Origin of the sequence: Streptomyces sp. NPDC046909, from assembly GCF_040644695.1 — a bacterium.
In the GTDB taxonomy this organism is placed as follows: domain Bacteria; phylum Actinomycetota; class Actinomycetes; order Streptomycetales; family Streptomycetaceae; genus Streptomyces.
On record NZ_JBEYXC010000005.1, the window covers coordinates 564,135 to 621,543 of the forward strand.

The following is a 57,409-nucleotide window of genomic DNA, read 5'->3' on the forward strand; positions in this document are numbered from 1 at the left end:
GGAAGACATCCCGCTCGGCCGCTTGGGGAGCCCCGAGGCGGTGGCCGACGCCTCGTCTGGCTGGCAGGCCCTGGCGCCTCCATGGTCAAACGGCACCGTCGCCGATGTCGACGGCGGCCTCATCCGAGCGTGACGGCCCAGCTCTCTCGCCGACTCGCAGTGGACGGTTGAGTCGCCTGGTCACCGGGCGCGGCCGGGCCACAGGGCGGTGACGTCGTCGGCCGGTGGTTCGGTGACCTGTCGGTGGTGCCCGCGGTGGCCGGGGAGGCCGCGGGGGCGTCGTACAACGGCCAGCCGGGCTCGCCGGTGACAAGCGATCGGCCCGGAGCCCGGCGCCCATCATCTACGGCAGGCCCAACGACAAGAAGTTGCCCGTGCGCACCGGCTGAGGCGGTGCGATGATGAAAATGTTCGGCCTGGGGGCGAAGGAGGCAGCAATGCCTATCGGCCTCCCGCGACGCACGGCCAGCCTGGCCGTCACCGTCCTGTTGCTCAGCCTGGCCTGGGCCCCCGCCACGGCCGCCCTAGCCGTGGGCGGCGAGGGCGTGTTGCCGGGGTCGCGCATCTGCCTGTTTGCGCAGCGACCGGTAGCGCCCCTACCGGGCTTCGAAGGCTTGTACGAGCAGTACTACAACGACGCACAGGGCTGTGCCCTGCTGAAGAACACCTCGGGCGATCGGGTGCTGATGATGAGCGGCACCGGCACCATCGACGGGCCGAGCAGGCTCGACAACACATCGAGTGGGTGGATCCGTGAGACAACCGCCCAGGCAGCGATCAAGCGCTGGGGCTCCCCAGCCGTGGTGATCCTGCCCGGGGAATCCGTGAGCCTCTACGACACTGTCCCTCCGGCCAGCTACTACATCTGGGTCGCTGACCCTCCTGTGACCCAGGCCGCGAAGGTCTCCGAAGGGCTTGCCAATGCGGCTGTGTCCGCCGCTCTCAGCCAGAACAAGCCGTGGAACGCGCTTTTGATCCGCACCAATATGCGGGAGGTCATCAACGCGTGCGCCGCCGCCGCGGACAGCACGTGGCGGGAGATCAGGAAGTCGCAGGGCGACGAGTCGCTGTCCGACGTTCTTCTTGAGATGACGAACCTCAGCCCCTGCAAGGCGGCCTACAACGCCATCGACCCCAACTATGTGAACCCCGAAAAGCCCGCGTGGTACAGGACTTTGCTCGATGACGCCTCCCGATACGCAGACGACTGGTGGCGGCAGTACCGGAGTGATGTGAGCAAGGCGGGTCAGGCGCTGCTGAATCTGTTCCGCCGGGTCTAGAATGAAGCGCTCCCGATGCCTGCACCTGGCGGGGGCAGGCACCAAACGTCCGTCACTGCCATGCTGGCATGCATGGATCAGCGATCCGAACTCAGTACTTTCCTCCGCTCCCGGCGGGCCCGGCTTCAGCCGGAAGACGTCGGTCTCATCGACTATGGCGGCCGTCGCCGGGTGCCCGGACTGCGCCGCGAGGAACTCGCGCAGCTCGCCGGGGTCAGCGTGGGCTACTACACGAGGCTCGAGCAGGGGCAGAGCCCCAACGCCTCGGACGCCGTGCTGGATGCGATCGCCCGGGTCCTGCGCCTGAGCGAGACCGAGCGCGCCCACCTGCGCAGCCTGGCCCGCAACAAGCTACGTGCTCGGCGCCGCTCCCGGCCCGAACAGGTCCGCCACGGTATCCGGCTGATGGTCGACTCCATGGCCGACGTGCCCGCCCTGGTCGTGGGCCGCACTGGCGACGTGCTCTGCTGGAATCGCATGGCGCATGCCCTGCTCGCCGCGCACATCGACTTCGGCGCACCGGCCCAGGCAGGCAGCCGCCCCAACGTGGCCCGCCTCGTCTTCCTCGACCCGCACACGCGTGAGCTGTATGCCGACTGGCGTGAGAAGGCCCGGGACACCGTGGCCGACCTGCGCATGACGGCCGCCCGCTACCCCGACGATCCCCGGTTCGCCGAACTCATCGGCGAACTCACTCTGCACAGCGCCGAATTCGCCTCCCTGTGGGCCGCGCACACGGTGCGCCCCTGCGCGCAGTTCACCCGCGCCTTCCAGCATCCTCTGGTCGGCGCGCTGACCTTGAGCAACGAACTGCTCGACCTGCCGCACGACGAAGGACAGCGCGTCGCGCTCTTCAACGCCGAACCCGGCTCGTCCTCCCACGCGGCTCTCCATCTGCTGTCCGGCCTGAGCTCGGCGTCCTCGGTTGCCGAGCCGGAGACCGCGATAGCCGACTGATCACCGGCTCCTCAACGTCCGCCGTAGCCTCGGGGCGCGCGCGGACTCCGCCCGGCCTGGCCGCGTCATCCCCCGTCGCTGCCAGGCGGGGCCTTTTCGCGTCCAAGACGCCGCTGCGGTAGGCCGACATCACGGGCCACGACGAACCGCGTTGCACCGGGCGTCAGCTGCTCACTGCAACCTCTGCCCGGATTTCCGCCCACGGCAACTCCGCATTGTGCGCGGGCCTTTGGCGTCTGCCGTTGGTGCGGAAGCACCCCGAGACGTTCACTGAGGATGGATGGTCCAATGCTCGGCTGGAGCCTGCACCTGCCAGGGGTATCCACCGCAGAGGGCTGGGTGGCGCGCCCTCCGGGTCACAGGGTTGTTCTCACCCACCCAACGCTCATTTGTGAGAGGCATTCCACCATGGTGGTAACCAACACCCCCCATCGCGCTTCCGAAGCGCCCGACAAACTAGGCGTGCGGGGCTGGCTCACCCTGATCACGCTGTGCGGTGCAACCTTCCTGATCGCGCTGGACTTCTCGATCGTCACGGTGGCGCTGCCCGAGATCGGCCGCGACCTGAACTTCGCCACCCCCGGCGACCTGCAGTGGGTGGCCACCGCCTGCCTGCTGCCCACGGCAAGCCTCCTGCTGCTTTTCGGCCGCGTATCGGACCTCTTCGGCCGGCGCCGCCTGTTCATCCTGGGCATCATCCTGTTCACCGGGTTGTCCCTGGTGGGCGGACTCGCGCCCAGCCCCGCCGTCCTCATCACGGCCCGCGCCGGCCAGGGCATCGCCGCCGCGATGATCGGTCCCACCGCCATCGCCCTGATGACCGCCTCCTTCTGTGAGGGACGGCAGCGCACCAAGGCTCTCGCCGTCAACGGCGCCCTGCTTTCCCTCGGCTTCGTCATCGGCACCATCGGCGGCGGCCTCATCACCAGCGGTCTGAGCTGGCGCTGGACCATGCTGATCATGGTGTTCCTCGGCGCGCTCATCACGCTCGGCGCGGTGTCGCTGCTGCCCAAGGACGGCGCCCGCATCGCCACCCGGCTCGACCTGCCGGGCGCGATCCTGGCCAGCGGCGGCCTGTTCGCCCTCGTCTACGGCATCTCCACCGGGGCCGACGCCGGCTGGACCAGTAGCTCCACGCTCAGCTCCCTCGCCGCCGCCGTGGTACTCATCGGCGCCTTCCTGCTCGTCGAAGCCCGCCACCCGGCCCCCCTCGTCTCGCTGGAACTGCTCAACAGGCCCACGGTCAAGTGGAGCTTCGTCGTCGGCTTCGTCACCTTCGGCATGTGCGGCGGCACCACCGTCCTGCTCAGCCTCTACATGCAGGACGTCCTGGGCTACTCGGCACTGGCCACCGGCTTCGGCTTCCTCGGCGAGGGCGCTACCGCCCTCGTCGCCGGCACCCTCGCATCGAAGCTGATCGGCTCGCTGGGCACCCGCCAGACCATGACTCTGGGCCTTCTGGTGCAAGCCGTCGGCACCGGCTTCATGGTCTTCCTGCCCGCGGACAGCAACATCCCGCTGCTGCTGGTGGTCACCTCGGGGGCGATGGGCTTCGGTCACGTCCTGGCTGTCGTCGCCTTCATCACCACCCTCACCTCCGGCCTGCGCACCGACGAGCAGGGTGTGGCTGGCGCGCTCTCGCAGATGCCGCAGTTCGTCGGGGCCATCGGCGTGGCCGGGCTGGCCGCCATCGTCACCGCCCGCTCCGCCTCGCTCGCCTCCACCACCACCGCAAAGCTTGCGACCCTCGGCGGACTCCACGCCGCGGTGCTCACCGCAGGATTCGTCTGCATCGCCGGCCTGCTCGTGGCGCTCACCCTGCTGCGCCGCGCGGCCCCCGCCCCCGAGCCCGGACCCGTAGCCTGAACCCGCACCCGTCCGGGAGCTGTCAAGCTCGCCGAGCTCGGTGTGACACGGCCCCTGTTCCTGCTTCAGTGACCCACCGCGACCGGTCCGCTGAGTAGGGCCGGAGCGCGGTGCCGGGATTGCTCCCGGTCCGTTTCTCCGGACCTCTCGCCGAACCCGCCGTGCGCCTCTCAACGCAACGGGCTCTTCACGGTCTCTGCCGTCAGGCGTGGTTGATGCCGGTCCAGGGGTTGGGGATCCTCGACGCCCGATAGCGGTAGCGGGTGACCGTCACCGCTTCGATGTCGAATAGTTCGATCCCGTCCGCGTGTGGGCGGCGCCAGCCCCCGCGGGGGTCGCCGAGCCACCGGCGGACGTCCTTCCACCTCCAGCGATGCAGGGCTCTCAGCCACCGGACCACCCGCCACCAGACGAAGTAATCCAGCTTGCTGAAGGTGTGTTTGGCCACTGCGTGCTTGAAGTAGTTGGCCCAGCCGCGCATGATCTGGTTGAGACGGATCAGCACGTCCCTGGGAGGCAGTTGCGACGTCCTGTGCGTCAGGGCACGGATCTTCGCCTTCACCGACCGGAGGGGCCGGTCGGCGATGAAGGTGTAGACGTACCCCTTGGTCGTGCCTCGCTTGCGGCGCCACTGGATGCGGAACCCCAAGAAGTCGAACCCGTCGGCCATGTGCAAGATCCGGGTCTTGGCCGGTGACAGCCGAAGTCCCAGAGGTTCCAGCACATGAGCGACGTCTTCGTGCAGCGTTTCGACGTCGTCGCGGGTGCCGTTCACCAGGACAACAAAGTCGTCGCAGTAACGGACGAGCCGCCACCTGGGCAGCCCCAGGTAACGACGTCTGTCCCGCCGGGAGTTGGTGCTCATCTCCCCGCCGTCCTTCCACGGCCCGTGCAGGTGCTCGTCGAGCGCCGACAGGACGATGTTGAAGATCAACGGTGACAGGATCCCGCCTTGAGGGGTGCCGGTGTGGGTGTCCTTGTACTGGCCGTCCTCGGTGAGGACACCAGCCTTCAAGAACGCCTTGACCAGCTCCAACACGCGCTTGTCCTTGACCCTGGCTCGCACCGCGTCCATGGCGGCGCGGTGCGAGACGTTGTCGAAGGCTGCCTCGATATCCGCGTCCAGCACCCACCGATAGCCTCGGGTGCCGAAGTAGTGGATCTCGGCGATCGCGTCCTGGGCCCGCCGGGCGGGCCGGAACCCGTAGGAGACCGGCGCGAAGTCGGCCTCGAAAATGGGCTCCAGCACCAGTTTCAGTGCGGCCTGGACCAAGCGGTCCTCCACCCGGGGAATCCCGAGCCACCGGGCTTGGGGATCATGCGCTCGCGCACCGGCATCGGACTCCATGCCCGTGCCTTGAGACGCTCTCGCACCTCGGCCAGGAACACAGGGACGCCGATCTCGGACTCGATCCAGACGACTGTGCGGCCGTCCGCTCCGGGAGTCCGCGCCCCCTGATTACCCGCGACCCGGTCCCACGCGATCCGCAGCGTGGCCGGGTCGTGCACGAAGTTGAACAGGTCGTCGAACCTGCGGCCCAGGTCGGCCTCCGCCCAACGGTGAAGCTTGTTCTGCATCTCCGATACCCGCTGGCGGGACCCCATTTCGAGGTCCGCCGGCGGAGCACCGCCGTTCGGCGATGCGTCTTCCGGCATTGCAGCATCCTCCCCTTCTCGATACCGCTGCCGCCCTTCCCCGTGTGACCGGCTCTCCCGGCCTCGAAGTACTACGACGGCTGCGCCCCGTCCCGGACCGATCAGTCGTCGGTGGACTCAGCCCTGCCACCACCGCCGGACACGGCGTGCAGGGCGAGGACCGGGACGGTTCCCGTGTTCACTGTGGTCCGCTCGATGAAGTAGGAGCCCGACTGTGTCCCTGTGGCATCGCCGCGAGTACGCCGCAGACCTTCCCCACGGCCGCCCGGGCGGCTCCTGAATACCGCCCCAGGAGTTCTCCAGACCACCCGAAAGAGTGCCCCGGATACGCGCCACTCCCGGCCCAGATCTACCAGGTTCGAGCCGGTGTCGCTTTGAGAGACGTAAGACGCCGGTTCCTCGCGTACTCCTCTCCATCACGCTCGCCGGACCCGCACCATCTGGCAGTACTGGCACGTCCCGGCTTTGTCAGGGCCGCTTCCCGCCCTCTCCGGCACCACCCGGATCAGGCTGCCCTCAGCTTCAACATCCCTGCTGCGACAGGGTGTTGGTGCAGGTCTTCCACCTTCACTCGAACCAACAGCGCCTCACGGCGCAATCAAGATCTGCGACAGAGCCCGAATCAGAGCGGTAATGCCAGGCGGGAGGAGGCTCAGTACCTGTGCGTGCAGGCGGTTGGTTTTCCGCCCCGGTTCCTTGACCAGATCGGTCCGTCGGGCGGCCATCATCCGCAGTTCCGCGGTCAGTTCGCCCTCCGGGATGAGGACGTGCAGGTCGCGGCGCATACGCACCTGATCAGCGACGGTGATGCCGCACTGCTGCGGGCGGCCCACAAGCTGTTGGCCCGGCGCGCGAGCGGCAAGTCGCTCCTGCGCCGCCTGCCGCAGCCCCGAATCCTGCCTGGCGGCCTACGCACCCGAGTCGTGGATCGAGGCGATCAGCACCACGTACGCCGGCATCTGGCGAGCGATCCCGCCGACCGGACCTGAGCTCCGGATCAGCGGCCCGGACGACCCGCTGGTGCACGAGTCGCCAAGCAGACGCGACTGTTGCAGGCCAGTCGAGTGGGCTACCGCAAGCGTAATAGCCTGTACGAGGCCTGTATCCCCGGCGGCAACCCCCGTGGAGGACGATCAGCTCCGCTGATCTGTGGCCTGAGTCGGGAGGCGAGCCGTCGCGCCGGCCTCGCATGTCGCCGTGGCGGCGGCATGTGGGTCCAGTCCGGCCGGGACGAGGAGTTCGACCAACTGCACCGCGACTTCTTTGCCGTCCGGGACCGATCCCGCGCCTGTGCGGCCGCCGTTCTCGCTCTGCTGCGGGCCGGCATCTGACACTTGACCGAGTGAGATTGCCCGCCAACACCGTGCATACGCGCCCCTCATGCAGCAGTCGCCTCGTCGCGTGCGCGCATCGTGGTCTGCAGATGACGCAAGGCGTAGTGGACCCGTGACTTGACCGTACCCGGGGGTATGCCCAGAGCGGTAGCAGCCTGCTGCACACTGAGTTCCTCCAGGTAAGTGGCGCGCAGCGCCTCGCGGTGGAGCGGGGCGAGATCCTCCAAGGCCTCGTGGAGATCCAGAGCGGTCAACATGCGTTCGATCTCACTGCAGTTACTGTCGACGTCCTTCAGCCAGGTCGTCGTACTGCTGATCTCGCGGGGGCGCAGCGCGCGAGCGCGGTACTCGTCGATGACCAGATTGCATGCCACACGGAACAACCATCGCCTCACGCTCATGGTCGCGGTGTCGTAGAGGTTGCGCTTGACCCAGCAGCGCAGGAGAGCCTCTTGGACGACGTCCTCCGCTCGGTAGGCGTCGCCGCCGACCAAACGCAGGACGTAGGCGTAAAGGTCCCGGGTATGGGCCTGGTAGAGGTCGAGCAGGGCCCTTTCCTCCGCTGACGCGGACCCGGTCGATCCGATGACGTGCTGCTGCATGACGTGCTCCTGGGCTGCCGCGAACGGTGGCGTTCGCCGAAAGGCGGGATGTCTCGGCGAACGCGTCAAGTGGTGGAGCACCTCAAGGTGTTGCCTGGCGATGGCAGGCCGATGGCCGTCCGATGGACGTGGTCACGACGGACGCGGTGACGGTGGATCGATGCCGTGACGTCTACGGGGTCTGCGCGGCGCAGGCACGGGTCGGCGTGTGCATCCGCTGTCCGACATACCGCACCAGAGCGGCGTGGGCATCTGAGACCAGGCTCTGATCGCCCAGCCGCTGCCACATGTTCAGCAGTTCCGTACCGTGTGCGAGGACCGGCTGCTCGTCTTCCAGCAAGCTCCAGGCGGCTGTCGCCCGCGCCACGTCGTCGGCTGCCCGCGGGTCGGCGTGCCGGCAGCGTACGCGGGCTACGGCCAATGCCAGCAGCGTTGCCTGGCGGGGAATGCCGCACAGGTGGGCGAGGTAGGCCTCCAGGGCTCTGGCTTCCAGGGCGTAGGGGTGTGCCGCCTCGTATGTGCCGGTGAGGTATTCGCGCAGCGCGGTGGCCAGCAGTAGGGCCTGATCCAACTGATCGGCGCGCGCTCGGCGTTGAATGGCGGTGACACGGTCGGCCAGCGCTGCGGGGAGTGCGGCGTCGGCCTGCGCGGCGTCGTGCGGAGCCGGGAAGGCTGTCGGTGCGAGCCGGTCGTCGGACGGCACGGACAGTCGGCTGGAGCCGTCGGGCAAGACGTCGAGCACGAAGCTCTCGCCGCTCGACCGGTCGTTCACGGCTGCCCGCACGACGGTGGCGCGCTCGCGGGCGTAGTCGTGCAGGAGGTTCAGGACTGCCTCGTGCACCGGGACGCCCTCCGCATCCGGCACGAGGTCACCGTTGACCACGGCGCGTCCCTCCTCGGAGATGTACACGTCGCAGGAGAAGACCTCGGAGGCCGGGGCCGGGAGTGTCATGAGTGTTTCCTCGAAAGATCGTGGCCGGGGGGCCGGCACAGGAAAAAGTCGCGGGCGAGGTGAACCGCCCCGGGCAAAGGGCCGTTGTGGAGTGTCATCAGGCTTCACCGGTCCAACGGGCCGACATCCGATCCGGTTCAAAACCGGCCTAAACACACAGAAGAAGCATGAACGTCGACACTGCTACGACCTCGGAGAAGGAACCCGGTGGAAAATCCTTCAGCGATGCCACCGGGAGCCCATGCGTGGGTGCGCGGGCCAACGTCTGCCCAGCCGCCGTCGGCCACGGCGAACAACGCCCCTCCTCTGCCCCGGCCCCCGGCCGATCGCCGGCAACACGGCACCCGGCCCGTCGCCCCGCCCCCGCGCCACAGCCAGGGGCCGGTGGAGCGCACGGGCGGGACATCGGTCAGCCCGAACGGCTCCCCTGCCACGGCCATCGGCTGGGTGCAGGCGCACGGCGGCGCCGGCGTCACCTCCCTCGCCCGCTGCCTGGGCGGGGTGGACGTGGGAGCACGCTGGCCCCAGCCCCTGCGCGGCGAACCCTCGCGTGTCCTGCTCGTCGGACGCACCAGCCTCGCCGGTCTGCAGGCGGTGTCCCGGCAGCTGGACGAGCTACGGCAGGGCAAGGCCCCCCAGGGGCTGGACCTGCTTGGCGTGGTGCTGGTCGCGGATGTTCCCGGCAGGCTGCCACTGACGCTCCTCCGGCGGGTGCGCGTCATCAAATCGGCCGCCACCGTCCACCGCGTCCCCTGGATCCCCTCCTGGCGCGTCGGCGAACCGGCTTCCGAACCGCCGAGACAACTCACGTCCCTGGCTGCCGTGGTGAGCGGCACGGACACCCCCTCGCGGAGGCGTAGATGAGCGGCGTTCCCTGGATGCTCGCCGGCTTCAACCCCGACCCCGAGGCCGGGCAGGTGCTGGGCGTCCTGGCCTGGTGCGCGACCGCCGCCGGAGTCGGCGGGCTCATCGTCGTAGGCATCAGGATGTCGCTGCAACTGCGCCGCGGCGACCCAGGCGAAGGCGGCGAACACTTCCGAGGCGTCTTCTACATCGCCCTCGGCTGTCTGCTGGCCGCCACCGCAGGGCCCCTCGTCGCCGCCCTGGGTGACCTGTCCCTCTGACCCACCACACCGCTCGTGCACCGCAGTCCACCACCGGGCAGATGAGCCCGGCGGCCGAACGCCCCACCCTCCGTCCGAGCCCATCCGCCCGCCCGCGGACCGTCGGACGGCCTGTGCACCCCTGCCACCCTCTGCCATGCCATGCCATGCCGCGCCGCTCCGGGCACGAGTACGCCCTGCTCGACGGAGACCGGCGGCATCTTTACCCGGAGATCCTCATGACTCTGCTCGACCTGTCCGTTCTGGCGGCCGGCGTTCCCGACCCCGTACGCAACGCCCCGCCCGCGCTTGCCGACAAGGTGAACACCGTGCTGGGCATCGCGGCCTGGGCGGGCACCGCCGCCGGGGTGGCCGGTGTGCTCGTCACCGGGGCGATGATGGCGATCTCCGTGAAGCGGGGAGAGAGCTCGGAACACATGAGCCGACTGGCCATGGTGCTGGGCGGATGCGTGCTCGTCGCCACGGCCGGTCCTCTGGTCACCTTCGTCTTCGCGTGAGCCGGACCCACCGATGCCACGTACACGACGTCCGTCGAAGCCGGACACCCCTTACTGGACACACCGCAGCTGGCAGGCGTCCGCAGCCTTCCTCGCCGTGGTGGCTCTGGCGTCCGCGGTGGTGTTCTTCACCTCAGGCGCCGAACGCGGCGGCTACGCCGAGGCGGTGCCGAGCACCCCGGCAACGTCCGAGGTACGAGTGAACCCCTGCCAGGCCCAGGCACAGCCCCGGGCTCAGGGCGGCGACGAAGCGCCGGCGGATCTGCGCTGGGACACGGTGCACGGCACCCGGGTGCCCGTGTCGGCCTCCCAAGGCCCCGCTCGTCGGGAGAGCCGGCTGTGGCGGTGTTTCGCCCGCACCCGGGTCGGCGCCGCACTCGCCGCGCAGATCATTTGCTCGCAGATGAGCGGACCCGCCTGGCGCTTGGCCACCCAGGAACAGGTGGTGCCCGGGCGGGGCCGGGAGAAGTTCGCCGCGAAGCGTGAGTTCGTGCAGGACACCGCGGAGTCGGCCGCCCCGACCACCGCCGCCTGGGCGGGCTACCGCACCCTGGCGTACCAGGGGCGTTCCGCCACCGTTGGGCTGCTGATCAAGACGGCCCAGGGGTACGCGGCGACATCGGTGCGGATGCGCTGGAGGGACGGCGACTGGAAGGTCCTGGCCGACGACGAGGGCGCTCTGTACTCCCGGTTGACCACCAGCGTGGTTCCCGCCGGATACACCGTGTGGGAGGCGTGACATGGCGTGCCCGAACGGCAATCCGGTTGCCGAGGCCGTCGTGGGTTTCTTCGAGTTCCTGGGAAACCCTGTCAAGACCCTTGTCAGAGAGGTCGCCAACACGGTACTCGCGGGCGCCATCGAGATCTTCGACTCGCTCGTCACCAACGTTCCCACGTTCTCCTCGACCACCACGGCCGCGCAGGTCAGCGACCAGACGCAGTGGCTGGTCGTCTATCTCGCCGTCGGGTCGCTGCTGATAGCCGCCGCCCGCATGGCACTTCAGCAACGCGGCGACGCGGGAGTCACGGCGCTGAAGGGCATCCTGAGGGTCATCTTCGTCTCCGGTGCCGCCACCACCCTCGCCACCGCGTGCGCGTCGCTGTCCGACCGGTACGCCGACCATCTCTTCCAATTGGGCGCCGAGGCCCAGCTGAACAGCATCGGCTGCCGGGACGGTGGAAACATCGAGCCGTTCCTGCTGCTGATTCTTGCCTTCCTCCTGCTCATCGCCGGCATCCTGCAGACGATCATGCTCTACATCCGTCTGGGCGTCATGATCCTGCTGCTGGGCACGCTTCCGCTCGCTGCCGCGGCATCCATGACTGAGTGGGGCGCCAGCTGGTGGCGCAAGCACATGGGCTGGCTGGCCGCATGGTTTGCGTACAAAATGGCCGTCGCGCTGATCATCTACGCCGGCTCCGCGATGACCACCGCGGGCCGGGGGACCGGGAACCCGGAGGCGATCCACGAACGCATCGCCGGCATCGGCGTGATGCTGCTGTCCGCGATCGCCCTGCCCGCGCTGCTGAAACTGGTCGTGCCGGCCACAGCGGCCCTCGGCGGAGACCCGGTCACCTCCTACGCCGTCTCCCAGGGCCAGAACGCCCTGGCCTCCGGTGCCCGATCGGCCGGCAGCCAACTCAGCAGCCCGAGTGGGGCCCAGCCCTCGGGCGGCAGTGGCGGTGCGCCGGGCCCGGCCGGCGCTCCCGGAGGTGCTGGAGCGGCCGGTGCCGGCGGTGGTACCGGCGCGGCGGGCGCTTCTGGCAGTGCCGGGGCTGCAGGCGGAGCCGGGGCCGCGGGCGGAGCCGGAGCGGCGGGTGCCGCGGGCGCGGCGGCCGGACCGGTCGGTGCCGCGGTCGGCGCAGCCGTTGGAGCGGCGCAGGCCGTGGGACGTGCCGCCGCCGGTGCTGCGGGCGGCGGCAACGGCAACAACTGAGCGGCCGCGTCCGCCAGTTCCCCTCGACAGCCGCCGGGCTCCATGTCCCCCCGTGGAGTCCGGCGGCGCCCCTCAGCCCCGTGCAAAGACCATTCACCCGCACCCTCAGGACAAGGACACCGGCGCACCATGACAGCGGACATCACGACACACCCCACGTACGGCAACTGGCGCCGCCCCAGGCGCCCGGGCCTGGGCCCTCTTGGACTGGTCGGCACCGTCGTCGTCTTCGGCGGGCTGGTCCTGACCCTCCTCGCCTCCCTGATCTCCCTTCTCGCCGCCCTGGTCGTCTTCGTCCCCGTCGTGCTGTTCCTCGTCCCCCTCGCGATCCGCACCCAGGACGGCCGCAACGTCTACCAGTTGATGGCCCTGCGCATCGGATGGCTGCGGCGCAAGTCCAAAGGCGCGCACCTGTACGTCTCAGGCCCGCTGTCCCCGCGCCCCGGCGGTCGCTTTCGCCCGCCGGGCCTGCTGAACAAGGTGACCGTCAGCGAGGGGCACGATGCCTACGACCGTCCCTTCGGCGTGCTCCACCACTCGGCTCGTAACCTCCACACCATCGTCCTCGGCTGCGACCCGGACGGCGGCTCGCTCGTCGACCCCGAGCAGGTTGACGTGTGGGTGGCCCAGTGGGGCGAATGGCTCGCCCGGCTCTCCCACGAGCCCGGACTGCGCGGGGCGGGCGTCATCGTGGAAACCGCCCCCGACCCCGGTACCCGGCTCGCCAACGAGGTACTGCCACGCATCCGTCCCGACGCCCCGCCGGCGGCCCGCGCCGTGATGCACGAGGTCGTCGAGCGCTACCCGACGGCCTCCTCCGAGATGCACACCTACGTCACCCTCACCTACGCGGTACCCGGCGGGAACAAGCGCAAGAAGGAGGACATCGTCACCGACCTCGCCATCCGCATCCCCGGACTGCTCAGCGGCCTGGTCGGAGCCGGCGGCGGCGCCGCCTACCCGCTGTCGGCCGAGCGCATCGCCGAAGTCGTACGCGTCGCCTACGACCCCGCGGTCGCCGCCGACGTCCTCGAAGCCCGCGCACAACACGGGGGCACGCGCCTGGAATGGGACGACGCCGGACCCGCCGGCGCGGTCGAGACGGTCAGCAGCTACCAGCACGACTCCGGTGTCTCACGGACCTGGCTGATGACGCTCGCCCCCCGCGGCACGGTCCGCTCCTCGGTGCTGCGCGGCATGCTCGAAGCCGTGTCCGGCACCCGCCGCAAGCGGGTCGCGCTCGTCTACCGGCCCGTGGACCCGGCCACCGCCGCACGCATCGTCGAGGCCGACCGGCGCGCTGCCCAGTTCATGGCCACCTCCGGGCGCGGCATGGTGCAGGCCCGCGCCGCTTCCGAGGTGCGCGCCGCCGAGCAGACCGCCGCCGAGGAGGCCTCGGGCGCCGGCCTCGTGGAGTTCTCGCTGATGCTCACCGTCACCGTCGACAGCTCCGAGCAGCTGGCCGACGCCGGTGTCGCCGTCCGTAACCTCACTGCCGCCTCCCGGGTCCAGATGCGTCCCGCCGACCGGATGCAGGCCGCCGCGTTCACATGCACCCTGCCTGTCGGGATCCTCCCGTGGGAGCAGACCTTCGTCCCGCACGAGCTGCAGGAGGCGCTGTGAGCCGGGAGAACCGCAAGGAGAGGAAGCAGAAGGACCGGAAGAAGGCGAAGGCCGGGCCCCCGCAGCCCAAGGAACTCTTCGTCCCGCCGCGCGGCTGGTACGGTCCGGGCGGTGGCCGCGTCGGTCACCTCGACCCGCCCACCATGTGGCGGGCCACCACGGTGCAGGCCTGCGGCATGTGGCCGTTCGCCGCCGGGTCAGGTGCCCCGATGATCGGGGTTCCGCTGGGGCAGCACCTGTTCACCGGAGCCACGGTCTGCGGCGACCCGCTGTCCTGGTTCACTCGCGCCCGCTACATCTCCAACCCCTCCCTGTTCATGCTCGGCATGCCGGGCCTGGGCAAGTCGACCTTGGTCAACCGCATGCTCATCGGACTGGCCGCCACCGGTGTGGTCCCGCTGGTCCTCGGTGACCTCAAGCCCGACTACGCCGACACCGTCCGCGCGCTGGGCGGCCAGGTCATCTCCATCGGCCGCGGCCGGGGCGGCATCAACGTCCTGGACCCCGGCGCCATGGGCCAGGCCGCCGACCGCATCGGCGGCGAAGCCGGGGAGATCCTGCGGGCCGAGACCCACGGCCGCGTCCTCAACATGGTCGCCGCCCTGATCACCATCGTGCGCGGCCGGCCCATGGACGACCACGAACAGTCCGTGCTCTCCGCCGTCCTGCACCACCTGCGCGAACGCACCGCACCGGGCCGCACCGCCCTCCTTCCCGACCTCCTCCAGGTGTTGACCGAGGGACCGGACCGGGTCCGCGCGGTCACCCTCGACCGGGGCAACGACGCCCGCTACCGCGACGCCGTCGACCCCCTGCACCGCTCCCTGCTCGGCATCCTCGACGGCCCCCTCGGCGACACCTTCGCCTCCGAGACCTCCACCCGCATCGACCCGAACTCCCCGGCGGTGTGCATCGACATCTCCGGCATCGGTGAGGCCGACACCCAGCTGACCGCCGCGGCCATGCTCGCCGCCTGGTCCGACGGCCTGGGCACCGTCGCCGCCTCCCACGCCCTGGCCGACGCCGGACTCGCCCCACGGCGCTGGTTCTTCACCGTCCTCGACGAACTGTGGCGTCCGCTGCGCGCCGCCTCCGGCATCGTGGACCGCATCGACGCCCTGACCCGGCTCAACCGCTCCCTCGGCCTGGGCGACGCCAAGATCACCCACACACTCAAGGACGCCGAGGCGCTCGGCACGGACGCGGACCGGGCCAAGGCCCGCGGCTTCGTCGAACGCGCCGGCATGGTGGTGTGCGCCGGACTGCCCAGAACCGAGATGGAGGACCTCGGCCGGGTCGTGGGCCTGTCCCAGCGCGAGATCGAACTGGTCTCCTCCTGGTCCTCCCCGCCCGGCTGGGGCGTGACCTCCGAGCACGAGGAACCTCCCGGGCGCGGCCGCTTCCTCATCAAGGTCGGCGGCCGCCCCGGCATCCCCATCAAGGTCGCCATCACCCAGGCCGAACGCGAACTGCACAACACCAACACCCGCTGGACCCCCAACGAGACGGCCGACCCCGTCACCAGAAACCTCGCACGGCAGGTCGCCCGCGCCGCCCAGGAAGGCCCGCTGCCCCTCGACCCCCGTCTGACCGGGGAGACGGCGTGAGCACCGGCCGCGGCAGCGCACGCGGCCCGCACGACGAACTGACCTGGGCCATGGCCGCCGTCGTCGTCGGAGCCCTCACCCTGTTCAGCCTGGCCATGCTCGGCGGATCACTCGCCTCCCTGCTCACCGGCCACGGCTTCACCCACCCTCCCTACGCCCTGTCCACCCTGATGGGGCTGACCACCTCGGACCCGGCCGCATACTGGCCGGCCACCCCCGCCTGGGCCGTCTACACCGGCATGACCGCGCCCCTGCTGCTCGTGACCGCACTCGTGGTCGTCGTCGCCACGGCCCTGCGCCGCCGCCGCGACACCACGACGGGGCTGGCGGGCCGCCGCGAACTCGCCGGCATGTGCCCCGACGGCATCACCGAACGGGCCCGCTCCCTGCGCCCGACCCTCAAGGGCCGCGACCGCCTCGACGCCGACGAGACCGGCAACCTGCTCGGCGACCTGATGCCGAACGGACCCGAACTGCGCAGCAGCTTCGAGGACGTCGAACTCGACCTCATGGCACCCCGCGCCGGAAAGTCCACCGGCATCGCCATCCCGCGCGTCCTGCGCGCCCAGGGCGCCGTCGTCCTGACCTCCAACAAATCCGACGTCTACGCCGTCACCCGCGCTCAGCGCGAGAAGGCCGGCACCGTGTGGACCTTCGACCCCCAGGGCATCGCCCACACCCCGCGCGGCATGTGGTGGAACATGCTGGGAGAGTGCCACACCATCGAGGGCGCCCGCCGACTCGCCGGCCACTTCGTGGCATCCGTCAACGACGACGCCTCCAAGAAGGACTTCTGGATCTCCGCCGCCCAGAACACCCTCACCGCCCTGTTCCTGGCCGCCGCGCGCGGCGGCACCTCCGTCCAGGACCTTCTGGCCTGGCTCGCCGACCCGGCCGACCGCACCCCCATCGACCTGCTGCGCGACACCGGACTGGACGCCATGGCCGAGCAGTTGCAGGGCACGGTCCGCGGCGCGGTGGAGACCCGCGACGGCATTTACGAGACCGCCCGCCAGACCGTCTCCTGCCTCCTGGACCCCGAGATCCTCGCCTGGGTCGCACCCGACCCCGACCTGCCCGAGTTCCGCCCCGACCGGCATGTCGCCGGACGCGACACCCTCTACCTGCTGTCCAAGGACGGCGGCGGCTCCGCGGCGGGCGTCATCGCGGGCCTCGCCGACGCCACCCTGCGCGCCGGAGTCGTCGCCGCCGAACGCATGGGCGGCCGCCTGGACCCGCCGCTGACCGCGGTCCTCGACGAGGCCGCCAACGTGTGCCGCATCTCCGATCTCCCCGACCTGTACTCGCACTTCGGCTCCCGCGGCATCAACGTCGTGACCCTGCTGCAGAGTTACCGCCAAGGCGCCCGCGTGTGGGGCGAGGCGGGCATGGACGCCCTGTGGAGCGCGGCCACCGTCAAACTCCTCGGCGCCGGTCTCGACGACGCCGACTTCGTCCAGAAGATCTCCACCCTCGTCGGCCAGCACGACGTCCGCACCCCGAGCATCTCCCGCAGCCGCGACGGCACATCACGCTCCTACTCCTACCGCCAGGAAGCCGTCCTGCCCCCCGACAAGATCCGCGCCCTCCCCAAGGGCACAGCTCTCCTCCTGGCCACCGGCGTCCGCCCGGCCCTGATCAGACTCCGCCCGTGGTTCAAGGAGGCCGACGCCGGGCTCATCTCGACGGCGGCGAAGGCGGAGGAGGCGGCCATCACACGCCGAGCGGTGGCAAAACTGGGCGGCGCGGCCACGGCGGTCGAGGCCATGAGCGTCGACCGTCATGTTTATGAGCAGTAGAAGGGTCACTCGGCGAGGCATGGGCACTTCCAGCTCGGAAGACGGGTGACCGTCTGACGGTGGGCGGCACTACGCTGCACCGCCTCCCCACGTGGCGCGCCGCACGATGGCCTCTACCGGGCCCCGGCGGAAACGGGCGACAAGCGGCGCACTCACGGCCACCTGCACCCCGTACAGCACCACACCACCCCCCACCACCCCCGCCGCGCCCACCCGGTCGTACCACCCCAGGCCGACGCCGGTGAACACCCCGCACAGGATGAGCGACTGGGTCAGATAGTGGGTCAGCGACAGCCGCCCCGTCGCGGCGAGCACAGCGGCACCTCGGCCCGCGCCCGGGCGCGACAGCCACAGCAACAGCCCACAGGCATACGCGGCCGTCAGCACCGGCCCGGTCACCACACCCACCGCATGACCGACGTAGAACCACCGCTGGTCCAGCGGCCCGTTCGTACAGACCGCGGTCGTGATCCCGCCCGCGACACCGAGGGGCAGACAGCGCCGTACCGTCGCGCGCAGCCGGAACCGGTCGCGCCCGTACCGTTCCAGCAGCCGGAGTCTGGCCGCCGCCAGGCCGGTGAGGAACGCGGCGAACACCTGCGGGGCGTACAGAAGATCCGTGCCGAGGGCGGTGGGCAGCGCGTGCAGGTGCGCCCCGAACACTGACAGCGTGCCGCCCCGGTAGGCCGCGACCGTGTCGGCCACCGCGGGCCCGTACAGCAGGGCGGGGGAGGGGCCGGTGGCCAGCACGGCCAGCAGTCCGTACGACACGAGCACCAGCGACAGCACCGCGACGAGCACCGTCGCCGCGCGTATCGCCAGCCGTGCGGAGGCCTCGCGCAGGGCGTACAGCGGCAGCGCGAGTGCCGCGTACGTGGTGAGGATGTCGCCCGGGTACAGCAGCACGGCGTGGAACAGACCCAGGTTGAACAGCGTTGCCGTACGCCGTAGATGGCGCGGTCCGAACACCATGCCCTCCGCTCGGCAGGCACGCATCTGCTGCACGAAGGCGTAGCCGAACAGGAACGCGAACAGCGGATAGAACTTCCCCGCCACAAAGGCACCCACCAGCCAGGCCGCGACGTGGTCGAGCGTCCCCGCGGCCGGGCCGTCGCCGTACACGGTGTAAGGCCCGGCCATCAGCAGCGCGTTGACGCACAGCACTCCCGACAGGGCGAAGCCGCGCAGCACATCGGCTTCCGCGACACGTGCAGTAGACCGCGGGTGCTGGCCGGGCACCACCTGACCGCAGGTCATCGCCCGCCCCGCAACGCGGCCGTCCCGAAAGCGATCGTCGCCGCCGCGAACCAGGCCATGGCGCGGGCCGGCACCCGCCGCCCTGCCTCCCGTACGCCCAGGGCCAGGCACACGGCCCCCGCCGCCGAGCACCACACGCTCACCGTCCAGTCATCCGGCATGAAAGGCGACGCCCCTTCCGCGATGCCGGGGGCACAGGTGGGCCCCGGTGTCCGCCATCGCGGACACAACGGGGGATGGCCCTCGGCGGTTCACGCTGAGGGCGATGCCCGGTGGATTCGACCCTGGGTGAACCGGGCCGTCGGCCTGGCCGTTGTGTGCGGTGTTGTGCAGCCCGCGGCAGAGCGCGCTCTTTGCACCGGACCAGGAGCCCTTCCCCGTATGACACGCAAACCGATGACGAGGCACAGGCCGCGAATCATGGTGCTGGGCGGTCTGCTCTGCCTTCTGGCAGGTACGACGCAGCCGTGCGCCCTGGCAGCGCCCGGCCCCGACCAGCCGCAGACCCTCGCGGAGGTCCGTGCCGAGCTGGAGTCGCTCTACCACGATGCCGAAGTCGCCACCGAGGAGTACAACAAGGCAGGTGAGGACGTCGCGGCCCAGGAGAAGAAGCTGGACGTGCTCGGCGCCCAGGTGGCACGGGCCGATGCCAGGCTCGTACGGCTGCGTGCCCTGGTCGGGGCGGCCGCACGCGCCCAGTACCGCGGCGGCGGCATGCCCGCCGAAGTGCAGTTCGCCCTGAGCTCTGATCCCGAGTACGCCCTCGACGCCGCAGGTCTGGCCCAGCAGGCCCAACTCGGCACCGACCGGCAGCTGGTGGCACTGATCGAGACCGAGAGCCGGCTGAAGACGAAGGCTGAGCAGGCGGCCGAGGAACTCGACGGCCTCCGGGAGATCCAGCAGACCCGCGACACTGCTCGGGACAAGGTCACCCAGCAGATCGCCGCGGCCCGCAAACTCGAAGCCCGGCTCGCGGCCGACGAACTCAAACGCCTGGCCGACCTGGAGAAACAGGATGCCGCGAAGGCACAGGCCGCATGGTTGAAGACAGGTGTCCTCGACGGAGTGGGCACGAAGGCGAGCGCGGGCGGCAAGAAGGCCGTCGCCTATGCCACGGATCAGCTCGGCAAACCGTATGTGTGGGGTGCCGAGGGACCGGACTCCTTCGACTGCTCCGGCCTGACCTCCCAGGCCTGGCTTGCAGCCGGCGTGACCATCCCCCGCACCTCGCAGGAACAGTGGAAACAGCTCAAGCGCGTCGCCATCGAGGACATGCGGCCCGGGGACCTGATCATCTACTTCGACGACGCCAGCCATGTCGCCCTGTACGTCGGCGCGGGACGCATCATCCACGCGCCACGGCCAGGACGGACGATCACTGTGGCGCCCGCCGCGTCGATGCAGATCCTGGCCGTCGTACGCCCCGATCCGCAGGCGCCGGCGGCGGAGAAGTGACCCGCACATCGTGACGATTCACCGCGCCGCTTCGACGACGGCAGCACACGAACACCAGCACCACCGGCAGCACCAGCGCCGTGGCGCCGGACGGCGTACCGCCCTGGAGGCGGGGGAGGGGAGCACACCGTGACGGAGGCAGGTGGCGGCCAGGAGAGCGAGAGCTCGAACGTGGCCGTCCAGGCCGCGGTCGCCGCCGGAGGCTGCGGCTGTCTGGCGATTCCGGTCGGAGGTGTCTTCGCCGTCGCGTCGATCTTTGTCATGGGGGGCTTCGGAGTTCTCCTTATGCCACTGGTGATTCTGATCATGTTGTTCAAGGGGCTGCTGCCGCATGACTTCGGCGGTGGGATCAACACCGATCTGACCCCGGTGGAACGCATCTGCGAGGACCTCGAAGCCGCTCAGCACACGCCGGCGGACCAACTCGCGACACGAACACAGCAGATCGCGCTCGGCGACGGCCTCGGCACACTGGAGATCACACCGCCCAGCTCCAGCAGCCCCTCGCAGCCCTGCACCGTTCCCGCGGACCTCTACGAAGCCATCCAGGACGCCGGATCGGTCTGCGACGTGATCGGTCCCGTCACCATCGCTGCGCAGATCCAGTACGAGACGGGCTTCGACGCCGACTTCGTGGGACCCAACGGTGCCAAGGGCGTCTCCCAGGTACCAACCGACGTCTTCGAGCGTCTTCACAAAGACGGAGATCCTCTCGACGCCAAGCAGTCCATCAAGGCTCAGGGGGCCTACCTGTGCGAACTCGCCGCACAGGCGCAGAGCCTGATCGACGCGGGCGAGGTCACCGGAAGCGTCCTCGACCTGACCCTCGCGGCCTACGACGTGAGCATGGACAACATACGCAAGGAACACGGCGTCCCCGCCACCGAGGAGGCGCAGAGCTATGTCATAGGCGTGCGGACCTGGTTCGCCTCCATGGAGGGCATCGGCCCACCGCCACGCACCATGCCCGACGGGCCCGGCCTCAGGGACACCTGACCCTGTTGCACCGCGGGGGTGAACCGGTCGACGCCGTCCCGCGTTGTGTCGAGAAATGAGCCTGGAGAGGCGCGGTCAGCATGCGCTGTTCGTCGCCCTGGTGCTCCGAACACCGCACCGGCTCCGCAATCGAGAGGCGAGTGTGCGGACCACGAGAGGATGCCGATGGTCAACCCGCCGGACAATACGAGCGACTGGCTGCCAGGAGAAGCTCTGGTCGCGGCCCTGCAGATCCTGCTGATGGACGCTCCACGGCAGCCTGACGGGAAGCCTGATACCAGCGCCATAGGCGTAACCGGTGATGCGCTCCTGGCCAGAGCCCGGCTGCTCGACGAGCGCAGTTCCTACGACGGAATCGTCGACCTGATCAATCAGGGCGCCCTTGTGCCCAGGGGCACGGATGCGGAACAAGGCACGCTTCGGCTGAACCTGACGTTGTACGCGCTCACCCCGGAGGACCGGGCCAACCTGGTGAGAAGGCAGGTCTTTTGGCCCCACTTCGAGGGGCTGAGCCATTACGCAGCCAATCTCCCTGTGCGGGTGGCAGCCCAAGCTCAGAGGCCCGCACCGCGTGCCGGGTCCCCCGAGGGATGGCCCGGCGATCGGCGGGCCCGTGGCGGGGAGCCTGTGGCGCGGGTCCAGCCGCGAGGTCCACGTTCCCAGGGGACGACCACGCGATCCGACCGAACGTCGGTGGCACCGCGGAACCAGGCTGGTTCGCGTGATGACGTGGTGGGCCGGATCATCGCAACGGATGCTCGCGCCTATGCGGAATACCTTAAAGCCCAGCGTGTGTGGTCTCCGCCGGTGCCGACACAACCGCCGACCGTGGCGGCCGCCGCCGCCCTGCCCGTAGGACACACCCATCCCAGGCAGGGGCCCTTCGCGGGTCCGCCCATGCCACAGTCCCTCGCGGCAGCCGGGCAGGCCCCGCTGCAGCCGGCACCCGCCGACCAGGGGGCGCCCACGGCCGGGGCCTTCGACAGGGGCAACACCATTCGCTCCCAGGGCCATGCCGCCAACTCCAGCCTCCTCGGCGTGAACCCGATCTCTCAGACCTCGTTTCTCTTGCCGCCCGGTGTCGGCGTGGGCCCTGCGCCGAGCACACGGCATCAAGAGCGGACCGCTCTGCGGGCCGGGCCGCCGAGGGCCGACAGCCTCGCCGGTTCCGAGCAGCAACAGGCCAGGCAGAGGATGGTGGCGCGCAACGACAGGCCAAGCGGAGGAAGAGCCCGGTAACTCCGGGGCAGCCACCGCGTACTGGTCATGTTGTTCAGTAGTTCCTCATGCCGGTAGACCAGCAGAGATGCCTGCCCGGTGGCACCACACAGTGGAATGGGCCAAGCGATACCACCTGATCCGCAGTGCCGCACAAACCGGCCTGGCATGGGTGTAGCTCTTGACGACTGCTTCCGGTTGGCGCAGTCGTCAAGAGCTACACGTCAGATGGATCGGCCGGCCGTCAGCGGGTGGGACCCTTGCCCTTTCGGCTTGTTGCCGTGTTGCGGCCGTGCGCGTGCGTGGACGTGGAAGCGACCGGCTGCGCGCTTGTGGGCTGGGTCTGCCGAGGACTGTAGGCGGCCGCCGGCATGCCGATATGCGTGGCATTCGGCATGGCGTAGCCCATCTGCTGCTGCGGATAGAGGCCCGCCGCAAGAGTGTGCGGCGGGTAGGAATAGGAATGAGACGACGGGGCGGAGGCGGAGTTGGACTCGGTGTCGTACACGGAAGGCAGGCTCCCCGATACGGGCTCATAGGCGGTGCCGAGCTCCGCGTTGAAGCCCGCGGCGTACATGCCCTGCTGATGGGTGGGGTTCGCCCTCGCCGTGCGGTCGTAAGCCTGCATGCCCAAGTTGGTTCCGACGACAAAGGCGCTGAAGGCGGTTCCTGTGAGGCTGAGGCCCCTTGCTGTCGGCGTTCCTTGCTCTACGGCGGCAGCAGCGACGCTCGCAGCCGCCGACGCCACTCGACCGGCTGTCAAAGCGGTGTTGGCGCTGTTGATGGGGGCTCCAGCTCGATACTCTTGGACAGCCGCGAATCCGTCTAGGACTGTGTAGCCCACTTGGAAGGCGGCTCCGGCGATCTGAGTGGCCCTCGCGGCTGGGCTTTCGTTGGCGAGGGTACTCGCCCCCTGCATCACGATCGGCATGAACTCACCTAGGGCCTTGATGAGAAGGTCCCAGTTTTCCTTGACCCATCGGCCCGTGCCGTGGTTGTACTTATGGACCTCGTGTCCGGCGTTGGGATGTGCGTGGATCGCATAGAAACCGCGGTTTTGCTGGAGGTACACGCCGTGGGCTCCAGCGGGCAGGTCCGGCGCGTTATCCGGTACCGGGCGCGACGATCGCTGCAGGCTGGGCTGACTGCGGGCTTGCTCGACCAGGTCCACGCTCTCGTAGGAGGCGCTGCTGTTGCCGCTTTCATGAGATTCGTCGCTGGAGTACTCGTCGTTCTCGCGCCGTTGGCGACTTTGTCCAGGCATGGTGTGAATTCCCTCCTGATGAGGTTGCTAGATCTCGGGTGTTTGCGTTTCGGCCGCGATCGTGATGTCGGGTGCGAAAGGGTCCAGCGTTTCGACCGACGGCTGACTCTTGGGCCGGTGCTTTCCTTCCTTGCAGCCGGCGAAAGGCCCCTGTGGGTCTCGTAGTGCTTCCATCACCGGTGACAAATGGTCGCGATGCCAGACAGCGGGTCCCGCCATGTCCGAGCCGGGGCCTGTCAGCGCTCCCCAGGCCATCCACAGTGCGTGCAGTCGGGCGACTGCCTCGGGGTGCTCCCACCAGGTCGGGCACCAGGGAGCTGCGGACGTGGCTTCTCGGCCATAGACGGGCAACAGGACATGGTGGGTCCACAGCGTCAGCAGACGCAGTGCGCCGACGTACGCCGGACCCTCCAGGTAGAGAATGAACCTCGGTGCCTCAACAGGTTCGTTCTCGCCGGGTACTTGAGCCGTCTCCGTATCGATTTCCCGCGCGGGTTCCATGCTGTGCCCCCCTCCGTCGTGATGGATGGCAGCGGCTCAGGCTGTCCTGTGCGCCATACAACGGCAGGGCGCTACGGTCGGTTCAACGACCGAGAAAATGTCCCGTCGACTGGTATCGGTCCTGGCTCCCTGACGGCTGGGTCAGGAATAGACGGTCAGCTGCAGTGTGGGCATCGACGTCCAACCTCGGGGTTCGAGGCAGATGCGCGAGATCGGCATTCTCCGCGCGGCGTCGGCCAGGAGTTCTTCGATGCGTCGCTGCTTCCAGGGCGGCAGGTAGAGCCAGAAGAGGCTGTGCCAGACAACGGTGTGAACGTACGGATCGGATGGGCCGGCCAGCTGTTCCTCCAGCCAGTCGACGGCGTCGGCCTCGTCCACTCTGAGCGGCGAGTCGGCGGCCACCTCCAGAGCCTCTTTGAGTTCCAGCCGGTCGATCTCCCGTTCGTGGGGGAGGAAGGACTGAAGGATCAGAGCGTCATGGGGGTTTCCGGGGTCGCGAGGAACGAGATCGCAACCGGCCCGCGCGACGATCTGCAGGTCACCGGGCGGGCGTCCGCGGCTGGTGAGCCGCATCGGTGAGTCGGGGTCGCCCCACTCCCAGCCGTGGCCATACCACCCGAATCGGTCCACCATCAGATTGATACCTGCTGCGGCCCCGATCTCCAGCAGTCGTACTCGTGGGGCGCCCAGCATTGTCAGGCCGGTCAACAATGCTTCGGCACGCCGCGGCTGGTGTTGCTGGACCGGGCGTGACAGTGCCGTCCGTATCTCGGTGGGATGCTCCTGTACCGCCTGGACGACGAGTTCCCACGCGCGATGCAGGTAGCTGCTGTCGGTTGCCCCGGTCAGGTGGTCCCGCAGGTGAGCGGAGAGCTCGGGTGTCTGCCCCTTGAGGACGAGCCAGTGCACGCCGGCGAGTAGTCGGATGCCGAACAGATCCTCGGTGACAGTGAACTGACTCGCGACGCTGCGAGCCACGGGCCCGTCGTGCTTGAAGTCGTTGCTGAGACAGGCTGTGAAGTGGGCGGCGATGGGTGCTGCTTCGGCCAGTCCGGCAGCAAACAAGTCCAGGTTGCGCAGTTCTGCGGCTGGGATGGTCACTTGGGGTTCTCCAACAACGGTACGCGGCCGGATTCGACCGAGGTCTCGATCAGCCAATGAATGACGTCGCGATGAGGGGAAGGCGGGGCCAACGTCTCCAGGAGTTCGTTCAGCCGCCGTCCGATGACCGAGAGGCGCGCGTTGTAGCCCTCGACGATGTCAGCGTCCCGCATGGTCTTCCATACGGCCCTACGCGCTGTGGGCTCGGCACGGCAACGTGCGTGCATCGCCTTCAGACGGTCGGCGTCCTCCGTCGGGAGGTACTCCAGCGCGTAGGCGAGCAGGAGTGTCATGGTGGCGTTGGCCAGATCTGTGTCGTGCTCAGGATCCCGCGCCCCGCGGTCGTTGGCGCATTGACGCAGTACCCCGAAGAGCAGGCCGAAGGATCGCCAGCCACGAAGCCCCTCGCCTTGGACGCCTGCCAGGGAAGCAGCCAGCACCGCGTCTCTGCCATAGGGCGCCCCTGTCTTGCCGGCGTAGCTTTGAACGACGTCTCGCCACCGTGGGGTGGAGGCTTGGGCGACGTCTGTCAGTTGCCCCTCGGCGCAGCGCAGATCACCTTGGGTCAGTTCGTTGATCCAAAGTGTTCTCACCCTCGAGTGGAGTTCGGCCTGGTCGATGAGCATGCGAGGCAGAACGGTGAGGCAGGTGGTTGCCGCGATGCTTGCCTGGGCGGCACTCAGCTGGGTCTGCTCCGGGTCGAACTGCCCATCGACCAGATCGTCCAAGGTCTCAGCTCCTGCCCACCAAGCGATGGACATGGAGGACACCGGGATGGCGGGAACTGGATCTCCGGTCAGCGCAGCAGAGACAGCAAGCGGCAGTGCTCTGGCCGGATTGGTGACCGGAGCATGGAGCGTGACAAGTCGACTGACGGCGTCTGCGAGGGACGGGCTGTCGGCGCACAGAGCCGCTGCGTACCGGCCCAGCGTGGTCAGCGCGGTCTCCTGCGTCTCCAGCAGGTGTTGGTAGGTGGAGGTTATGTCCCTGACGGGAACGGGCACGGGAACGGGCACGTCGGCGTCCTGACTCCTCGGGGTGGCTAACGGGCGGGTGAAATACGGTCGCCGCATTGGCCCGCCCATGTGGCGTGCTGTCAGCAGGAGTGGGAGGCATTCCCATTGTTGCCCTCGAGGACGACCTCGTAGGGGCGCGCGCCATCCGACTGCAGTGTTTCCTCCCAGGTACCGTCGACGAGATTCTCCACGGCATCCAAGGTTGCTGTCGTGCTCATGCTGCGCTCCTTCGGTTGGTAGGGGAAATGTGATCGTCGTGGGGTGGGGTGGACAACGAATGGGCGGGTGATGGACACGCAACTGTCCGCCTCACTGACGCCCGAGCTATTGCCAAGTCATCGGATGTCCATCACCGGCGTTGAGTGTGTTCACAGGCCTGCATGACTGCAGCCGTGAGGAACTAGAGGAAAGAGGACTTTTATGCAGCACGGTGAGGTACTCGAGAACACCGAGATCCTTCTGACCGGGGACTGGGTCGACGTCGCCGGCTCCGAGCAGGACGAGTTCGATGCTGTCGTGGTGCGCGCACAGGGCAAGCCCGGCAACGTGGGTTCCGGCTGCTAAGAGAAGGGCATTCCAGAGCCCCCTCCGCCGAGGGGGCTCTGGGCAATCGAAGCGATGACAAAAGCCATACACACACGGGAAATCACCATGAGTTTCCGGGCACGCGGGCGGCGGAGCGATGTGATCGCTGCAGTACGGGGCGTCAACCTGGACATAGGTCTCGGTGAGATGGTCGGTTTCCTCGGTCCGAACGGCGCTGGAAAAACCACCCTCTTGCGTATGCTGGCCACTCTCCTGCGCCCTACGGCAGGGGCGGCCACAGTTCTTGGCTTTGATCTGGTGAACGAGCCCAGGGCGGTGCGCCGTCACCTTGGCTATGTGAGTCAGCAGGGTGGTACCGATCCACGCAGCACAGTGCGAGAGGAACTGACACTCCAGGCCAGGCTGCACGGTCTGACCCGGTTCGACAGCAGGGTCCGAGTCGCTCAACTTCTGGACGACTTCGCACTCGGCGATGCTGCGGAGAAGCAGTGCGGCACCCTCTCCGGAGGGCAGCGCCGCCGGGTCGACATCGCGCTGGGATTGGTGCACCGGCCCGACATTCTCATTCTGGACGAACCGACGACCGGCCTCGACCCACGTAGTCGGGCCGCGCTGTGGGATCACATCAGGATCATGCACCAGCAGTCGGGTACGACGGTTCTGCTGACCACTCATTACCTTGAGGAGGCCGATGCCCTGGCCGGCCGGCTGCTTATCGTCGATGACGGCGTCGTGGTCGCGGACGACAGTCCGGCCGTTCTCAAATCCCGCCTCTCCGAGCACCGGATAGTGATGGGTGTTCCTGCCGTGGACCGCGACGCTGCGCGAGAGTTGCTCGCACGGATGCCCGGTGTGTCCGAAGTAGCCATTGAAGGTGAGCTGTTGGAAGTGCGGACGGACCACGCCGAGCGAATTCTTCCGCACTTGATGTACGCCCTTCACGAGGCTGCTGTACCCCTTGATTCCCTTCGTGTCGGCCATGCGACGCTGGACGATGTCTTTGCCGCTCTCACCGGCCGCACGTTGGGCGACGCCGCCGTGAACTGACCTCCCTGCGCGGAAGATCACGGGCTTGTGCCGCATTCCGCGTCCGCGATGACAATGCCGCACACGGTATGAAGGAACGACCGACAATGCTGACGCATGTTCTGCTGGTGGCTGGTCGAGAGATCTCCCATCGGCTCCGCTATCCCTCCTGGGCCCTGATGGAGATCGCTCAACCAGTACTGTTTCTCTTCTTCTTCGGCCCCCTGCTGACGCAGTTCGTGCGCCACACGCCGGGGTTCCCGCCGGGTGACAGCTGGACGATCTTTGCTCCCGCGCTGATGATCCAGATGGTGTTGGTCGGCGCCTCCACTGTCGGTATCGGTCTGCTGACCGAGCAACGCGGCGGCGTACTGGAGCGCTTTCTCGTCACGCCCATGCACCCGGTCTCGCTCCTTCTGGGCAAGGTGCTGACAGTGACGATGACGACGTTGATCCAGTCCTGCTTGATCGTATTGATCTGCGTCGCTGCGTTCGATCTGAGAGTGCCGCCGACTGGTCTCGCCGCCAGCTTGCTGCTGGTGGCACTCCTGGCGGTGGCGCTGGCATCGACGTCGTATGCTGTCGCGTTGCGTGTCCCTGACGAGAACACACTCCCGACCGTGATCAACGCGCTCCTGATGCCATTGCTGTTGCTGTCAGGCTCGTTCCTGCCGATCACGGTGGGGCTGGCGCCGCGGTGGCTTTATGAGGCGTCGCGCCTGAACCCGGTTGCCTATGTCATGGATGCGACGCGTGCTTATTTCCGGGGCGATTTCTCGGCGGCCTCCTCTTGGGCGGGGGCGGTGTGCGCGGTGGGTCTGGCGGTGGGCGCGATGGCCTGGGCTGTCGCGTCCTTCCGGAAGCTGAGCTGGGGAGCCCAGCGTCACATGTGACGATCGGGTGAGATATCACAGATGTCGGGGCCTGGCCCATCAGTACGCAATCTCTGGGCTGCCGCTGCCAGTGGATAGGCGGACAGCGTTTCCACGCGGGTGACGGCGGCTGCCAACGCCAGGGGAAGCCCACGGCACCGGTCAATGATCTTCTGGGCTGCTTCGGGTTCGGCGGTGAGGCGCTGGTTCCCGAGGCGCCGTATGAGATAGGCGTGGCTTTCCGCGGCGGTGAACGGCTCCAGTGGGACGGACAGTGTGTGATCGCCCGTCAGCCCGCCCAGGTGGTCACGGCTCGTTATGACCACCAGAGTCCCGCCTGCGTGGGGTAAGAGAGGGCTGACCTGGCTTGCGGTGCGGGCATTGTCCAGCACCAGCAGCATGCGCCTGTCGGCCAGAGCCTGCTGGAAAAGCGGGGCGACGGCATCCGGGTCCTGGAGCAACTCCGGTGCCGTACCGAGAGCTCTGAGAACGCTTCGCTGCGCCTGGTCAGCGCTGAGCGGCAGTCGCTCTTGATCGGATCCGCGCAGGTCGACAACGATTCGTCCGTCAGGGTAGCGGTCGGCGACACGGCGGGCGATGTACAGGGCGAAAGCCGTCTTGCCGATACCCGCAATGCCGGAGACGGCCAGGATGCCGGGGCCCTTCCGCTGCGCGCCGGAGCAGGTGAGGAACGCCTCGACTCTGCGCAGGTGAACCTTCCGTCCGGTGAAGTGGTCAGACGCGGCCGCAAGCCCTTCGGGCAGAACATGAACGGCAACGGCCGGCGAAGAGCGCGCCGGCGACGGCGCCGTTCGTACACCGGGCGCAGGCCTGGGTGAGGTGCTGACGCCGGGCAGCAGCTCGGGATCCGCCCTGAGGATCTGCTGATGCAGGGACTGCAGTCTCGGCCCTGGCCTGATGCCCAGTTCTCGCGCGAGCTGATCTTGCACGTTCTTGTAGGTCGCGAGCGCGGCAGCCTGCCTCCCCGACTGGTAGAGGGCCCGCATCTGCAGAGCACGTACCCGTTCGTCGAGCGGATACCGGGACACCAGCCGCGCCAGCTCGTTCGCGACCTCTGCCCCGGCACCGAGGCTGAGCTCTGCGGCCATCCTGTCCGTCTCGGCCGTCAGGCGGAGTTCATGCAGGAAGTGCTGACTGTTCGCTGCCCATTCGCTCTTCAAGCCGGCGAGCGCGTCACCGTGCCACAGAGCGAGAGCATCAGTCAGCTCCAAGGCAACATCCTTGGTGCGGTCCGCTCTCCTGGCGACCTCCGCTCGTGCCGCCATGGCCTTGAACGCCTGCAGGTCGCATGTGTCCGGGCTCGTGGCGAGGCAGTAAGCGTCCCCCCTGGAGCGGATCACGGAACGGGCTGAGGGCACGGCGGGTTCGAGTGACTTGCGCAGGCGGTAGACGTAGGTGCGTATTGTGCCGATGGCCGAAGGCGGACAAGGGTCGCCCCATACGGCGTTGACCAGTGAAGAGGCGGGCACGTAGGTGCCTTCCGCGAGGATCAGGGCGGCCAAAACGGTCTGTTGCTGAGGAGAACCGAGGTTGATCTCGGTGCTGTCCTTCCAGGCGCGGACAGGCCCCAGAACCGCAAAGCGGAACTGACTGGTCAAGAAGATGCTCCACTCTCTCGGGCTGCGACCGAGTCTGTAGGGGGCGCTTGAGGTCTACTTGCCATCGGCTTGGAATGCAGGGGCGGCAGATGCCGTCGATGTGCGCGGTTCCGAAGCCCGGCGGAAGGCCGCAGCGGTGCGGGAGACCAACCCCATTGGTCTCCCGCACCGGGTCTACGGCGACCGGTCAGGCGGACGCGCCCTTGCGCGCCGCTGTGGCAAGCGCCTTGAACTCGTCCCACCGCACGTCCGGCCGGGCCAGTCCGCGGCGTTCCAGGTAACGGTCGCTGTCGCGCCTGGTCTGCCGCAACACCTGTACGGCGTCCTTGAGGCGTCCCGAGCCCATCGGCTCCACCACCTTTGCCGGGATCAGTTCCCAGCTCTCCCCGGCCTTGCGCAGTTGCCCGCGGACCAGGGTGTTGGTCATGTTGTTCAGCAGTTCGTCGTGCCGGTGGACCAGCAGGGATGCCTGCCCGGGTGTCACCGCGCAGTCCGCGGGAACGTCGACGAGGTATCCGTCTTCCGTGGCCTTGGGGACGGTCCGCGCCAGCAGCGGAGCCCCGGCGCAGTCGAGCGCGGCCAGTACGGCGGAGGGGAACTCGGCAAGCCGGGCGTGCCCCAACGGCGTACCGGAGACGGCCGGCGGCGGGGACGCGGGTGGCTCCAGCGGCGGCCGTACGATCACCTGCTCAGGTGTCACGGTGATCAGCAGCCGCAGGTAGTACCAGCTCATCAGTCGGCGCATGGGAAAGGAGACGTAAGACCGGCTGTGCGGCTGCCTGTCGAAGAGCATCCGCCAGTAGTCCTCGGCGCCCTGAGTGCCCGTCATGATGTCGTCGCCGCACTCGGCGTGTCCACCGACGAAGATCTGCTGGGCATGGGGTAGACCGCTGCCAGTGGGGTCGGAGAAGAGCAGGGCGACCCGGCCGTCACGGCGCACGTTCAGCGCCTTCTGCGCGAAGGCCAGGGACGTGGTCACCAGAAGCGTGCCGTCCTTCTGCCGGAGCGACGCGGTCGGCCAGACGAGAGGAGCGCCGTCCCGGCCCAGGGTGACGAACTCACAGGTGCGGTAGGCGTCCAGCACATCAAGCGGGGCCGCTTCGAGGATCGTCATGTCATCACTCCCCGCCCAGCGGTCCGCGCACGGCGCGGCACAGGGCCGCGTACTGGCGCCGGCCGACGCTTCGCCACAGCAGACGTCCGAGAAGCGGGGCCCGGCCCAGAAAGAAGGCCCGCTCCTCGGGTGTGGCGTCCTCGAGGATGGCCCCGAGCGCGATGAGACGCCGGTTGTTGGGGATGGACTCCATCCCGCGGGCGCCCAGGAGGTCCCATTCGGCGACCGTGAGGTGCTCGGCGACGAGCGGAAGCACCGACTGCTCCTCCTCGTCGAGGTGTTCGACGAGCGCGATGCGGTGCGCGTCGAGGGCCAGCGCCAGTTCCTCACCGGCGATGCTGTCGGTGGTCCGCTCCCACTCGGGCAGCCACTGCGTCACGCCCGTCAGGCTTCCGTCGATGCGCAGGTGCTGGAGTTCCATCCTGGTGACGAGGGCGTCGTCCTGCACGCAGCGGGCTCGCAGCAGCGGCCAGAGGAGTTCGTCTTCCAGCTCGTGGTGGTGGTGCAGTCCTGTCACGTACGCCCGGATGTGACCGGCGACGACGGGGACACGGGCGCTGTCGCCGTCCGTCACGGCGCGCACCAAGCGGGGAAGGAGTGCCGACTCGCGGCGGAAGACCCGGTGCACCACGACCATCTCGTGGGTGTAGGGCCGGTCGGCGGTCGGGAGTTGTTCGGTCGTGCGGCTGGCGAACACGCTTGCTTGCTCCAATGGTTCGGGCGCGATGCGGTGGACACGGGTCACGTCCGCCCAGCCTCCGGCGGCCCGCTTGCCATCGGCTTACTGTTTGCTTGCCGTGCGGATCGACGCCTTCATGACGTTGCCGTTCATCGCCTGTGGCAGACCTGTGCCGGTCCCCGCATCCTGGTCGACGCCCCGCCTGCCCAGGGGACTCGAGCGAAGGACGCCCGGCGCCCTGTGATCGTGCGTCAGCCAGGCTCTCCGCGGGCCGCGGACCACTCGGGTGATGACTTTCTGCCGTCAGCCGGTCATGCTGCGCCCACAGGCTAGGCTGGGCTTGTCATGGTCAAAATAAAAGTGCTCGGATCCTTCCGGATCGAGGTCGACGGCCGCCCGGTGGACGTGAGTGGGCGCCTTCCCCGGATGCTCCTGGCACAATTGCTGGTCGCCCGTGGAACCGTGGTGCCCACGGACCAGATCATCGAGCGGCTGTGGCCGGCAAGGATCCCGCCCAGCGCCCAGGCGACATTGCATGCGTACGTCGCGCGTCTGCGCCGTGCCCTGGAACCGGAACGGCCCCCGCGGGCCCCGGCGCGACTGCTGATCAGCGCGCCCTACGGCTACGCCCTGGTCCTGGAACAGGACGCGGTGGACGCCTGGGTGTTCGAGCGGCGAGTGATGAACCGCACGGCAGGGGACCAACCGCCCCAAACCGTCGGGGAGCTGGCCGAAACGCTCGACCTGTGGGGCGGGCAGCCGTACGCGGAGTTCTCGGACGAGCCGTGGACCGTGGGCGAGCGCGCCCGCCTGGAGGAGATGCACCGAACCGCCCGAGAACGGCTCGCCGGGGCGCGCCTTGGCGCCGGACTCGTGGAGCAGGCGCTGGCCGACGCGGACGCGCTCACCCAGGAGCAGCCGTTGCACGAGGAAGCCTGGCGGCTGATGGCGCTGGCCCTCTGGGCGAAGGAACGCCAAGGCGATGCCCTGGGCGCGCTGCGACGGGCTCGGCGCGCGCTCGACGAAGAACTAGGAGTCGAACCCGGCGCCTCCCTGGTGGAGTTGGAGCAGGCTCTGCTGCACCAGCGCCTGGAAGTTCTGCATCGCGCGACGGGAACGAGGGCCGCGCCCGAAGCGCCGACCACGCTCGCGGCCGACCGGCTCCTGGGCCGCGAGGCTGAGCTGGGAGCCCTGGCGGCCGCGGCGGACCGGGCACGGCAAGGCCACGCCCAGGTGGTCCTGGTCTCGGGTGAGGCGGGTATCGGCAAGTCGAGCCTGCTGGAGACGAGCATCAGCCAACTGCCCCAGCAGGGCTGGCTGGTGGGGTTCGGGCAGTGCCCGGAGACGGACGGCGCCCCGGCTGGCTGGGCCTGGCTCGACATGGTGCCCGGCCTTGCACGGGACGCACCGCCCGGCCAGTACGCCGCAGTGCTGGCGCCGCTGCTGACTCCCGATGGCGCAGACGATTTCGGCCAGTCCGACGGCAGCGCGGCCCAGCGTTTCCGCCTGCACAGAGCGCTCGTCGGCTGGCTCCGGGAAACGGCCCTGCGCCGCCCGCTGGCGATCGTGCTGGACGACCTGCACCGCGGTGACCAGGAGAGCGTCGAGCTGTTCCTGCTGTGCGCGGAGCAGTTGCGCGACGTACCGGTGCTGCTGGTGGGTTCCTACCGTGCCGGAGAAGGCGACCTGACCGGCGCACTGGCCCGACTGGCCGTCCTCGCGCCGTCACGGCTGGCCCTCGGTGGGCTGTCGCAGGCCCACGCGAAGGAACTGCTGCGGCGCGGCGCATCCGACATGAGCGATCACGTCGCGGCGGCCTTGGCCGAACGCACCGGAGGCAACCCCTTCTACCTCCGGGAGAGCTCGCTCCTGCTGGCCGGCCAGGGCGAGCAGCAGGCGCTGGCAGCCGTCCCCCAAGGGGTCCAGGACGTACTCAAGCGCCGGCTGGCCCTCCTGTCACCCGCCGTTACGGCCGGACTGCGTCTCGCAGCCGTCGCCGGGCGCGAGAGCTCGCTCACCCTCCTTCTCCGCGCCACGGACAAGGACTCCGAGCAGCTGCTTGACGCCCTGGAAGCGGGCGTCACGGCAGGACTGCTCACCGAGCCCCGCCCCGGCACGGTCCGCTTCACGCATGCCCTGGTACGCGACGCTCTTGCCGCTGACCTCACCCGTCTGGGGCTGGCCAGGCTGCACTCCCGCCTGGGCAGGGCCCTGATGTCCATCGGCTCCGACGACGTCGCCGGCACAGCCCATCACCTCCTTCAGGCAGCTCCGGTCCTCACCGCCGACGCCGACGCTGCGGTCCGCCATGCCCTGCTCGCGGGCGAGCAGGCAGTGCGCCGCTACGCCCCGCAGAACGCCGAGGCCATGCTGAGCGCCGCGCTCGACCTCCTCACCGGCCACCCCGAGGCCTTCGCCGAACAGGATGCCGCCCGGCTGCGAGTGACGGCTCTGGGCCAACTCGTGGACTGCCGGATCCGCATGGGGGCGATCGTCCCGGCGCGGGAGGCCCAACAGGAGGCCGTACGCGTGGCCCGGGCGGAAAGGCCGGCCGACGGCCCCTCCGAGGCCTCCGAGGCTGTCGAGGCCGGGCCCGCCACCTTGCGTACCGATCTGCTGATCGCCGCCTACACGACCTGGACCGAGCCGACCCCCTGGCGGGTGCGCGCTTACACGGTGTCCGACCCTGAGGCCGTCGAGGAACTGGACACTCTGCTGGCGAGCCGCGACCTCACCGATCGGCAACGATGCCTGCTGCTCGACCAGTTGGCCGACGCCCTCGACGACTCCGACCCGCGCGCCGTGGAAGTGGCACGCGAGGCGGTGCGGTTGGCGCGCGCCGGGGGCGAGCCCCGGTTGCGAGGACTGACCCTCACCTCACTGCTGCGCCGGATCGACTGCGACCTCGACCGCGAGACCTACGAGCGGCTCCACCGCGAACTCGCCGAGGTGGCCGATGCCGAGGACACTCCCGAGTACTCCTGGATGAGTCACTACATCGCCGCCCGGATCGCCGCCGGCCGCAACGATCCGGCGGAGATGGAGCGTTGTCTGGCCCGTGCGGATGAAATCGCCCGCACCTACGAGCTCCAGGGCCTGTTCGCGGTGGCCCGGCTGCGGCATTGCATGCTCGCCATGGCGCAGGGCCGGTTCGACGAGGCGGAGCGGACTCTGGCGGTGGCGGTGGACGAACTCCGGGCACGAGGAGCGGTCGATCTCAGCGGTCTGGCTGCCCTGAGCCTGGGCTGCATCCGGGTCCAGCAAGGACGCCTCGCCGAGATGCTGCCCATGCTGCTCGCGGTGTGGGAGCAGTACCAGCCGGTCAACGAAGCTCTCACCGCGCTCTCCCTGTCCGCCGCAGGGCGCCTCGAAGAGGCCCGTGCCGTCCTGGACCAGCGTGTCCCCATCCAGCGCGACTTCGCCTATGTGGTCCTCACCCAGCTGCGCGGTATGGCCGCGGTCGCCTTCGACGATCGCGCGCTTGCCGCACGGGTCTACCAGGACCTGCTGCCCCTGCACACCCTGGCAGGGGGCGTGAGCAACCTCTCCATGGCCTTTAGGCCCGTCGCACAGACCCTCGGAGAACTCGCCCAGTACCTGGACCACCCCGAACAGGCACGCCACCATTACCTTGAGGCGCAGCAGGTGGCCACCGCCTGGAACTCCGTGCACTGGGCGGACGCGGCTCGCACCGCCCTGGCAGAACTGTCGAAGGTGTCCGCTTAGCAGACCCTCACTTCATACCGCAGGCACTCGTTCGACGAGCTCGGCCAGGAACGCCGCCGCGAGTTCGAGGAACTGCTGAGGTGAATGGGTCGTCAGCTGGAGGTCCACGAGCACCTCGTCATCGTCCGCTGTGCACATCAGCCTGAGATGGTCGCAGATCTGGCGAACGGTCCCCCGCTGGAACGCCTCCGCGGCATCGGCCGCGGACGCAGTGATCTCCGCGTTGACCCGGAACACCCGGCGCAAGCCGGCCGGATCACGCCCCGCCCGTTCGGCTGCCTCGGCCGCGACGGCCCAAAGACCGCGGAAGTACGACAGCGGCATCGAGGCCCCCAACCAGCCGTCCGCGCGCCGGCCGACGCGCTCCAGCGCGGGTGGGGTGAAGCCGCCCAGCAACAGCGGCGGCCGTGGACGCTGCCGAGGCTTGGGCAGGATCGTCGACTCGGGAATTCTCCACAGCGGGCCCGTGTGAACGACGGGATCGGACTGCCACACGGCATCGAGAACGTCGAGGGTCTCCTCCAACCGTGCGCCACGGCCCTGCCAGGGCACCCCGGCGGCCGTGTACTCCTCACGCATCCAGCCCAGCCCGAGCCCCACGTCCAAACGGCCGTGACTGATCAGATCGAGCGTCGTCAGCGAGCGGGCGAGCAGCAGTGGAGGCTGCCACAGGGCGTTGAGCGTGCTGCTCCCCAGCCTGACCTGTTCGGTGACCGTGGCCGCCACGGTCAGAGCGAGCAGCGGGTCGAGATGGGTGCCGTACCGCAGCGGCATCGGTTTGCCACCGACGTACCCGTCGGGAGGGATGATCGGGGCCAGAAGCCGGTCGGCCGCCCAGAGACTGTGACAGCCCAGCGTCTCCAAGGCCGCGCACATCGTGGCGGTGTGGTGGGGATCGGCGAACGGGCCGAACTGAGGCAGGGCAAATCCGATGCGCATAGTGAGAATTCCTCAATCGGTAGAGGACAAGGCGAACTTCGGGTCCGTCGGGCCAGAGTCCGCAGGAACGGTCGGGGATTGAGGCCCGGAAGGACCTTCGGGCCAGGACGACGCTCAACCAGCCGCGTACGCTCCGCGGACTCGCGGGATCGCAGCGATGCTGCCGTTGCCCAGAAACCTCCACAACAGCCGGGCGGGAAAGGGCAACTCACTGCTCGGTCACCTGAAGGGCGACCAGAGGCATGACCTCCCTCTCCTGCTCATCGAGAGGGGAGCGCAACTGCTGGTGATGCTTTCATGGCGCCTCCACCAGCTCGTCACGGACCTCAGGCCGGACCTCCGGCTGTCACCGGTCCATGAGCCCCTGGACCACCGCCATCCCCGCGTTGAGCTCGTGATGCTGCGCGTCCATCGCCAGAGCCTGCTCGGCAGCCAGGCGTAGATGAGGCAACAGCACCGACCACAGCAGCTCGTCCGCACCGGTGTGGTGGGCGTGCAGGCCCTCGGAGTAGAGCCGCCAGTGCTCCGCCAGAACCAGAGCGCTAGCACTGTTGTTCCGGCGCACGCCTTGAACGAGCTCGGCCAACAGCCGCGAAGCACGGCGAAACACCTGATGGACCATGGCCATCTCGCGGGTGTATGGGTGCACGGCGGATCCGTGTGTGTTGCTGGAGGTCATGCCGCCAGGGTCCTGAGCCCAATTGCAAAACCCTTGCAAAGGACTTGTCACACAAAAGGACAGACTGGTCGAGTCGCACGTCGACCCCAGCGTTCCTATGGCGCCCCATGTGGTGATGTATCCGAGGCGATCCGCATTCCCTTGTCTGGTGGTCGACGCGTTGTCGGCCTCGACGTTCTCAAGCGTGACCATGAAGCGCAGCTTGCGGTCGATGTACACGTACCCGCCGGTGAGCTGCTTGAGAACGGTCGTCACGATCGAGTACGGGATGAGACACCTCACGTTGCTCACTCGTCAAGTTGTCGGGATGAGATCTTCGAACACTGCTTGGTGACCGTCCCGGCGGCTTACTCCAGATAGAGAGCGGCCAAGCGTGGCAGGCGGCGAGTCATCTCACCTCGGTCGTCGAAATCGAAGGGGTGTAGCTGTGTGTCCTGAACGCGAAGGAGAGTTCGATGTAGGAGAGCGATCTGGAGCGGTGCTGCTCGGACGATGAAGGTTGTGGCCCTTCGAAGTCGCCCTGCGGAGGGAGGCCGCCTCCCGTGATGCCTTTGAACGCCTTGTCTCGACGCTGGCCGGTGACCCGACGCACAGCATGGCCCATGACGAGCTGGAGGAACTGCTCGAACAGCAAGGACGCGAGTTGCTGCGGCAGTTGATGCAGGATCACCTCGACCTGCGGGCGAGGGCGGAAGAAGCTGCGGCCCGCATCAGCGCAGGGCAGCCGGCAGTGCGCGGGCCGGAAGGACAGATGCGGACCTGGCGGGAGAGTAACCATCCCCGCTGGCTGACCTGCGTGTTCGGGCCGGTTCGGGTGACCAGGATCGCCTGTCGCGGCCGCGGTGTTGCCAACGTGCACCCGGCGGACGAGCAGTTGTCGCTGCCGGCCGGCACTCACGAGGACTGGCCCGGCTCGCGGTCCTGGAAGCCGTGCGAGGCTCGTTCGACCAGGCCGACGCCGCGATCGAGCGACAATGCGGAAGAGTGTTGGGCAAGCGCCGCCTCAAAGAACTGGTGGTCGCCTCGGCCGTCGACATCGCCGCCTACTACACGGCGAAGATCCCCACCCCGTGCACCCGTGAGATGCCGCTGATCATCCAGGTCGACGGCAAGGGCATAGTGATGCGCCCCGAAGCCCTGCGCGAAGCCACCCGCCGGGCCGCGGCCAAGAGCGCGGCGGCCGGGCGGCGCGGACGTCTGGCCCCGGGCGAGAAACCCAACCGCAAGCGCATGGCAACGGTGACCTGCGTCTTCGATGTCATTCCGACACCGCGTCGGCCGCACGACATCGTCCACCCGCCCGGCGGCCGCAGCAAAACCCGGCCTCCGCGACAAGGCCCGAAAGCCGAGCGGAAATGCTGCACCGCCTCGCTGATCCGTCCCCCGGAACAGGTCGTCGCCGACGCCTTCGCCCAGGCCGCATCCCGCGACCCGCAGCACCTGCGGGACTGGATCGTGCTCGTTGACGGCGCCCGCCACCAACTCGACCGGATCCAGGACGAAGCCGCCCGCCGCGGCATCCGCCTGAACGTCCTGCTCGACTTCGTGCACGTCGCTGAGTACACATGGACGGCCGCGCACGCCTTCCATCCGGTCGGCAGCCGCGAGGCCGAGACCTGGGCCGCGGACAAACTCACCGCGATCCTCGCCCGACACGCCGATCGCGCCGCCACGGAGATGACTGCCCGGGCCACGGCCGAACAGCTTCACGCCGCCCGCCGCGACGCGGTCACCACCTGCGCCCGCCACCTCACCGGTCACCTCGACCAACTTCACTACGACACCGCCCTCGCGGCCGGCTGGCCGATAGCCACCGGCGCCGTCGAAGGCGCCTGCCGACATCTCATCGCCGACCGCCTCGACATAACCGGCGCCCGCTGGGGACTCGACGGCGCCGAAGCTGTCCTCCGACTCCGTGCGCTGATCACGAACGGCGACTTCGAGGACTACTGGACCTTCCACACGACCCGCGAACATCAATGCCTCTACCCCAGCCCTGACCAGCAGAACTACAGGCTCACCGCCTGATCCCGACCGTCACTTCAAAGGATCCGCACCCATGTGGGCATGCTGCGGGCGGAGCCCGCTGTGTTCGGGCCGGTGGCCTCCGACCCGACGGTCTCCCGGCTCATCGACCTGCTCGCCCGGGGCGGGAAGCGGGCCCTGACCGTACTGCGCACGGCCCGCGCCGAAGTACGCGAACACGTCTGGAAGTTGGCCGACCGGACGGCGCCGGACGCGGGCGGGCAGGTGATCGTGGACATCGACGGCGTCCTCGTCGTCGCGCATTCCGAGAAGCAGGACGCCGCCGCGACCTGGAAGAAGACGTTCGGGCACCATCCGCTGATGGGGTTCGTCGACCACGGCCGGGGTGGGTCCGGCGAGCCGGTCGTCGGGTTGCTGCGGCCCGGCAACGCGGGCTCCAACACCGCCGCGGACCACATCGAGGCCACCGGGCTGGCCCTGGCCCAGCTGCCCAAACGGCTGCGGCGTGGACGTCAGACGCTGATCCGCACCGACTCCGGCGGCGGCACCCACGAGTTCGTCGCCTGGCTCGCCCAGCGCGGCAGGTGGCTGTCGTACTCGGTCGGGATGACCATCACCGACGCCATCCACCAGGCCGTTCTGAAGGTCCCGGCCTCGGCCTGGACGCCGGCCGTCGAGCCCGACGGCGACATCCGCGACGGTGCCTGGGTCGCCGAGATCGACGCCGGCAGCGATTGCCTGGCGGGCTGGCCGAAGGGGTTGCGACTGATCGTGCGCAAGGAACGGCCGCACCCCGGCGCCCAGTTGCGCTTCACCGACGCCGACGGCATGCGGCTGACCTGCTTCGCCACCAACACCCCCGGCGAGGCGATCGCCACCCTCGAACTGCGCCACCGCCAGCGGGCCCGGGCCGAGGACCGCATCCGCGCCGCCCGCGCCACCGGCCTGCGCAACTTCCCCCTCCACGACGCCGCGCAGAACCAGATCTGGCTGGAGATCGTGCAGATCGCCCTGGACCTGCTGGCCTGGATGCCCCTGCTCGCCCTGACCGGCACCGCTCGGCTTTGGGAGCCCCGCCGCCTGCGGCTTCGGCTGTTCTCCACCGCCGCCCAGCTCGTCACCACCGGCCGCCGCCGCTACCTCGGCCTCGCCAAGCACTGGCCCTGGACCGACGCGATCACCGACGCCCTGGACCGGCTCCACGCCCTCCCGAACCCAGGCTGACCAGCACCTTCCCATCCCTGCGAGCAGCACGAGCCCACCGGAGCCGTGGAACCCGGCGCACACCCGACGCGACAACCGGGCACTCAACCTGCCCAGACTCCGAAAATCCCCACCGACACTCACCACAAAGGGGCCGTCAGTAAGCTGATAGACCCTCATGAATGATCGAGGTTAGCGCTGAGTCGACGGGCCCGGAAAAGACAGTCGATGGGGCGAGGAGCCCGCGAACAAGGACGCTGATGGGTCAGTTCCGCGGCCGGAAATTTGCTTAATGGTCTTTGGCTCCCTTTTCGGTCGCGGAAACCGTGCGCATCGAACAAGTGTCATGGGCAGCGGGCCAGATGTGATGACGAGCATTGTGCCGGAAGGGGATCTGTGTTCATGGGTATCCCGGGCACTGAGGCCCCCTGTGCCCCTTGAGCCCGAGCGCGCGCGTGGGGTTGACATCAGCCGCCCCGAATCGCAGCAGGTGGCCACACGTGTCGGGATCCTCCGGCGCCCATGCCTTCCGTGTCGGGTTTCCACGGCAGGAACGGAGTTTCGCCTCCTGACGACGATGTCGAAGGCAGAATCGCTTCCGGTCGACGCGACCTGATGACTCTTCTCGCGAAGGGGGAACCTGCATTCCGGGCGCGAAACCCCTACGAGAGGGAATGAATGCGCACGCCATCCCACAGTATGGCCGTGAGGGCCGCTGAAGCCTGCCATCGAGCCTGGACCGGCGGAGATATCGGAGCGGCCATCGCATACATCTCACACGACATTGTGATCGATTCTCCCAACGGCCGATTCGAAGGCCGCCTCGGTTTCGAGGAGTTCACTCGGAATTTCGCGGTTCTCCTGAAACGGAGCACAATCAGGGCAGCCTATGGTGACGACACCACCGCCTTGCTGTTCTACGACCTCTCCTTCACCTTCGGTCTGAGCTGCCCCGCAGCTCAGCACGACACGGTGCGAGGCGGAGAGATCGTCCACCAGCGATACGTCTGGGATCCGGCACCCTTCCTCCGCAGTCTCGCGCAGTGCTGACCCGGTCATCGAGCCGCGACGAATCACCGCACACGAAAGGAAAACTCATGACTTCCAGCACCCACAGCGGCCGCGTCGCACTGGTGACCGGCGCCAACAAGGGGGTTGGGCACGCCATCGCACGCCAGCTCGCCGAACTCGGTATGACCGTCTGGCTCGGCGCCCGGGACCAGCAGCGCGGCACCCAGGCCACCGGAGAGCTGCGCGATCTCGGTCTAGACGTGCGCTTCGCGCACCTCGACGTCACCGACGAGGGGAGTGTCGCTCTGGCCGCCAAGTACATCACCCAGGAGAGCGGCCGACTCGACGCCCTGGTCAACAACGCCGGCGTCAGCCGCGGATGGGCCGCTCCGAGCCAAACACCGTTGGAAGACCTGGAAGCCACCTTCGCGACCAACGTCTTCGGCTACGTCACGGTCACCAACACGATGCTGCCGCTGCTGCGCCGCTCGGACGCCGCTCGCATCGTCAACATTTCCAGCGTCATCGGCTCGCTGACCGTCGCCGCCGAGAACCATGACCCGACCGGCTGCTTCCCCGACGGGCAGTTCCCCGTCATCCTGAGCCACAGCATGTCCAAGGCCGCGGTCAACTCGCTTACCGTCATGTACGCCAACGAACTGCGCGGCGAGGGCATCCTGGTGAACGCCGTCTCTCCCAACTGGGTACCGACGGACGCCAACGGCAACACCGGCATCCTCACCCTCGACCAGGGTGCGCACCTGCCGGTGCGCATGGCGACACTCCCGGACAGCGGCCCCACCGGCACCTTCACGGTTGCCACCGCCGACGGGCTGGGAATGGCCCTGCCCTGGTGACCTGCCTTCGGGCCCGGACGACCAAGCAGCCCCACGATCCGCAGCTGGGGGGGACTGCACCGGTTCTCCCACAGCGGCGGAGCACCGGCGGACGGCAACGGCCTCTGATGAGCGCCCGTGCGCTCGGCGAAGGCTGCGGAACCCCCACTGAACCGTAGAACAACGAAGCACCCCACGGCCGCACGGCCGTGCACGAGCGAGGGGCCTGCCATGAGCGCCACCCGTCCTGTTCCCGACGCGATCGAGGTCCGCGGTGCCAGGGTCCACAACCTGCGCGACGTGTCCGTCGACGTGCCTCTCGGCCGGTTCGTCGCGGTCAGCGGGGTCTCCGGGTCCGGCAAGTCCTCGCTCGCCATGGGGGTGTTGTTCGCCGAGGGCTCCCGCCGCTACCTGGACGGGCTGTCCACCTACGCACGCCGCCGCATCACCCAGGAGACCAGGCCCGACGTCGACTCGATCAGCCACCTGCCGGCCGCCGTCGCTCTCAGACAGCGTCCGCCGACGCCCGGATCGCGTTCCACGGTGGGCACTATGACCGAGGTCTACGCGGTTCTGCGCCTGGCCATGTCCCGGTTCGGCAGTCACCTGTGCCCCAACGGGCACCGCGTCCCACCCACCGCGGAGGTCGCTCTCACCGGCACCCTGACGTGTCCCGACTGCGGCATCCACGCGGCCGCACCCGGCGCGGAGTCGTTTGCCTTCGCCACGCTCGGGGCGTGCCCCGGCTGCCGGGGCCTGGGCGTCAGCCGTGAGGTGGACGACTCGACGCTGATCCCCGATCCCACCCTGACCATCGACGAAGGCGCTGTCGCTCCTTGGCGGTTGCTGGGCCGCACCAAGATGCCCCTCGTGGTCCGCGAACTCGGGGTCCGCACCGACATCCCCTGGGCCGGGCTCACCCGGAAGGAGAGAGAACTCGTCCTTCACGGCCCCGAAACCACCGTGCACGTAGCCTTTCCCACCAGCAAGGGCAGAGTGCTGGAAGGCAACCTCAAGTACGAGAACGCGGTCGCCGCGGTACGGGCCATGGCAGCTTCGGGTGCCGCCGAGTCCGGAGGCGGGACCACAGCCCGCTTCATGACCACTGGCTCCTGCCGCACCTGTGGTGGCACCCGGCTCAGCGACGAGGCCCGCTCCTCACTCCTGGGGGAGCGCACCATCGCCGAACTGGCCGCTTGGCCGCTGCAGGATCTGGCTGACCGGGCCCCGAAGCTCTTCCGATCCGCGGCGGAAACCGATGCGGCACTGCGACCGGCCGCCGAACGCCTCGCCGATGAGCTGCGCAAGGCCATAGAGCCACTTCTCACCCTCGGTCTTGGCTACCTGTCCGCCGACCGCTCCGGCGACACCCTGTCCACCGGTGAACGCCAACGTATCCAGCTCGTCACCACCGCCATGCGCCATACCACCGGCATGCTCTACGTATTGGACGAGCCGACCATCGGCCTGCACCCCTCCGCGATCCCCGGCCTCATCCAGGTCATGAACACCCTCGTCGAGGAGGGCAACTCGCTGGTCGTGGTCGACCACGATCTCGCCGTCCTCGCTGCCGCCGACGAACTCATCGAACTCGGCCCCGGCGCCGGCAGCGCTGGCGGCACCATCGTCCGCCACGGCACTCCCGGGGAACTCGCGAGCGACCCCGCCTCGGTCATCGGCCCCCACTTGGCCGGCACGGCCCCCGTGGTCGTCCGCGAACGCCATGGCGCCGATCCGACGCGAGGAGCCATCCAGCTGACCGTCTCCGACCTGTTCACCCTCCACCAGGTCGAGGCCGCTTTCCCGCTGGGCCGGCTCACCGCGGTCACCGGTGTCTCCGGGGCGGGCAAGACGGCCCTTGTCCTGGACGCGCTGGTGCCCGCTCTGACCGCCCGGCTCGACGCCCGTCCCCTGCCGCCGGCCGTCACTTCGCTCGACACGGCCGGCATCACCCGTGTGTCCATGGTCGACGCTACCCCCATCGGCGCCAACTCCCGTTCCACTCCCGCCACTTACTCCGGCGCATTCGACGAGATCCGCAAGCTGTTCGCGGCCACCGAACAGGCCCGGGCCCGCGGCTGGAACGCCGGCCGGTTCTCCTACAACAACGCCTCCGGCCGCTGCTCGACCTGCGAAGGCCTGGGGGAGCTTCAACTCGACCTCCAGTATCTTCCCGACCTGCCCGTCCCCTGCCCCGACTGCCGCGGAAACCGCTATGCCCCCGACACGCTGGAGGTGACCCTCCAGGGCCGTACCGTCGCCGACGTGCTGCGGCTGACCATCAGCGATGCCCGGGCTGCCCTCGACACCGTGGCCACACGCAAACTGCGACAGATCCTGGCCTCCCTCGACGACGTCGGCCTCGGCTACCTCACACTCGGCGAACCCACCCCGGCCCTGTCGGGCGGTGAGGCACAAAGACTGCGCCTGGCCACAGAACTGCACCGCGGCCAGCAGGGCCATCTCTTCGTGTTCGACGAACCCACCGTCGGCCTTCACCCACGCGACGTGGCCACCTTGGTGAACGTACTGGACACTCTGGTCCGCGACGGGGCGACCGTCATCGTTGTCGAACATGACCTCGACCTCATCGCCAATGCCGACCACATCATTGACGTCGGTCCCGGCGCGGGCGGCCAGGGCGGCCGCATCATAGCCACGGGAACGCCCGACCAGATCCGCACCGAGCCCGAGAGCGTGATCGGTCCGTGGCTTCACCGACACCTGGATCGACGGCCCGCACCACGCTGACCCGCCCGCGGCACCCCACCCGCCTCGCACGCATGACACACCGCTGCACAACGAAAGTCCTGCCTCGCCGTACGCACTGCCCGTGTCGGCGCGGCCCTCACCGACCGTTCTCTGGACTCACTACAATCGTGGCCGCCGCCCCAAGCCGACCAAGGAGCCTGCGGCACTGATGCACGATGAAGGCATCCTCCCGGACTGGGACGACCTTGACCGGCTGCTGCTGCGCGAGCTGGAACACGATGGCAGAGCCTCATTTGCCCGCCTCGGCACCGTACTTGGGGTGTCCGACCAGACTGCCGCGCGACGCTACCGACGCCTCGCTGAATTCGGCGGTCTGCGTATCGCGGCCGAGCGGGGACTGCAGTACCCGGGACAGGAAACGTGGCTGCTGCGCTTGCAGTGCACTCTGGGGCAGACCCAAGCCGTGGCCACGGCACTCGCCCAACGCCCGGACACAGCCTGGGTGGCACTGGTGTCCGGCGGCACCGAGCTCAACTGCGCCGTGCGGTTCCGTAACCGCGACGACCAGGAGGACCTCCTCCTCAACAAGCTGCCCCGCACACCGGGCGTCGCTTCGGTGCGCGCTCTGCAGATACTGGGGATGTTCTTCGGCGGCCCCACGGTCTGGCTCGACAAACGCCTCGGCCAAGACCGCGCGCCGGTGTATGAGCGCAGCCCGCGGGAGGAGCACCGGGGCAAAGCCGCCGGGCCCGAAGACGAGGTCCTCATCGCGGCATTGGAACAGGACGCACGCATCCCGCTGGCGGAGCTGGCGAAGGCCACCGGACGGTCGGAGAATGCGGTGCGCCGCCGCCTGGACCAGCTGCTGGCCCGGGGCGACCTCTACTTCAACATCCAGTACGACTCCCGCGTGCTGGGCGACAGCCTTCACGCCCTGCTCTGGATCAACGCAGCCCCCCAGAAGCTCGAGCAGACGGGCCGGTGGCTCGCCCAGCAGCCCCGGGTTTCCTTCGTCACCGTGACCACCGGTGCCACGAACCTGACCGCCATGGTCACCTGCACGGACGCGGCGGGCCTACGCAATTATCTCGGTGAAGACCTCGCCGGGGCGGAGGGTCTCCACCATGTGGAGGTGACCCCGGTGCTTCGTCACGTCAAGCAAGTCCTGCCTCTCACCCACAAGGTGTGAATCTCTGTGGAACTGCCAGTTCCGGTAGCCCGGGTGATTCCGTCTTCTGCGTTGCTCACATTCTGACCCCAGGTGTCAAGGGCGAGAAGAACCACAGGAGATGGGCAATGAAAGGGTCCACTGCCGACCCTTCGGCGGTGTTACCGTTTTAATCGGTCTCGCGGTGTAGTCCTGTCTTCAGGAACCCGTCCGGGCCTTTTGGGCGTTCCGTCTCTCGGATTCCGTTCGTCCTGACCCTCCTGTATCGGGCGGACGCTGATATCTCGACCCCGGGCGTCTGTCTTGGGAACACGTTTCCCCTATTTTCTGGAGTACTTCCATGTCTGCTGACAGCACGGCTGTCACCCCCAAGGGAGTGGAGGCTGCCGGCTCCGGCCAAGCCTCCGCAGGGCGGCACCTCGGGTTGGCGCTGGTGGTCATCGCGGCCGCTCAGTTGATGGTGGTGCTCGACGCCACCATCACCAACATCGCCCTGCCCGCCATCCAGACCGACCTGGGCGTCTCGGACGCGGGTCTGGCCTGGATCGTCAATTCCTACGCTCTGGCCTTCGGCGGCCTGTTGCTCCTCGGCGGCAAGGCCGGAGACCTCTTCGGGCGGCGGAAGGTCTTCCAGGTCGGCATCGCCGTCTTCACCCTGGCCTCGCTCCTCGGCGGACTGGCCCCGAACGAGGCACTGCTCATCGCCGCACGTGTCCTACAAGGAGTCGGCGCGGCGCTGGCCGCACCCAGCGCGCTGGCACTGATTACGACGACGTTCCCCGCGGGCAAGTCGCGCAACACGGCGATGGGCGTTTACGCGGCCATGGGGGGTGTGGGCGCCACAGTGGGACTGCTCCTCGGCGGCACGCTCACGGACCTGCTCGACTGGCGCTGGGTGTTCTTCGTGAACATCCCGATCGGACTGGCAGTACTGGCTGGGACGCGAACCCTCGTCGAGGCGCGACGGCACCCGGGCCGCCTGGACGTGCCCGGAGCGGTTACCGGCACGGGCGGTCTGATCGCCCTCGTCTACGGCATCACGCGGGGCGGCGAGCACGGCTGGAGCAACGGTCTGACGCTGGTGTCGTTCGTGGGCGCCGTCGTTCTGCTGGCGACGTTCCTGTTCCTGCAGGCACGGACCGACGACCCCATGCTGCCGCTGCGGCTGTTCGGCGACCGGAACCGCTGGGGTTCTTACGCCACCATGCTGTTCATCGGCTCGGGGATGTTCGCCACCTTCTATTTCCTCACGCTCTACATGCAGTTGATTCTCGGATACAGCCCTGTGAAGACCGGATTCGCGTATCTGCCGTTCAGTTTCGGAATGGCGACCGCAGCCGGCGTCAGCTCCAAGCTGGTCACGCACTTCGCTCCGCGAGTTATTGCGGGACCGGGCCTGCTGGTGGCAGCCCTGGGTATGTTCTGGTTCGCGACGCTGGAGCCCGACTCCTCCTACGCGGGGCACCTGATGCCGGCCATGTTCGTCACGGCTCTCGGTCTGGGCATGAGTTTCGTGCCGATGACTCTTGGTGCCGTCAGCGGGGTGTCGTACCAGGACACCGGTGTCGCGTCCGCCCTGCTGAACACCGCCCAGCAGATCGGCGGCGCGCTGGGGCTGGCCGTCCTGAGCACTCTCTCCACCTCCGCGGCCGACGACAAGCTGCCCGAGGCAGCCGGTTCTCTGTACCAGGGCCTGGCAACCAAGGACTTCGCCCTGGTGACCAGGGCGAGCGAGGCACTGACCCACGGCTACACCATGGCCTTTGCGGCGGCTGCGGGGATGTTCCTGGGCGGCTTGGCCATCACCGCTCTAGCGGTCAACGCGGCCAAACAGCACACAGAAGGCTCGGCACCCGTCCACATGGGCTGACGCACCATTTCTATGAGGGACAACGGCGGGATGCTGTACCCGCTCCCAGGAGCGGGTACAGCATCCCGCCGCCGACGGTTACGGCCTGCCGCATCCTCTTTAGGGCAGCGGCGCGTTTCGCTCATGCGGCCAGGCGTCGGACAGGTCCCCGCGTGAAAGCACAGGTGGGGACTTTCGCAGCCAGGGTTCGGCGGCGTTGGCCATGTGACGCACATGAAGGAGAAAGGCCGGGATGGAGGGATGAGACCGCTTGCGTGGCCAGATCAGGCGCACAGTCACAGGGGAAGCGTCTGCGAGCGGTATGTAGCGGATACCGGGATGCGGGTGGCTGTGCTCGGTGGCCTCCGCGGTGACACCGACTGCCTCTTCCAGGGCAATCGTCGTGAGCCACTCGTCGACGTTGGCCGCCTCGAACGTGCGGGGCTGTCGCCCCGAGGACCAGAGGTCGACTGAGGCGCCAGCGCTGGCGCACAGCGCGACGAGCTGGTCGGCCAGGTCGGCCAGACGTACGACGGAACGTTCGGCGAGCGGGCTGTTCTCCGACACGGCTGCCAGCCGGCGCTCCGTGAAGAGCACAGCAGACAACACCTCGGATTCGACAGCATCCGAAGTGCGCACGATAGCGGCGTCGATCTCGCCCCTGCGCAGTGCTGTGTCCGGATCGCTGCGGCGCTGCAGCTGTACGGGAAGCTCGGGGTGCTGTGCACGCCAGGCCTGTAGCAACGGCACGGTGTGGTCTCCGAGTGCTGCCCAGGTGAAGCCGATACGCAACGGTTGTCTACCGGCCACCACTTCCGACAGCGCATCGTCCAGCTCGTTGAGAATCCGATGGGCGCGCTCATAGAGCGTGTGGCCGGCTGCGGTGAGGGAAAGCTGGCGGGTGGTGCGATTCACCAGGCGCGTGCCGAGGCGGTCCTCCAACTGCTCCAGGGTGCGGGACAGCGCGGGCTGGCTGACATGCAGGCTGGCCGCGGCGCCGGTGATGGTGCCTTCGTCTCCGATGGCGGCGATGGCTCGTAGATGCCGCAGCTCCACGTTCATACCCATAGGTTATATGTCCCTCGAGAAATGGTATTTCCGGGCCCTGTGATGCGCTCCTATGCTTGCCGGCATGAACATTCTGCTTATCGGCACGGGCACGCTCGGTGCAGGCTTGTACAAGGAATTCTCCGCACGCGGCCACGAGATCCGCACGGTCGGACGGCGCAGCGGGGACCTCCGCTACGATGTCACCGACCCCGCTCAGGTCACCGCCCTGTATGAGCACTCCGGTCATATAGACGCGGTGGTTATCGCTGCCGGTGATCTTCCGTTCCGGCCTTTCTCCGAGATCACGCCCGAGGACTACCAGGCTGCGTTCCGCGGCAAGGTACTCAGCCAGATCGACCTGGTACGGCAGGGCGTCAGCCGTATTTCCGACCGGGGTTCTTTCACCCTGATCGCCGGCGCTCTGTCGCACGATCCCGTCCCGATGGGTTCTGCGGCGTCCATGGCGAATGCCGCGCTGGAAGGTTTTGCTCGGGCAGCGGCCGTTGAGATCGCTCCCCAGCGCATCAACGCGGTCAGCCCGGCCGTGCTCACGGAGAGCCTTCCTTCGTATGGGCCCTATTTTCCCGGGGTCGACGCGGTCGACCTGGCGGACGTGATCAGGGCCTACGTCCGTTCCGTCGAAGGGTCTCAGACGGGGCAGGTCTTCGCCCTGTAGAGCCTGCCGCACGCAAGGGGTCCTGCATCTTGCGTCCTGAGGGTCCGCCGCGCACGCGGCGGACCCTCTCTTGCTGCGCCGGACGGCCATCAGGATCGTCGCTGGGGGGTGGGGAGATCCTCAGAGACGATCGGTTGTGCCGGCCGTCGGTAGGTTGATGCCGCGCCGGGACAGCCATTGCTCACCCCACTCATTAAGGGCGAGCAGGAGCGGCTTCAGAGCGAGTGCCTCGTCGGTCAGCGAATACTCAACCCGGGGAGGTATCACCGGGTAGGCGGTGCGCTCAACGAGGCCGTCTTCCTCGAGTTCGCGGAGCTGTCTGGTCAGGGCGCGGGGAGTAATGCCACGCATCTGGCGCTGCAGTTCGTTGAAACGCATGGTGCCGTCGAGCAGGTGGAACAGGATGACGCCTTTCCACTTGCCACCGATGATCTTGACGGCTGCTTCCATGGCGCAACCGGGCAAGTCGTCAAACGGTCGTGTTCTTGGCATGAGGCGTGTACTCCGTCTTCTGGTTCCACCCGAGCCTGGGCGGTATTGCCCTCCAGAGCACATTGTCTGCTGGGGGAGGGGGGCTTTCCGGCAGGGTGTGCTCCGACCCGTTCGCGCTGCGAACGGCGACGCGCGGAATGGGTCCTTGAGCATCTAGCGCCGATCAGGACGATGCCCGCGCAGCCGTTCTCCCCGGCCTGCTGTCCGCTCTCCGTCAGGCCGACCGCCCCGGTCATGACGCCGACCTCAAGAAGGACGAGCAGCATGCGGCTTGCTTTACATGTCATCTCGCTGCCCCATTATCGCGGCCAGCCATTGAAGATCGCGACGGGTCGGACCCAATTCGGTTTGAGGTCCTGGCGAGCATGGTGGCGGTGACCGCTTGCGCGGGAGGCGGGCGGAGCGCATCGCACGTGTGTAGGCGGAGCCGTCGAGCAGGTAGAACGGGATGATGCCTCTGCACTTGCCACCGATGATCTTGACGGCTGCTCCATGGCGCAACTGGGCAAGTCGTCAAACGGCCGTGCTCGGTAGGAGGCGTGTACTCCGAATCGTGGTTCCCCTTGAGCCGTACGTCGCGAGCATGCGGCGCGGCTGGCCAGGCGGGGCCGGAATACCGGCCCCGCCGAGTGTCAGGAGACGGTCGCGGCCATCGGCGCGGCAGGCAGCGGGGGCTGCGAATGCTGCCAGGCCGAGCCGTAGCGGGTGTACTGCAGCGGCGGCTCGATCGGGGTGCGCAGTTCGTCGGCGGCCGTGCGCGCCCAGAAGGGGTCCTTGAGCATTTCGCGGCCGATCAGGACGATGTCCGCGCGGCCGTTTCGAAGGATCTCCTCGGCCTGCCGCCCGCTCTCGATCAGACCGACCGCACCGGTCATGATGCCGACCTCGCGACGGATCAGCTCGGCGGCGGGAACCTGGTAGTTCGGGTAGGAAGCGACCTTCACCGGCGCGATCCCTCCTGAGGAGGCATCGATCAGGTCGACGCCCTGCTCCTTCAGCCAGCGGCCGTAGATGACGAAGTCCTCGGGGGTGTTGCCGCCCTCGGTGTAGTCCGTGGAGGAGATGCGGACGAAGAGCGGGCCGTCCCATTCGCCGCGTACGGCGTCGATGACCTCGCGCACGATCCGGTAGCGGTTCTCGTGGCTGCCGCCGTATCGGTCAGTGCGCTGGTTGGCCAGCGGAGACAGGAACTCGTTGAGCAGGTAGCCGTGAGCCGCATGCACCTCGATCACGTCGAAGTCGGCCTCTTTCGCCCGCAGGGCTGCCTTACGGAAGGCATCGACGACATCCTTGATGCCCTCGACGGTCAGCGCTTCCGGCGTGCGTGATTCGGCGCTAAACGGAATCGCCGAAGGAGCCACCGGGGTGAAGGCGTCGACGGCGATCTGCCGGCCGGCGTGGCCGATCTGCGCACCAGCCTTCGCTCCGAAGCTCTTGATCGTCCCGGCCAGGCGGGCGAGCCCCTCGATGTGCTCGTCATCCCAGATACCCAGGTCGCCCGGTCCGATGGGGCCGTTGGGCAGCACGGCGGCCGTCTCGAGCATCACCAGGCCGGCACCGCCGAGTGCGCGCGCCCCGTAATGCACGAGGTGGAAGTCCGACACACGGCCCTGCTCGTCGGCCGAGTGCATACACATGGGAGACATCGCAATTCGGTTACGGAATTCGGTGCCACGGATTGTGATCGGCTCATACAGCATTGCGGACAAGGGGGTCTCCAATTTCGAGTGTGGATCGGTACGAGCCTAGGAGGTATGAGCAGGCCATGCCAGTACGCACATTTATTGCCGGTACTGACAAAAATGTAAGTGCTGCTGCGCTGTCACTTCGATCTCACCGATGGCGCGGGATTCCAGGGTAGGTCTCGGAGTCCTAGGCATGGGGGGGCCGGGATAACGGGCCATCGGATGGCGCGTGGACTGGTTGACTTGGTAGTGCGGTAAGGGCGCTTGAAGAGAGCGGAAAGCGATTCCTTTTGTCCGTTTCTCCTATGGTCTTCGGCCTGAATCACTAGGGAGGAATGTTCAAGCGGGCTCGTCGGCCGCATCCGCCCGACCGCACGAACTGAAAGGAGCAATGCTGTGACCGCCAACGACCCCTTCGCTCGCCTTCCCGAGGCAGCGGCCTTCACTGTCACCAGCACTACTGTCGCCGATGGTGCGGCGTGGCCCCCTGAGCAATTCTCCGGGGTTTTCGGGGTGCCCGGCGGCAAGGACGTCTCTCCGCAACTGTCGTGGAGCGGCGCACCCGAGGGCACCAAGAGCTACGCCGTGACGGTGTACGACCCTGACGCGCCGACCGGCTCCGGCTTCTGGCACTGGGCGGTCGCCGACATCCCGGCCTCCGTCACCGAGCTGCCCGAGGGCGCCGGCGACGACAGCGGCGCAGGCCTGCCCGGGGGCGCCTTCCAGCTCCCGAACGACGCCCGTGCGGCCCGTTTCATCGGCGCGGCCCCGCCGGCCGGGCACGGTCCGCACCGCTACTTCGTCGTGGTGCATGCCCTTGATGTCGAGTCGATCGGCGTTCCCGCCGAGGCCACCCCCGCTTTCCTCGGCTTCAACATCGCAAGTCACATCCTCGGCCGCGCGGTCCTGATCGCCACTGCTGAGACCCCCGCCTGACGTGCACTGTGAGTGGACTCCTCGACTCCACGAGACCTCTGTCCGAATTAACGGTGTCGAGGAGTCCGCCGGCAATACGAGCGGTGGCGAGTCTCAGCGAGAGGGCGGAGCGTCATGCGTGGCCGCTTCCGGCGCGGTCCAGCTGCTCAGCAGTTGGAGGGCCCGGGCGGTTTCGGAGTTGGGTTCGACGTTATAGACGCACAACGTCTGCTCCGTGTCGCCGGGGGCCTGGAAGGACTCGTAGGAGAAGTGCAAGTCGCCCACCACCGGGTGGAAGTAGTGCTTGGCGCCGTGCGTGCGGCGCAGCACCCGGTGGTCGTTCCACCACCCCGAGAACTCGGGCGACAACAATGTCAGCTCCCCGACGAGGTCGGCCAGTTGACGGTCACTCGGGTAGCGGCCGGCTTCGAGACGCAGAATGGCTACCGTCTCCGCGGCGATCCTCTCCCAGTCGCCCACGCGCTCCCGAGCCTCAGGATCCAGGAGGTAGTAGCGGGCCAGATTGCGCCGGTTCGCGGGAAGGGCATCGAAGTCGGTGAGGACGGCTTTGGCCAAGTGGTTGGCCGCCAGAACATCGGTGCGTCGGCCGAGGACAAAAGCCGGTACATGGGTCAGAGTGTCCAGCATCAGGTACAGGCCGGGGCGTACCCTCTGGGCACGTGCCGACGGACGCCGGGCGGTATGAGGGTTGGGCAGCAGCAGGTCGCTCAGGTGCTCGCGCTCGGATTCGTCCAGCTGGAGGGTGCGGGCCAAAGCTTCGACAACCTCGGTCGACGGATTGCTGGCGCGCCCCTGCTCCAGGCGCGTGTAGTACTCGGTACTCACCCCGGCCAGGCGTGCCACTTCGTCCCTGCGCAGGCCGGGCACGCGTCGCACCCGCCCGTCGGAAACGATCCCTGCCTGTTCGGGGGAAATGGCAGCACGACGTGAGCGGAGGAAGCCGGCGATCTCCTTACTGGGGTCCATACATCCAGTGTGAGGGCGTCGAGCTCTTTTGCGCCTGACAAAAGTGGCCCTACCGGTACCTGTCTCAGCAGGGCCATTTATGGCCCCCTGTAGGGGGCCAGGGGCTGGTGTGCTGGATACGTGCCGGAACCACTCGGCACCCCCCCACCACATTTCGTTTGGAAGGTGCACACCATGTCCACGCAGACCACCGCTCAGCCGCTCCAGGGTCGCGTCGCGGTCGTCACCGGTGCCTCCAGCGGTATCGGCGAGGCATCCGCCGAGAAGCTGGCCGCTCTCGGTGCACACGTCGTCGTTCTGGCTCGACGGGCCGACCGACTGACCGATCTGGTCGCCCGGATCGAGAAGAACGGCGGCAACGCTACGGCGATTGCCGTGGACGTCACGGACAAGGCGGCCCTCCAGGGGGCGGCCGACCGGGTCGAGGCCGAGCTGGGCGGCGCCGACCTGCTTTTGAACAACGCCGGTGTCATGCTGCCCGCCCCGATCGAGGAGCTGGCCACCGACCAGTGGCAGCAGCAGATCGACCTGAACATCACCGGCCTGATGAACGCCATCGGCGCGTTCACCCCGCAGCTGGTGAAGGCCGGTGAAGAGCGCGGTGTAGCCGACCTGATCAACACCTCGTCGATCGCGGCGCAGAACATCTTCCCCACCTTCGCGGTCTACTCCGGCACGAAGGCGTACGTCACTCACCTCTCCCGCCACCTGCGCACGGAGCTGGGCTCCAAGAACGTGCGTGTCTCGGCGATCGAGCCCGGCATCGTCGGTACTGAGCTGCAGAGCCACGTCACCGACCAGGGTGCGCTGGACTGGCTGGAGGGCTCCAAGGAGACGATGGACTGGCTCACGTCGGAGGACGTCGCGGAGACGATCGGCTTCCTGGCCGCACTGCCGCCGCGGGTGAACCTCCAGCAGGTCACGATCATGCCGACCGCCCAGGCTTCCTGACCCTCGACCGCCGGTCCGGTCTGCCCTCTTTCCATGGGGCAGGCCGGACCGGCGGAGCTGGCTGCGGATCCGCGGTTCTCGAAAGCGATGAGCAGATGCCGACCGACACCACAGACCTCGAGTGGACCGAGTTGGACCAGCGGGCCGTCGACACCGCCCGCGTCCTGGCCGCCGATGCCGTACAGAAGGTCGGTAACGGTCATCAGGGTACGGCGATGAGCCTGGCGCCTGCCGCGTACACCCTCTTCCAGAAGGTGATGCGGCACGACCCGGCCGACCCGGAGTGGGTCGGACGCGACCGGTTCGTGCTGTCCGCGGGCCACTCGTCCCTGACCCTCTACACCCAGCTCTATCTGGCCGGCTTCGGCCTTGAGCTGGACGACCTGAAGGCGTTCCGGACGTGGGGTTCGAAGACCCCGGGTCACGGGGAGTACGGTCCCGCGATGGCGTACGAGGCGCTGCGCACCTTCTCGGCACGGGAGTTGACGTTCCGCTTCGTCTCGAACGTCGACGGCGCCGACCTGCACGAGGCCGTGCGCGACCTGGACCCGGCGGAGACGCTGTTCATCGTCGCGTCCAAGACCTTCACCACGATCGAGACGATCACCAACGCCACCGCGGCCTGCTCCTGGCTGCTGGCCGGCCTCGGCGGGGACGAGACGGCCGTCGCCCGGCACTTCGTCGCGCTGTCGACGAACGCCGGGAAGGTCGCCGAGTTCGGGATCGACACGGCCAACATGCTCGAGTTCTGGGACTGGGTCGGCGGTCTCTACTCCTTCGACTCGGCGATCGGTCTGTCGTTGATGATCGCCATCGGCTCGGACCGCTTCCGGGAGATGCTCGACGGTTTCCGCATTCACAGCCACTACCTGTCCAAGTTCACCGCCTACCTCCAGCAGCTGGACATGGAGTCCACTGGCAAGTCGGTGGACCGAGACGGACACGTGTTGGGCTGGGAGACCGACCCTGTGGTGTGGGGCACGCCCAGCACCAAAGGGCAGCACGCCTACTACCAGTTGATCCACCAGGGCCAGGCGCTGGCCTTCGGCAAGACGGCCGACGAGGTGCGCGCGGGGGGTGTGCCCGAGGAGCAGGTGCCGCACCGCACCTTCACTTTCCTGGGCAACCACCCCACCACCACCACCATCCTGGCCTGCGCGCTGACCCCGTCGGCCCTCGGCCAGCTGATCGCCCTCTACGAGCACAAGGTGTTCGTCCAGGGCGCCGTCTGGAACAGCGGCTCCTTCGACCAGCGGGGCGTCGAACTCGGCAAGTTGCTGGCCAAGCGCGTCGAACCCGACCTGACCGAGGGCGCCAAGGTCCCCGGCCTCGACCTCTCCACCACCGCTCTCGTGGCCGCCTCCCGTCGGCTGGCAGGCCGCTGATGCGCGTCTATATCGGCTCCGATCACGCGGGCTACATCCTGAAGTCAGTGCTGGTCAACCGTCTGAAGGAGCTCGGCTACGAGCCGGAGGATGTCGGTCCGCACACGTACGTGGAGGCCGACGACTATCCGCTGTACATCCTCGAGACCGCCCAGCGCGTCGCGGCAGACGCCGCAAGTCTCGGCGTCGTCATCGGTGGGTCGGGCAACGGCGGGGCGATCGCCGCGAACAAGGTCAGCGGAGTCAGGGCGGCCCTGGCCTGGAGTGAGGAGACGGCCAGGCTCTGCCGCGAACACAACGGCGCGAACGTGGTCAGTATCGGCGCCCGGATGCATTCCGTGCTGGAAGCCACCCATCTGGTGGAGGTCTTCCTCAAGACGCCGTTCAGCGGAAACCTGCGCCACGCGCGCAGGATCCGGATGATCCGCGACTACGAGCTGAGGGAGAAGTGACCTGAAGAGCGCGGCAGCGCCCCGTCCCCGACCGGCCGGCCGCAGGTGACTATGAGGGTGTTGCGGCCGTCGCCATTCACCGCCGACAGCCGGAACCTGTGAGTGAATCGACGGCGTGGTGTCCGGGACTTCGGCCCGCTCAAGCAGGCTGGCGGATGATCGGCCAAGAGGCCCGGCCCGGGCCCGAAAAGAGTCGGGTCCGGCCGGTGCGGTGTCACGCCATGTCGGCCGCGCCCTGCCGAGAAGCACATGCTGCCACCGCAGTCTCACCGCTCAAACAGTACGGCCCAGGCATGGATGAGGCGGATGGTGCGCTCGACACCTTCTTCGTGCAGGTAGTGCCCGCTGCCCGGCCAGTGGTCGACCCGGGAGCCGGTGACGTGCAGGGTGCCGCGCTCCCAGGCGGCGGCCTCCGCTGACGTCCACACGGTGAGCGCGGGCTGGGTGCGCCGGCGCAGGTACGCCTCGCTGCGCGGGCGGACCCCGACCGCGCCGGGGTCGGTGTACATGCCGGCATAGGACTGGGCGACGACGTGGTCCGGGGTGCCGAGCATGGTGCGGACATGCGCGGTACGCAGTCCGGCCGGAGCCCCTGCGGAGAAGGCACCGGTGATGAAGTCGGCCGCCGCGCGGGCCCCGCGTTCCCGGTAGTGCGCAAGCCGGGCCGGGATCCCTTCCACTTCCGCTCCGTGCGCGCCGTGGGCCGGATCGAGGGCGACGACCGAATGGACGAGTTCCGGGTGCCGCACCGCGAGGAGATTGACCACCTGGCCGCCCATGGAGTGGCCCACGGCGATCACCGGCCCGGT

General features: G+C 68.4%; 49 protein-coding genes and 3 pseudogenes (1 of these 52 running past the window's edge). 30 read left to right on the forward strand and 22 right to left on the reverse strand.

Going from position 1 to position 57,409, the window contains the following annotated elements; all coding sequences use genetic code 11:
* The first annotated feature begins 437 nt into the window (after nt 1-437).
* The 3 genes from ABZ928_RS19645 (at nt 438) to ABZ928_RS19655 (ending at nt 4,103) form a co-directional block, all read left to right on the forward strand.
* Nucleotides 438-1,280 carry a hypothetical protein gene (locus ABZ928_RS19645; protein WP_361520163.1) on the forward strand — a complete coding sequence of 281 codons (843 nt, stop codon included), beginning with the start codon at nt 438-440 and terminating at the stop codon, nt 1,278-1,280.
* A 72-nt stretch (nt 1,281-1,352) separates the two neighbouring features.
* On the forward strand, nt 1,353-2,237 hold the full coding sequence (locus tag ABZ928_RS19650; RefSeq protein WP_361520166.1) for a helix-turn-helix transcriptional regulator: 885 nt from the start codon (nt 1,353-1,355) through the stop codon (nt 2,235-2,237).
* 462 nt (nt 2,238-2,699) lie between these two features.
* Entirely contained in the window at nt 2,700-4,103 is a 1,404-nt protein-coding gene (locus ABZ928_RS19655; protein WP_361520169.1) for an MFS transporter, read from the forward strand.
* A gap of 202 nt (nt 4,104-4,305) precedes the next feature.
* On the opposite strand, the gene ABZ928_RS19660 is transcribed toward ABZ928_RS19655, so the two are convergent.
* The 3 genes from ABZ928_RS19660 to ABZ928_RS19670 all read right to left on the reverse strand — a co-directional run bounded on the left by ABZ928_RS19660 (nt 4,306) and on the right by ABZ928_RS19670 (nt 6,592).
* Nucleotides 4,306-5,376 (reverse strand): reverse transcriptase domain-containing protein, encoded by a 1,071-nt coding sequence (locus ABZ928_RS19660; protein ID WP_361520171.1) that lies wholly within the window; start codon nt 5,374-5,376, stop codon nt 4,306-4,308.
* The gene (locus tag ABZ928_RS19665) at nt 5,358-5,681 is read right to left on the reverse strand and encodes a hypothetical protein (RefSeq protein ID WP_361520174.1); all 324 of its coding nucleotides are present in this window, start codon (nt 5,679-5,681) and stop codon (nt 5,358-5,360) included. The genes ABZ928_RS19660 and ABZ928_RS19665 overlap by 19 nt, the downstream gene beginning before the upstream one ends.
* Nucleotides 5,682-6,346: 665 nt before the next feature.
* Entirely contained in the window at nt 6,347-6,592 is a 246-nt protein-coding gene (locus tag ABZ928_RS19670) for a transposase (protein ID WP_361520177.1), read from the reverse strand.
* Between the two features lie 375 nt (nt 6,593-6,967).
* Here ABZ928_RS19670 and ABZ928_RS19675 point away from each other — a divergent pair, with 375 nt between their 5' ends.
* The gene (locus ABZ928_RS19675) at nt 6,968-7,090 is read left to right on the forward strand and encodes a hypothetical protein (RefSeq protein WP_361520179.1); all 123 of its coding nucleotides are present in this window, start codon (nt 6,968-6,970) and stop codon (nt 7,088-7,090) included.
* A 47-nt stretch (nt 7,091-7,137) separates the two neighbouring features.
* On the opposite strand, the gene ABZ928_RS19680 is transcribed toward ABZ928_RS19675, so the two are convergent.
* Nucleotides 7,138-7,695 carry a sigma-70 family RNA polymerase sigma factor gene (locus ABZ928_RS19680; protein WP_361520182.1) on the reverse strand — a complete coding sequence of 186 codons (558 nt, stop codon included), beginning with the start codon at nt 7,693-7,695 and terminating at the stop codon, nt 7,138-7,140.
* A 172-nt stretch (nt 7,696-7,867) separates the two neighbouring features.
* Nucleotides 7,868-8,647, reverse strand: coding sequence for a hypothetical protein (locus tag ABZ928_RS19685; RefSeq protein ID WP_361520185.1), 780 nt, complete (start codon nt 8,645-8,647; stop codon nt 7,868-7,870).
* A 384-nt stretch (nt 8,648-9,031) separates the two neighbouring features.
* On the opposite strand from ABZ928_RS19685, the gene ABZ928_RS19690 reads away from it, so the two are divergent.
* From ABZ928_RS19690 to ABZ928_RS19725, 8 genes are all read left to right on the forward strand, one after another.
* Complete coding sequence (locus ABZ928_RS19690) at nt 9,032-9,511, forward strand: DUF6668 family protein (RefSeq protein WP_361520187.1); 480 nt, start codon at nt 9,032-9,034, stop codon at nt 9,509-9,511.
* Nucleotides 9,508-9,771 (forward strand): hypothetical protein, encoded by a 264-nt coding sequence (locus ABZ928_RS19695; protein WP_361520190.1) that lies wholly within the window; start codon nt 9,508-9,510, stop codon nt 9,769-9,771. Before ABZ928_RS19690 ends, ABZ928_RS19695 begins: the two co-directional genes overlap by 4 nt.
* A 218-nt stretch (nt 9,772-9,989) precedes the next feature.
* A complete protein-coding gene (locus ABZ928_RS19700) occupies nt 9,990-10,268 on the forward strand; it encodes a hypothetical protein (RefSeq protein WP_079313121.1) in 279 nt (92 codons plus the stop codon).
* 13 nt (nt 10,269-10,281) lie between these two features.
* Complete coding sequence (locus tag ABZ928_RS19705; RefSeq protein WP_361520192.1) at nt 10,282-11,007, forward strand: hypothetical protein; 726 nt, start codon at nt 10,282-10,284, stop codon at nt 11,005-11,007.
* Nucleotide 11,008: 1 nt separating this feature from the next.
* Nucleotides 11,009-12,205 carry a hypothetical protein gene (locus ABZ928_RS19710; RefSeq protein ID WP_361520195.1) on the forward strand — a complete coding sequence of 399 codons (1,197 nt, stop codon included), beginning with the start codon at nt 11,009-11,011 and terminating at the stop codon, nt 12,203-12,205.
* A gap of 129 nt (nt 12,206-12,334) precedes the next feature.
* On the forward strand, nt 12,335-13,828 hold the full coding sequence (locus ABZ928_RS19715; RefSeq protein WP_361520197.1) for an SCO6880 family protein: 1,494 nt from the start codon (nt 12,335-12,337) through the stop codon (nt 13,826-13,828).
* Nucleotides 13,825-15,435, forward strand: coding sequence for an ATP/GTP-binding protein (locus ABZ928_RS19720; protein WP_361520200.1), 1,611 nt, complete (start codon nt 13,825-13,827; stop codon nt 15,433-15,435). The genes ABZ928_RS19715 and ABZ928_RS19720 overlap by 4 nt, the downstream gene beginning before the upstream one ends.
* 50 nt (nt 15,436-15,485) lie before the next feature.
* A complete protein-coding gene (locus tag ABZ928_RS19725; RefSeq protein ID WP_361520718.1) occupies nt 15,486-17,234 on the forward strand; it encodes a TraM recognition domain-containing protein in 1,749 nt (582 codons plus the stop codon).
* Nucleotides 17,235-17,303: 69 nt separating this feature from the next.
* Here ABZ928_RS19725 and ABZ928_RS19730 read toward each other — a convergent pair whose 3' ends face one another.
* Nucleotides 17,304-18,491, reverse strand: a complete 1,188-nt coding sequence (locus ABZ928_RS19730) for a DUF418 domain-containing protein (RefSeq protein ID WP_361520203.1) — start codon at nt 18,489-18,491, stop codon at nt 17,304-17,306.
* Nucleotides 18,488-18,652, reverse strand: a complete 165-nt coding sequence (locus tag ABZ928_RS19735) for a hypothetical protein (RefSeq protein WP_361520205.1) — start codon at nt 18,650-18,652, stop codon at nt 18,488-18,490. Before ABZ928_RS19735 ends, ABZ928_RS19730 begins: the two co-directional genes overlap by 4 nt.
* A gap of 220 nt (nt 18,653-18,872) precedes the next feature.
* On the opposite strand from ABZ928_RS19735, the gene ABZ928_RS19740 reads away from it, so the two are divergent.
* Entirely contained in the window at nt 18,873-19,946 is a 1,074-nt protein-coding gene (locus ABZ928_RS19740) for an NlpC/P60 family protein (protein WP_361520208.1), read from the forward strand.
* 129 nt (nt 19,947-20,075) lie between these two features.
* Nucleotides 20,076-20,942: a lytic transglycosylase domain-containing protein gene (locus tag ABZ928_RS19745; protein WP_361520211.1), complete on the forward strand. Its 867-nt coding sequence runs from the start codon at nt 20,076-20,078 to the stop codon at nt 20,940-20,942.
* Between the two features lie 1,462 nt (nt 20,943-22,404).
* Here the strand turns inward: ABZ928_RS19745 and ABZ928_RS19750 are convergent.
* The 5 genes from ABZ928_RS19750 to ABZ928_RS19770 form a co-directional block, all read right to left on the reverse strand.
* Nucleotides 22,405-23,424, reverse strand: a complete 1,020-nt coding sequence (locus tag ABZ928_RS19750; RefSeq protein ID WP_361520214.1) for a hypothetical protein — start codon at nt 23,422-23,424, stop codon at nt 22,405-22,407.
* 27 nt (nt 23,425-23,451) lie between these two features.
* Nucleotides 23,452-23,925, reverse strand: a complete 474-nt coding sequence (locus tag ABZ928_RS19755; protein WP_361520216.1) for a DUF4913 domain-containing protein — start codon at nt 23,923-23,925, stop codon at nt 23,452-23,454.
* A gap of 141 nt (nt 23,926-24,066) precedes the next feature.
* Nucleotides 24,067-25,026: a DUF2332 domain-containing protein gene (locus tag ABZ928_RS19760; RefSeq protein ID WP_361520219.1), complete on the reverse strand. Its 960-nt coding sequence runs from the start codon at nt 25,024-25,026 to the stop codon at nt 24,067-24,069.
* Nucleotides 25,023-25,754 (reverse strand): hypothetical protein, encoded by a 732-nt coding sequence (locus ABZ928_RS19765; protein ID WP_361520221.1) that lies wholly within the window; start codon nt 25,752-25,754, stop codon nt 25,023-25,025. The genes ABZ928_RS19760 and ABZ928_RS19765 overlap by 4 nt, the downstream gene beginning before the upstream one ends.
* A 368-nt stretch (nt 25,755-26,122) precedes the next feature.
* A complete protein-coding gene (locus tag ABZ928_RS19770) occupies nt 26,123-26,260 on the reverse strand; it encodes a hypothetical protein (protein ID WP_361520223.1) in 138 nt (45 codons plus the stop codon).
* Between the two features lie 202 nt (nt 26,261-26,462).
* Between ABZ928_RS19770 and ABZ928_RS19775 the strand changes: the two genes are divergently transcribed.
* The 3 genes from ABZ928_RS19775 (at nt 26,463) to ABZ928_RS19785 (ending at nt 28,507) form a co-directional block, all read left to right on the forward strand.
* The gene (locus ABZ928_RS19775; protein WP_361520226.1) at nt 26,463-26,606 is read left to right on the forward strand and encodes a hypothetical protein; all 144 of its coding nucleotides are present in this window, start codon (nt 26,463-26,465) and stop codon (nt 26,604-26,606) included.
* 54 nt (nt 26,607-26,660) lie between these two features.
* Complete coding sequence (locus ABZ928_RS19780; protein WP_361520229.1) at nt 26,661-27,635, forward strand: ATP-binding cassette domain-containing protein; 975 nt, start codon at nt 26,661-26,663, stop codon at nt 27,633-27,635.
* Between the two features lie 86 nt (nt 27,636-27,721).
* A complete protein-coding gene (locus tag ABZ928_RS19785) occupies nt 27,722-28,507 on the forward strand; it encodes an ABC transporter permease (RefSeq protein WP_361520232.1) in 786 nt (261 codons plus the stop codon).
* On the opposite strand, the gene ABZ928_RS19790 is transcribed toward ABZ928_RS19785, so the two are convergent.
* From ABZ928_RS19790 to ABZ928_RS19800, 3 genes are all read right to left on the reverse strand, one after another.
* Complete coding sequence (locus tag ABZ928_RS19790; protein WP_361520235.1) at nt 28,498-30,105, reverse strand: BTAD domain-containing putative transcriptional regulator; 1,608 nt, start codon at nt 30,103-30,105, stop codon at nt 28,498-28,500. The genes ABZ928_RS19785 and ABZ928_RS19790 overlap by 10 nt on opposite strands.
* A 187-nt stretch (nt 30,106-30,292) precedes the next feature.
* A complete protein-coding gene (locus tag ABZ928_RS19795) occupies nt 30,293-31,219 on the reverse strand; it encodes a pyridoxamine 5'-phosphate oxidase family protein (RefSeq protein WP_361520238.1) in 927 nt (308 codons plus the stop codon).
* Nucleotides 31,220-31,223: 4 nt separating this feature from the next.
* Nucleotides 31,224-31,916, reverse strand: a complete 693-nt coding sequence (locus ABZ928_RS19800; RefSeq protein WP_361520240.1) for a hemerythrin domain-containing protein — start codon at nt 31,914-31,916, stop codon at nt 31,224-31,226.
* 327 nt (nt 31,917-32,243) lie between these two features.
* Here ABZ928_RS19800 and ABZ928_RS19805 point away from each other — a divergent pair, with 327 nt between their 5' ends.
* The gene (locus ABZ928_RS19805) at nt 32,244-35,624 is read left to right on the forward strand and encodes a BTAD domain-containing putative transcriptional regulator (RefSeq protein WP_361520243.1); all 3,381 of its coding nucleotides are present in this window, start codon (nt 32,244-32,246) and stop codon (nt 35,622-35,624) included.
* Between the two features lie 12 nt (nt 35,625-35,636).
* Here the strand turns inward: ABZ928_RS19805 and ABZ928_RS19810 are convergent, their stop codons facing one another.
* Both ABZ928_RS19810 and ABZ928_RS19815 read right to left on the reverse strand, forming a co-directional pair.
* On the reverse strand, nt 35,637-36,563 hold the full coding sequence (locus tag ABZ928_RS19810) for a TIGR03619 family F420-dependent LLM class oxidoreductase (RefSeq protein WP_361520245.1): 927 nt from the start codon (nt 36,561-36,563) through the stop codon (nt 35,637-35,639).
* Between the two features lie 346 nt (nt 36,564-36,909).
* On the reverse strand, nt 36,910-37,497 hold the full coding sequence (locus tag ABZ928_RS19815) for a hemerythrin domain-containing protein (protein WP_361520248.1): 588 nt from the start codon (nt 37,495-37,497) through the stop codon (nt 36,910-36,912).
* Nucleotides 37,498-37,741: 244 nt separating this feature from the next.
* Here ABZ928_RS19815 and ABZ928_RS19820 point away from each other — a divergent pair.
* From ABZ928_RS19820 to ABZ928_RS19850, 7 genes and pseudogenes are all read left to right on the forward strand, one after another.
* Nucleotides 37,742-39,270, forward strand: a pseudogene (locus ABZ928_RS19820) (ISKra4 family transposase).
* 33 nt (nt 39,271-39,303) lie between these two features.
* Nucleotides 39,304-40,452: pseudogene (locus ABZ928_RS19825) on the forward strand (IS1380 family transposase); the annotation flags it as partial.
* Nucleotides 40,453-41,136: 684 nt separating this feature from the next.
* Complete coding sequence (locus ABZ928_RS19830; RefSeq protein WP_361520250.1) at nt 41,137-41,481, forward strand: nuclear transport factor 2 family protein; 345 nt, start codon at nt 41,137-41,139, stop codon at nt 41,479-41,481.
* Between the two features lie 47 nt (nt 41,482-41,528).
* Nucleotides 41,529-42,299: an SDR family oxidoreductase gene (locus tag ABZ928_RS19835; protein ID WP_361520253.1), complete on the forward strand. Its 771-nt coding sequence runs from the start codon at nt 41,529-41,531 to the stop codon at nt 42,297-42,299.
* A 210-nt stretch (nt 42,300-42,509) separates the two neighbouring features.
* Nucleotides 42,510-45,029, forward strand: coding sequence for an excinuclease ABC subunit UvrA (locus ABZ928_RS19840; protein WP_361520255.1), 2,520 nt, complete (start codon nt 42,510-42,512; stop codon nt 45,027-45,029).
* Between the two features lie 169 nt (nt 45,030-45,198).
* Entirely contained in the window at nt 45,199-46,179 is a 981-nt protein-coding gene (locus ABZ928_RS19845) for an Lrp/AsnC family transcriptional regulator (protein WP_361520258.1), read from the forward strand.
* A gap of 319 nt (nt 46,180-46,498) precedes the next feature.
* Nucleotides 46,499-48,028 (forward strand): DHA2 family efflux MFS transporter permease subunit, encoded by a 1,530-nt coding sequence (locus tag ABZ928_RS19850; protein ID WP_361520261.1) that lies wholly within the window; start codon nt 46,499-46,501, stop codon nt 48,026-48,028.
* 99 nt (nt 48,029-48,127) lie between these two features.
* Here the strand turns inward: ABZ928_RS19850 and ABZ928_RS19855 are convergent, their stop codons facing one another.
* On the reverse strand, nt 48,128-49,069 hold the full coding sequence (locus ABZ928_RS19855; protein WP_361520264.1) for a LysR family transcriptional regulator: 942 nt from the start codon (nt 49,067-49,069) through the stop codon (nt 48,128-48,130).
* A gap of 70 nt (nt 49,070-49,139) precedes the next feature.
* Between ABZ928_RS19855 and ABZ928_RS19860 the strand changes: the two genes are divergently transcribed.
* A complete protein-coding gene (locus tag ABZ928_RS19860; RefSeq protein ID WP_361520267.1) occupies nt 49,140-49,733 on the forward strand; it encodes a short chain dehydrogenase in 594 nt (197 codons plus the stop codon).
* A 120-nt stretch (nt 49,734-49,853) separates the two neighbouring features.
* On the opposite strand, the gene ABZ928_RS19865 is transcribed toward ABZ928_RS19860, so the two are convergent.
* Both ABZ928_RS19865 and namA read right to left on the reverse strand, forming a co-directional pair.
* Nucleotides 49,854-50,183: a helix-turn-helix domain-containing protein gene (locus ABZ928_RS19865; protein ID WP_361520270.1), complete on the reverse strand. Its 330-nt coding sequence runs from the start codon at nt 50,181-50,183 to the stop codon at nt 49,854-49,856.
* Nucleotides 50,184-50,857: 674 nt separating this feature from the next.
* Complete coding sequence (gene namA, locus ABZ928_RS19870; protein ID WP_361520273.1) at nt 50,858-51,934, reverse strand: NADPH dehydrogenase NamA; 1,077 nt, start codon at nt 51,932-51,934, stop codon at nt 50,858-50,860.
* 372 nt (nt 51,935-52,306) lie between these two features.
* Between namA and ABZ928_RS19875 the strand changes: the two genes are divergently transcribed.
* The gene (locus tag ABZ928_RS19875) at nt 52,307-52,846 is read left to right on the forward strand and encodes a YbhB/YbcL family Raf kinase inhibitor-like protein (RefSeq protein WP_361520276.1); all 540 of its coding nucleotides are present in this window, start codon (nt 52,307-52,309) and stop codon (nt 52,844-52,846) included.
* Between the two features lie 93 nt (nt 52,847-52,939).
* Here the strand turns inward: ABZ928_RS19875 and ABZ928_RS19880 are convergent, their stop codons facing one another.
* Nucleotides 52,940-53,812 carry a helix-turn-helix transcriptional regulator gene (locus ABZ928_RS19880; RefSeq protein ID WP_361520279.1) on the reverse strand — a complete coding sequence of 291 codons (873 nt, stop codon included), beginning with the start codon at nt 53,810-53,812 and terminating at the stop codon, nt 52,940-52,942.
* A gap of 174 nt (nt 53,813-53,986) precedes the next feature.
* Between ABZ928_RS19880 and ABZ928_RS19885 the strand changes: the two genes are divergently transcribed.
* The 3 genes and pseudogenes from ABZ928_RS19885 (at nt 53,987) to ABZ928_RS19895 (ending at nt 56,600) form a co-directional block, all read left to right on the forward strand.
* Nucleotides 53,987-54,763 carry an SDR family oxidoreductase gene (locus tag ABZ928_RS19885; RefSeq protein WP_361520282.1) on the forward strand — a complete coding sequence of 259 codons (777 nt, stop codon included), beginning with the start codon at nt 53,987-53,989 and terminating at the stop codon, nt 54,761-54,763.
* Nucleotides 54,764-54,909: 146 nt separating this feature from the next.
* Nucleotides 54,910-56,148, forward strand: a pseudogene (locus ABZ928_RS19890) (hypothetical protein); the annotation flags it as partial.
* Nucleotides 56,148-56,600, forward strand: coding sequence for a ribose-5-phosphate isomerase (locus ABZ928_RS19895; RefSeq protein ID WP_361520285.1), 453 nt, complete (start codon nt 56,148-56,150; stop codon nt 56,598-56,600). The pseudogene ABZ928_RS19890 and the gene ABZ928_RS19895, both read left to right, overlap by 1 nt.
* A gap of 266 nt (nt 56,601-56,866) precedes the next feature.
* On the opposite strand, the gene ABZ928_RS19900 is transcribed toward ABZ928_RS19895, so the two are convergent.
* Nucleotides 56,867-57,409: the 3' portion of an alpha/beta hydrolase gene (locus tag ABZ928_RS19900; protein ID WP_361520288.1), read on the reverse strand. It continues 255 nt past the right edge of the window; the window shows 543 of its 798 coding nt (coding positions 256-798); the start codon falls outside the window, past its right edge; its stop codon occupies nt 56,867-56,869.

Coding starts and splice junctions, on each gene's coding strand:
- ABZ928_RS19645 (WP_361520163.1), top strand. CDS start 438: ATGCCTATCGGCCTCCCGCGACGCACGGCCAGCCTGGCCGTCACCGTC.
- ABZ928_RS19650 (WP_361520166.1), top strand. CDS start 1,353: ATGGATCAGCGATCCGAACTCAGTACTTTCCTCCGCTCCCGGCGGGCC.
- ABZ928_RS19665 (WP_361520174.1), bottom strand. CDS start 5,681: ATGCAGAACAAGCTTCACCGTTGGGCGGAGGCCGACCTGGGCCGCAGG.
- ABZ928_RS19675 (WP_361520179.1), top strand. CDS start 6,968: ATGTGGGTCCAGTCCGGCCGGGACGAGGAGTTCGACCAACTGCACCGC.
- ABZ928_RS19680 (WP_361520182.1), bottom strand. CDS start 7,695: ATGCAGCAGCACGTCATCGGATCGACCGGGTCCGCGTCAGCGGAGGAA.
- ABZ928_RS19685 (WP_361520185.1), bottom strand. CDS start 8,647: ATGACACTCCCGGCCCCGGCCTCCGAGGTCTTCTCCTGCGACGTGTAC.
- ABZ928_RS19695 (WP_361520190.1), top strand. CDS start 9,508: ATGAGCGGCGTTCCCTGGATGCTCGCCGGCTTCAACCCCGACCCCGAG.
- ABZ928_RS19700 (WP_079313121.1), top strand. CDS start 9,990: ATGACTCTGCTCGACCTGTCCGTTCTGGCGGCCGGCGTTCCCGACCCC.
- ABZ928_RS19705 (WP_361520192.1), top strand. CDS start 10,282: ATGCCACGTACACGACGTCCGTCGAAGCCGGACACCCCTTACTGGACA.
- ABZ928_RS19710 (WP_361520195.1), top strand. CDS start 11,009: ATGGCGTGCCCGAACGGCAATCCGGTTGCCGAGGCCGTCGTGGGTTTC.
- ABZ928_RS19715 (WP_361520197.1), top strand. CDS start 12,335: ATGACAGCGGACATCACGACACACCCCACGTACGGCAACTGGCGCCGC.
- ABZ928_RS19725 (WP_361520718.1), top strand. CDS start 15,486: ATGGCCGCCGTCGTCGTCGGAGCCCTCACCCTGTTCAGCCTGGCCATG.
- ABZ928_RS19730 (WP_361520203.1), bottom strand. CDS start 18,491: ATGACCTGCGGTCAGGTGGTGCCCGGCCAGCACCCGCGGTCTACTGCA.
- ABZ928_RS19735 (WP_361520205.1), bottom strand. CDS start 18,652: ATGCCGGATGACTGGACGGTGAGCGTGTGGTGCTCGGCGGCGGGGGCC.
- ABZ928_RS19740 (WP_361520208.1), top strand. CDS start 18,873: ATGACACGCAAACCGATGACGAGGCACAGGCCGCGAATCATGGTGCTG.
- ABZ928_RS19750 (WP_361520214.1), bottom strand. CDS start 23,424: ATGCCTGGACAAAGTCGCCAACGGCGCGAGAACGACGAGTACTCCAGC.
- ABZ928_RS19755 (WP_361520216.1), bottom strand. CDS start 23,925: ATGGAACCCGCGCGGGAAATCGATACGGAGACGGCTCAAGTACCCGGC.
- ABZ928_RS19770 (WP_361520223.1), bottom strand. CDS start 26,260: ATGAGCACGACAGCAACCTTGGATGCCGTGGAGAATCTCGTCGACGGT.
- ABZ928_RS19775 (WP_361520226.1), top strand. CDS start 26,463: ATGCAGCACGGTGAGGTACTCGAGAACACCGAGATCCTTCTGACCGGG.
- ABZ928_RS19780 (WP_361520229.1), top strand. CDS start 26,661: ATGACAAAAGCCATACACACACGGGAAATCACCATGAGTTTCCGGGCA.
- ABZ928_RS19785 (WP_361520232.1), top strand. CDS start 27,722: ATGCTGACGCATGTTCTGCTGGTGGCTGGTCGAGAGATCTCCCATCGG.
- ABZ928_RS19795 (WP_361520238.1), bottom strand. CDS start 31,219: ATGACGATCCTCGAAGCGGCCCCGCTTGATGTGCTGGACGCCTACCGC.
- ABZ928_RS19805 (WP_361520243.1), top strand. CDS start 32,244: ATGGTCAAAATAAAAGTGCTCGGATCCTTCCGGATCGAGGTCGACGGC.
- ABZ928_RS19810 (WP_361520245.1), bottom strand. CDS start 36,563: ATGCGCATCGGATTTGCCCTGCCTCAGTTCGGCCCGTTCGCCGATCCC.
- ABZ928_RS19835 (WP_361520253.1), top strand. CDS start 41,529: ATGACTTCCAGCACCCACAGCGGCCGCGTCGCACTGGTGACCGGCGCC.
- ABZ928_RS19840 (WP_361520255.1), top strand. CDS start 42,510: ATGAGCGCCACCCGTCCTGTTCCCGACGCGATCGAGGTCCGCGGTGCC.
- ABZ928_RS19845 (WP_361520258.1), top strand. CDS start 45,199: ATGCACGATGAAGGCATCCTCCCGGACTGGGACGACCTTGACCGGCTG.
- ABZ928_RS19850 (WP_361520261.1), top strand. CDS start 46,499: ATGTCTGCTGACAGCACGGCTGTCACCCCCAAGGGAGTGGAGGCTGCC.
- ABZ928_RS19855 (WP_361520264.1), bottom strand. CDS start 49,069: ATGAACGTGGAGCTGCGGCATCTACGAGCCATCGCCGCCATCGGAGAC.
- ABZ928_RS19860 (WP_361520267.1), top strand. CDS start 49,140: ATGAACATTCTGCTTATCGGCACGGGCACGCTCGGTGCAGGCTTGTAC.
- ABZ928_RS19865 (WP_361520270.1), bottom strand. CDS start 50,183: ATGGAAGCAGCCGTCAAGATCATCGGTGGCAAGTGGAAAGGCGTCATC.
- ABZ928_RS19880 (WP_361520279.1), bottom strand. CDS start 53,812: ATGGACCCCAGTAAGGAGATCGCCGGCTTCCTCCGCTCACGTCGTGCT.
- ABZ928_RS19885 (WP_361520282.1), top strand. CDS start 53,987: ATGTCCACGCAGACCACCGCTCAGCCGCTCCAGGGTCGCGTCGCGGTC.
- ABZ928_RS19895 (WP_361520285.1), top strand. CDS start 56,148: ATGCGCGTCTATATCGGCTCCGATCACGCGGGCTACATCCTGAAGTCA.